A 56,179-nucleotide genomic window follows, 5' to 3' on the forward strand; every position below is an offset into this window, starting at 1 on the left:
GTATATTGGTGGGGGGTGGCCCCCCGGTCATGGTGATCATGGAGGGGGGGTCACCCCTTGCCCGGAAATTTTTGGCAGGGGGGTATGCCCCCTACCCCCCACCTCAATTATGAGTAAGGAACGATTTTTTGTAGTTACTTGCGGGGTATTTCTTGTGGAACCGCCGGTATAAAATATCTCCATTGCAGGGTTCGCAAAAATGAGTAGGTTATTGTCATTTCCCAAATGAGTGGGGGGGTCACCCACCCAGTCATGGTGATCGTGGAGGGGGGGTTCCCCCCGCGTGAAAATTTTCAGCAGGGGGGGTATGCCCCCTACCCCCCCTTTTGGCTGGGGGGTGCACAAGGGTTGACCAAGGGGAAAAATAAAACTCCAGAAATCATTCCCTGATACGATCGGGTGTCAACGGAGAATCGCCCGCTGCCCGGATCCGGGCCTGCACCACATTGCTGCCTCATCCTGTGCATTGCATGGGCAATCTATAGAGGGTCAATATTCGCATATAGATACCCCTTCATTTCCAGTGGAACTCTGTCCTAGGGGCCGTCTTCGGTCACCGGAGCGCCCGGTTTAACCGGTCCCTCACTGCGTCCGCTACCTGTGCATACACGATCTCCCCGGGTATCCCGCCAAGACCGATTGCAATCGCGTGCCGGATGTACGGGTGGTCCCGGACCCCGATTTTTTGCAGATCCTGCACGTTCCGGTTCTGGCTGAGCAGGATCCGTTCAGTCAGTCGCGGCCAGAATGGGACCGTGGTCTTGAGCTCGCTCAGCAGGGCCAGGGCAAATGCCTCCGCTGCTACCGGATCGGCACTTGCAAACACGAACCCCGGGTCGGGGCTGCAAACATATGCCCTACCCAGGCTGAGTGGTCCCAGCCGGATCCCAAACCGGTCGGGGCCAAACGTAACCTGCGCCTTTGTCGCGACAACAAGGGTAACGCGCAGCTTCTCTCGTATTGCATCGCTGATCTCCACGATCTTCTCAAAGAACGTGCCTGTCCCGTCATCCCGGGAAACGAGCGTGCTCCCCCTCGCTGCGCCCGTTATGAATGAGTTGTACGGCCCGTTTGCGTGGAACTCCATCCGGCTGTCCTCGCGGAGCATCCCCACCATGCACTTCAGCCCCAGGGTTGCGCCGGCCTGGCTGTGGGTGCTGAGCCGCGGAAGGCAGATGATATGGTCCGCTTCTTCTGCCCGGCGGGTGATGAAAAAACCGCCCGGCCAGGAGCGGGTGTGTTCTGACTGGTGGTGGTAAAACCCGGTATCCCACCCATCGCCTTCAAAACTCACGAACCGGCTCTCTTTATCCGTTCCCATCCCCGACCGGATTAAGTTCTCCCGGCTGCTTCCCCGGATAACGCCCCCGGGATGGTGGAGCACATGCTCAATTCCTGACTGGTCGCCAATCACGACTTTCGCTCCGCGATCTTCCAGCAGTTCTGCCACAACGCGGATTGCGAGCGGGTGGGTGGTGGAAGGAAACGGGTCGGGTGAATTCAGGGCCGGCTTGAGGAGAACAACGTTGCCTTCGCGGAGCCAGGAGCAGTTGTCCGATGCAGCAAGGAACGCCTCAAGGATGCAGGTCGCGAGCTGGTTGTCGGGGCATCCCGCCCGAACCCCGTTTACGAAGACCGGTTTCATACGAAGGTATCGGGATGGCTGCTGAAAAAGGATGCGGCAGGATGACTGTTTACATTTTCAATCAATACTGCGATCAGAATAAGAGTGGGCCCGTCGAGATTCGAACTCGAGATCTTCGCCGTGTGAAGGCGACGTCATAGCCAACTAGACCACGAGCCCAGAATGCATCGACCGGGAATTGAACCCGGGCTATAGGCTTGGAAGGCCTAAGTCATACCACTAGACCATCGATGCACGTGCTCTACAATTTTGGTGTGGCAGAGTATTAATAATTGTCACTGGTTTACTGGATCGGACACCAAAAAAAATAACCGGACCGGGTTATGACCCGGAGGATTCAGCGGTCAGGTACGAGGGCTGCAATGACGGCGAGTACCGGCCCCAACACCATGCCTGCCCAGAAAATGAGACCTGTAATCCCGATGATCAGCAGATAAATCCGGTGCCGCCGGGTCCAGGGCCCGAGCTGTCGTGCGATCCGCAGCGCAGAGAGACCCAGTATAGCCGGTACCAGCACGAAGAGGAGCGTTATGATGATACCCGGAGTATATCCGGTAATATTGACGGCATGGAGCATCTGGACAAATGTCATTGCTGCCCCGCCAAGATACAACAGCCCGGCAACGGATGCCATCCAGAATGCGATCCCGGGCTTTTTGCCCTGGCGCTGGACACGTCGCCCGATCAGGATGAACCCGAGTATCACAACCGCGATGAGCGGGGCAAGGATTTCCAGTATGAAAGGTCCCTCCCGGAGGTGGGTTTCGATCAGGCTGACCGGCACGATGGCCCATTCCAGCGGGCTGAACTCCTCGCGGTACCCGACAGCAAGGCTGTATTGCGTTTCATCTGCCGGGCTCACGACTGCCACGTACCAGGTCCCTGCGGATGTAATCTCCTGCGAATAATTCGCCACTTCGCTTATCACGCCGGGGCTGAACGGCTCATATTCTGCCCGGAGCGGCTGGTGACCCGGAATGAGAATCGCACCGTATCCATTGGGAATCGTAACGGTGGGGGAAATCGCGGCCTGAACCAATGGGATCTCTGGCCCCATGACTATCATATCCGGAGCTGGCTTGCCATACCCGTTGTTCATCAGGGAGAGCACCAGCCGGTCGCCGGGTTGCATCCGAAGCTCGTAATATGCCGCGCCACCGGCATCGTGGAGATTGCCGTAGATGGCATACGATTTCTGTGGATGTTCAATGGAAAGCGCTGTGCTGAGGTCATGGTTGTTATCAGCACTGACCGGGACGTGGGCCTGCACCGGAATGACCAGGATCAGGATGAGGGCAAGGAGCACTGCCAGCGGAATAGGCAACCGGCGGATCATACGGTATAGCGGTTGGGCTCTCCGATCACATCAAGATGAGGGATAACCACCTTAACCCGGTGTGTCCCTGGTGCACATGCACCGGCTGGCGAAAAAAAAAGGGGTTAGTAACCCCGGAGTTCGGCTTCGACTTTCTCGAGATTTGCAATCCGCTTTTCGAGCGGCGGGTGGGTTGAGAAGAGCTCCATGATAGTACTCCCCGAGAGCGCCGGGATGATGAAGAAGGCATTTGCCCCCTCAACCTTGGCCTTGGCTTCCGGTGGGATCGCGTCAATCCGCCCGCTGATCTTATTGAGTGCGGATATGAGCGCCCGGGGGTTCCGGGTGATAAGTGCACTGCCCCGGTCTGCGGCAAACTCGCGGTACCGCGAGAGAGCGAGGATGAGCAGGGTGCTTATTGCGTAGACAATGATTGCAACTACCCAGATGATGATTCCCCCGCCGTTCTCCCGGTTGTTGCCCCCGAAGAGGGCCGAGAAGAAGAAACTCTGCATGATCATCGAGGCTATCATTGCAATAAGGCTCGCGAAGGTCATCGTCAGGATATCGCGGTTCTTCACGTGGGCAAGCTCGTGGGCAAGCACTGCTTCAAGCTCGTCCCGGGTCAGGAGCCGCATGATCGAGTCCGTGCAGGCAACAACCGCATGTTTGGGACTCCTCCCGGTAGCGAACGCATTGGGTACCGGGCTCTGCATGATGGCGATCCGTGGCACGGGAAGATCGGCTTCCTTGCACAGTTTTTCCACCGTCCGGTGCAGCTCAGGGTATTCATCGGGTTCGATTACCCGTGCGCCTGTTGACCAGAGTACCATCTTGTCCGAGAAGAAATACTGGAACAATGCCATGCCTACCGCTATGACGATGATGAACCAGTAACCCACACCGAATGCCAGCAGGATGGTCATGAACACCAGGTAGACCAGTAAGAGCAACAGCCCGGTGAACCAGACCCTGGCCGTAAGGCCCCAGTCGCGTTTCCATTCCATAATTAGTACATGTTCTCGCCCTCCTCTCTTAAACTATTCGATAATCCCAAAAATCGGGGTTCAATTCGACCCTCATTTTGCAGGGGGTCGCGCAGCTCCGGACACCACCGGCATTGGTAAACCGGGTTTATCCTTCTTAATTATTCAGGATCAATACAGAAACTATTTTTTTGCCAACACCGGACTGATACGTATGGCTGAAGTCGATCCAGAAGCGCTGGCGGATGTTGCGTATGGCATCTTCGAGCACCTCCTGAACCGCAGGCTGCGGGAGCAGGGCAGATACCTGTACATGTTTGTTGAAGGGGGCATCGACTTCAAAGGAGATCTTCTCGCGATCTTTGATTCGTTCGGGCAGGAATACCCGCAGCTCGCCGATGCAATGATCGCCCGTTTCACGGATGTCGACACGATCTACCGCATGCTGTGCGAAGGGGAAGGTACGATCCCCTCAAAGACCGCCCAGATGTACTGGATCGTGCTCGATGCGCCCGGTAGTGCACCCGAAGCAATAGAGGATGAGAATGCCGGGAAATGGCTGATCTTCCAGGAACCGGATCTTGCCGATGCTGCATGGAAGAAAGTGAGGGATGCAACGGTGGCACTTGAACTGGGTATTTCTGCAAAGGTGAGCACGGCTAAACCCAATCCCGATTCCCGGGACAACCGCAGGGTGATCTACGTGTACACGAAAGACTGGGCAGACGAGGCGGATGTCATGCGTGTGCGGGAGAAACTCCGCTCACTCGGCTTTGTCGATCGTATCGGGTACAAGCGCAACATCGAGACGTTTGCCGGAGAGTACGCCAAGAAAGGCAAGAGGGTAACGTATTATTCCGCATAATTTCACCTTTCAGGGTCTCATTGGATTGTTAAATCCGGCAGGATATTCCTGTTCAGGATCTTTTTTCTGCTTCTTTTTTTCTGATACTACGGTTATCCGCGTCCGTTTTTTAAAAAAGCCCATCGCCCCTGTGATCTTTGCCGGTCAAAGCCACTATAGCCTCACGGGGTGTGATCCGGTGAACCCTGTGGTATAAACATGAGGTCAATATGCGAAGGAAATCTGCCGGAATACCTGAAAAATCCGGGTACACCTGCAACTGCTGAAAAGAAACCAACTGATAAAAAAAGGATGCGGGATATTGAGATTACGCTTTCCTTTCCTTATTCTTGGGCCGCAGGTTCTGGTAACCGCACTTGCGGCAGCTGGTTGCACGGATTGCATTGCGTGCATTACAGTGCATGCATATTTTTACGTTGAGTAACCGGGCTTCGGCTTCTGGAAACTTTGCCATTATGAAACACTCCTGTTCGCCCTTATAACAAAGCTGTGAGACTTCTTAACCGTTTGTGTCATTTGCTCTGTCCGGCCGCGTGTTCCTGCAGGAACCAGTCCTGGAACGCGGCAAGTGCCCGGGCCCGGTGGGACATCCGGCTCTTCTCTTCCATGGGGATCTCGGCAAGCGTTGTTCCCCCGATCTCGAAGATCGGATCGTATCCAAACCCGCCATCCCCCCGGGGGTTGTGGGCGATCTGTCCCTCAAGTGTCCCCGGAAACACCCGGACCCCCGTTGCGTCTGCATAGGCAATCGCCGTGGTGAACCGGGCGGTTCGATCAGATTTGCCCTCCATGAGTTTCAGGATGCCGGCATTGCCGATGGACTTCTGGACATACGCGGCGTATGGGCCGGGAAACCCGGCCAGGGCATCGATGGAGAAACCCGTATCGTCCACAATGAGCGGGGCATTCAGCTGCCCGTATGCGAACCGGGCCTTTCCCTGAGCGATCTCCCCGACATCCTCGGAACGGTGCTCGGGGAGATCCAAGGCCACGTGCGTCACTTCGAGCAGGCCCCCGAAGAAGGCTGCAACCTCGCGGGCCTTGTTCGCGTTGCTGGTCACCATCGTTATCTTCAGAGGTACCGCCCCCGGAGTTCGATCTCGTGTTCCCGGGCGATGATATCGTCAGCCCCGTTGAATGTGTTCCTGTAACCTTCTTCGAATGCGGCCTTGAGACCGGCACAGCGGGACGGGGCGGTGCTCTCGAGGGTCTGATAGAGGACGTGGATGTCAACTCCCCGCTGTTCGATCTCCTGGGTGACCTGGGCAAGCCCGAAATCGATCATTGCGCAGGTACCATCCCCTTCGCGCAGGATCAGGTTGCTCGTTGTGAGGTCGCCATGCATGATCCCCGCGGTATGCAGGTTTCCAACCGCTCCGCCTGCCTTGCGGAGGTTTTCTTCCGTAAGATCATCGGTAAGGAGGGTGCCCCGGATCCGTTCCATCACGATGGTGTCGGCAGTGATATCGTACATGACGGGAGTTGGTACGCCGCCTTTGCGCGCTGCGTGGATGAGGCGCGCTTCGGCCCGGGTCCGCTCGGTGATCAGGCGCCGGTCCAGCGCGGGCACCCGGTAACGTTTTGCGATCCGGTGCTTCTCAATGGTGTCTGTGCCAAACGTGATCACTGCTTCAGCCCCGCGTCTCTCTGACCCGTCACTGTTTGCCCCGGATGGCACATGCCCCGTGGGGTCGTGTTTCCAGGTGACCGCGACCTCGTCTGACCGGAACGACGGGTTGACCTGCGAGGACTCAATCGGGAGCGATATGCCGCTCTCCAGCATCAGTTTTCCGGTATACGCGATCATGGCCCCGTTGTCGCCGAGATACTTCCTCTCGGGCACGTAGAATTGCGCTCCGCGATCCTCGCACATGGCCTGGAGCATCTCCTGCAGGCGCCGGTTTGCCCCGACGCCCCCGACAAGGAGCACTTCATCCTTACCTGACAAGGAGAGTGCCCTCTCGGTCACTTCCACGCACATGGCAAACGCGGTCTCCTGGAGGCTGTAACAGACATCCGAAAGCGGGGCCCGGCTCTCCTTTGCCGCCGAGATGAGGCCCGAGAAGGCAAGATCCATTCCCTTTACCGTGTAAGGAAGTTCGATATACTGGCCGCCTTTTGCGTTCTCTTCAATGAGCGGGCCGCCGGGATGGGGAAAATTTTTGGCCCGGGCGAACTTGTCCAGGGCGTTGCCGATCCCGATATCGAGCGTTTCGCCGAAAATCCGGTATCGCCCGTTGAGGTACCCTATAACCTGCGTATTTGCCCCGCTGGCGTAGAGAACGATGGGATCTGTGCAACCGGTGGCGAAACAACCAATCTCAACATGGGCAACGCAGTGGTTGACCCCGACCAGCGGGACATTGAGTGCAAGAGCAAGGGAACGGGCGGCCGTTGCGACCGTGCGGAGGCAGGGCCCGAGACCCGGCCCCTGCGAGAAGGCTATACCGGTCACCTTCATGGGTTCTGTAAGTACCGACCCGATGAGTTCTTTCATCACGGAGGCGTGATGCTGGGCTGCTTCGCGGGGGTGGATACCTCCCTGTGCAGGGCTATAGGGCCGTGATGCAAGAGAAACGAGATCGTGATCAAAAAGAGCGGCACTGAGATTCCAGGCAGTGCCCTCAATTCCGAGTATCTGCCCAAAAACAGGCATTGGTGCTTATTTTCTGAATTCAGTATATCCGCACTTGCCACAGGTGGCCCGGTCCTTGTGGTCCGCCATCATGACACCGGGTCCGCAGCGCGGGCAGTATTTCTTTGTGGTGGTAACCGTTGCGCCTTCAACCTTGAAGTACGCGCCCCTCTGGGGTCCTTTGGCCTTTGCTCCCTTCTTTGCTGCTGCCGCCATTCTTATGCCTCTTCCTTCTTCTTGGGCAGTCCGCGCGCTGCAAAGTGCGGCCGTTCGGTCTTGTTCCTGCTCTCTTCTGAATCGTAGATGCGTGCCGCGCCGGTGAGCTCTGTCTTGCCAAAGCTGCTGTTCAGGGTGTCAAGGGTAACCTGGTGCTCCTTTACGTTCAGGAGGGCGCAGAGTTTTCCGATGATCTGCATACGGGAGGGGGTTGCACCGTCGTATTTGAGGGTAAATTGAACCTCTTTTCTGGATAAAAGTTCATTTCTTTTATCGCTGGTGATCTCAAAGTCCATCGATATCCTGTAATTATTGGGAATCACTTTATTTAAAATATGACCCTCATCCTGAAGAATGGGTACAGAAAACAGGGATCTTCCGGTACTTGATCCTGCCTGGATCATCTACGGGTGAAATGGCTGAGAAATTTTTGAGCGGTTTCCTTGGCTTCCGGAGTAACGGTCCTCAATACCACTCCTTCATTAGGCTGGCCGTAGAGCACGATCGCACCCAGGGGGGCTGCAATCACCATCGGGATGACTGCCAGGTCTTCCTCTCCATCCACAACGATGGTCGTGGGGGGATGGGCGATTGCCTGGTCCAGTGCCGCGATCAGCTCATTGGTCAGGGTTCCCGCCGGGTTCTTCACGGAGATACAGGTGCCGGTAACGTCCGGCATCCGGCTGCATGGCGACCTCATCGTGTAACCGTCGACAACTGCCACGTCGGGAACGATCCTGTTCTTCTGGAGGTTATGTGTTACAACATCCCCTACAGCACAGACAATATGCCCGGAAAGGAGGGGAATTATCTCCTCGATCTCGCGATGGAGTTTGCCAAAGGGTTCCTTGAAGAGCCTGCGGTGCTCTTCGGGAAGGGTGAGCATCAGCGGACCTTCAGCGCGTAGCGGCCCGGAAGTTTGATGTTCATCCGTTTTGCTACTTCCGAGTTTTCCGGATCGATGATGACGAGGTAACCGGACCAGTCCTCGCTTAAGTTTGTTGTACCACAGACTACGCAGTTCTCGCCGTCAACTACGCGGTGGCAGTCGCGGCAGACCTTTCCCTGTTTCTTCTTATTCGCCGGAGGCATGCTCCTTCCTCTTGCCCTTTGCCTTTTCAGGTGCCTTTCCGGTGGTTGCGCCGGTCGACTCTCCTGCTTTCTCCTTCTCCTTTGCGATCTCTTCCTCGAGCCACAGTGCTGTGCCAAGGCCCGCCTGGCGCATGGTGAGGCCGATCTTGCTGTCTCGCGGCTCGCGCTCGTTCAGTGAGAGGGTGACCACACGGACGCGGACAACGTCCCCGACGCCGATATACCTCTTTGACTCCTGGCAGATGAGGCGGGCATTCTTCTCGTCGTAGTTGATGTACTCGTCGGAGATCTGGCTCACATGCAGCATGGCATCAATAGGGCCGAGGCTGACGAATGCGCCAAAGCTTGTTGTTTCCACGACAAGGCCTTCGATGACTTCCTGCAGGGCAAGTCTGAGTGCCATTGCCTCGAACCGGACATCATAGTAGACGCCGCCATCACCGGGTACGAGTTCTCCCTCGCCAACATCCAGCACTTTCGTGACACAGATGAAGATCCCGATCTCCTTATCGATGCTGCCCTCGAGCTGATCCTGCAGAACTTCGAGGATCACTTTTTCGAGTTTCTCACCAAGGCGCTGGGGGGGCACCCGCACCTTATCCTCAAGCAATAATTTATGATACATGTTTACCTCCGCAATATCTCCAGTTTTTTCTGTTTTCGTAATGAAATTACGCCAATGCCACGGGCAAAGAGCGCTTCTCTGATCCGCCTGTCGTTGGTCACCACCAGGCAGGAGTTCCGGGTCGCATATTCGATTACCTGTGCATCGATTGATACCGATTCCAGTTCCCCGCTTGGGAAAATGGTACACTTCTCCCCGAGCGTGAGACCACATCGGGCTGCAGCCCCGTCCCGTCCTTTCGCCCGCGAGAGTCCCGCAAGTTCCTGCAGAACCCCGGAGAGGACCATCGGCTCAAACGAGCCAAGGAGCATCCGGAGTTCGTCGAAGATATCTATCTGGAACTGCGCCGGCATCATCAGTGCATTTGCATCCAGAAGTACCTTCACTCGCTCAGTACACCCATCCCGATTAACCGCCAGCGTGCTCCCACCTGCCGGCTCATGGCGATCCGTGAGCCCACTTCTGCACATACCGGTCGCTTCAGAGCAATTTCCACGTAGTCTTTCTTGGTATTTGTCACGACACCGACCGTGACTGCAGTTCCGACCGATAGCATCAGCGGCTCGGAATGCTTAAGCGGCTCGATGATGAGCTCGCTCGTTGCACCGACAACGCGTTCCATCAGGGTGACGCTGCACCGGATCTTCTCCCATACCGGGGGAAGTTTTCCCTCGTGGCCCAGCACCTGGCCGGCCAGAGCATCGCTCTTGGTCAGTGCAGGATCGAGTTTGGTTCCTACGCCCAGGAGTCCCCCGGGAGTAGCAGTTCCAACGTTCTTTGAACCTGCACTGATGGACGTGATTGTTGTCGTGATGGGAATCCACTTGATGCGGTTCTCTACCTGTGTCTGCCTGCCCGGGCGGATTTCGATCTTGTCATCTGCGCGGAGGATGCCCCGAATAAGAGACCCCCCGACGACACCGCCTTTGACATCCTTCCAGTTGCAGCCCGGCTTGTTCACATCGAACGAGCGGGCGATCAACATGACCGGTTCAGCATTTGGATCGCGTTCCGGCTCGGGAATAACCCGGTCCAGTGCCTGGACAAGGGCTCCGATATTGATCCCTTTCTGTGACGAGACCGGAATAATTGGTGCGTTTTCAGCGATCGTCCCTTTGACAAACGCCTTGATCTCGTGATAGTTGTCCACCGCTTCTTTCTGGCTGACAACATCTATCTTGCTCTGGACGATCACGATATTCTTTATGCCCACAAGCTCAAGCGCCATCAGGTGCTCTTTTGTCTGCGGCTGCGGGCATCTGTCGCTTGCAGCAATCACGAGCATCGCTCCGTCCATAAGGGCGGACCCGGAGAGCATCGTTGCCATCAGCGTCTCGTGTCCCGGTGCATCGACAAATGATATGGAGCGGAACGGCGTTCCTTTACCACCACATTTCGGACATGTTTCACTTGTTGAAAATGCCTCCGTACCTTCGCAGGCGTCACACCGGTAAAATGTGGCGTCAGCATATCCGAGCCGGATGGAAATGCCCCTCTTCACTTCCTCACTGTGCCGGTCGGTCCATGTCCCGGTGAGTGCGTTGACGAGCGTGGTCTTGCCATGGTCTACATGACCCACGACGCCGATATTGACACTGGGAACTGTCACATCATGCAAATGAAATCGAACCTCCTTCTCTATTCTCTGGTTGAATCAACCATTGTATGATTTATTCTTATCAGGATCGAACGCACCAGATTTCGCGCCTGTCGATCCTGGTGTCCTGCCAATGGCAGGGACAAGTTCAATCGTACAAGTGATCATGATATTGTGGTATGGGTTGATAAAAATACCCGCGCCGGATTACCCGGTTCCTGATGCCTGAAGATTATCCACCGCCCTCACAGCTCTGATCGATGTTTTTGAGGGCATCCTGAAATCCGCTTCCACCGGCGTACTCCCGCTCCTGCTCGATGACCTGTTTTGCATCCACCTGTATTGATGATGCTACCCTGCTGTCAGCCCCCATGGCCGGGATGAGGTGATCGATACGATAGAGGAGCTTTGTACTGTCCAGCTCCGCAAAGGTCTCACCCCTTACCAGTTCCAGATGAAGAACTTTACCGGTCGTTCCTGTGCGGGGATACCGGACTTTCATCCCGAGAGTAATTTCATCAGCTAACATACCGGAGTATGAGCCTATCCCCCATATAAGCATTTTTTCCTGGAGACTGATCCGTACGATTCCGGAATATGCCCATTATAGCGATCAATCCTTCTGTAAATGATCCCTGAAAAAAATAAAAAAATTACTGGAGTGTCAGACCCTGCATGACTGCCGCTTCAGGGACCTCAAACTGGCGTCCCGTGCCCGCGATCTGGTATTTCCCGAGGGTCTTGACACCGTACGGGTTCCCTGTCGTGGAATAGGGGACAATGAACTCTCCGTTAATGCTCGACTGGCGGTAGGTGAAATTCCGTCCCGTGTTTGTAACAACGGGGACCTCAATGATTCCCTCTCCTTTGATGCGGGCGCCTTTGACATACTCGAAGACTTTCACGTACTTCAGATCGGTGGTCTTGGAATTCAGAGCATTTGTCGGAGATTCGTGAACAAGCCGGTAATGGCGGAGGGCAGGGACTTCATCGACCGGGTAAACGAGGGACGGGCTCATTGCCTGTGCATGATACCCTGCCTGTGCTTTAAGGTTGTATTGCTCTGCGTGAAGGAGAGCATTGGTTGAATTTGTTGCCTCGGCATCAGTCATAACCGGTAACGATACACCCGTCACTTCAGGGTCTGCATACTCAATGTAATATACCATGGAGGGTTGGGTCTGGGAACCGTCGAGATTGTGCAGTTTTGAGATCATGGTCTGGAAGTATGACCGGGTATTGAGCATGACGGATTCGTAACTGTCAGGATTATCCCTGCTAGGTGTAAGGAGAGTAACCTGGTAGGGTTTGCTGCCTTCGGATGAGTTATACCATGTCGCCATTGCCCAGAACTTGCCCGTATCCATCTCGACATCCGTGACAATGTACCTGGTCCCGTCATGATTGAGGATATCGTTGGCGGTATCTTCCGATGCAGACATGAAAAATGCAGCCGATCCCTGGGGTCCGGTTACCCCCTGCTGGAATGGGTTTGCATTCGGGATCCTCTTGGCAATGTAGGTGATCATGTGACCATAATCCCACCAGGACATGACACCATATGACTGGTTGGGGTACTGGAACGTTTTCGGGTTATATATGGTGAGGTAATCCACCCCGGTTTCGGGGGTGTTGTTTGCCATCCAGTCAAGTGATTCGCGCCAGTCCGGGTTCATTTGCATGGGGTCTTCCGAAGCACCCAGATAACTGATGGAAACCGATGCGTATACGAAGAGGAGGCTCACGAGCACCCCTGCAATCAGGAGACCTGCTGCAAGATAGTTCGTAGTGTGTGCCCCCGTCCCTTTTTTCTGGATGGTTTTCTTCTTTTTACTTCGTATAATGGGACTTTCCTTATTGGAATCTCCGCTTTCTTTTGAAGTTGTATCCTGGGGCAGATCCCCAGCCATCCCACGAACATCTCCCCATCCGCGGGCAAAGACAACGCTCATGCACGCTGCCGCGAGAAGGGCAACGTTGATGGCAAGATAATATTCGTACCGGACATGCTGCCATGTGGAAATCAGCATTATCAGTGACCAGACCAGCACGAATACCTGTTCCGGGTGCTCATCGCGGAAGTTGTTATACGCCATGACGATGATCCCGCCCAGCATAAGGATAAGTCCGAAATTAAACGTAGTCCATGCAAGAGCTGTAGACCACCCCCGGGCTTCCTGAACCGTGTCGGTTACTGGTGCCTGCCCGAAAAACGCAAAGAGACTGTTCACGAGAAGCGCATACATCTGCGGGCTGAAGATGGATAGGACAAGTGCAAAAAATACCGCTAACCCAGCAATGACCGCCGGAAAATAATACCGCTCTTTTGTTCTGAGTGCCCGTGCAATCAGGTACAGAACAATAGTACCTCCGATAAGGACTACATAGGCGTAGATGTGTCCAACTGAATAGTTGGACAGATCCATTCCCGTTGTTTTGAACCCGAAGAGAAGAAGACCTGCGGCTGCTATAAGGAATATGACCGTGTTGATAACAAGCAGATATTCACTTGTCCGGCCGCGGAGATGATCGATAACAAACTGTAGTACGGTGAATGCCCCCACGATCAGAGCGAAGAGGATCATCGTTGGCATAACGAAGAGGCCAAGGAGATAGGCGATACCGGCGAGACCCGAGAAGATGAGGGTTTTCTTATAGGTGTGGATCTTTTTGAGATCTATCGTGTTCTCTTTCTCGGAAAGGATTGCATACATGTAGAAAAGGCAGAATAACGTGGAAAAAAGAACCTCTGCGATATGATGGTCCATGTACCCGTACAGTGACCGGTAAAAAAACTGGCCGGTGACTATGGCGGTGAATCCCGATGCAAGAACTCCTGTCTTCCAGTCCCCGCAGCACTTACCAACATAATACATTATGACAACGGTTGCCACTCCCATGAGCGGGGGAATAAGAAGGCCAAGGCTGATTATTTCAGGACGGGTCGAAGCACCGGTCAGGAAACAACAAACGGCAATAATTGTGGGAAAAAGCGGGCCCCAGTATATGTTTGACCCGCTGGGATAGAGGGTCATGGGATCAAACCATGCATACTGGGGGAAATTTGCAAGGATCTGCTCCACCTGGCGGAGGTTGTAGAGGGGATCATCGCTCGCTACCATCATCAGGATATCCGTGTTCCCCATGGAGAACAGGGGGATCAGACGAATCCAGAGTGCAAAAAGAGAAAATAGTGCGACAAGCCCGAAAATCAGGTATTGCTGATATTTTTTAAGATCTGGAAATTCCATGAAACCATCCTTTCTTGGGTATTAGGTTTCACCGGAAATCATTAATAAATTTGGATAAAACACCTAAACAATCCGGCTAAAAATCCCCTCAAACTGTCTTGATTTATCTCTCCAGCTGTTTTCTTTGGGATTTGTGGGAAATGTAACCGGGTGATCCATCAGGGCTTTGATGTGGGTGATATATTCTTCCTGTGTCCGGTAAACAAAGAGGTTGGGTCCACCGATTTTTTCTACATCTGGCATCGGACGCATAACGATAGGTTTGCCGCAGGCGGAATACTCAAAATATTTATTGGGAAGGGCAATATCTCCCCATTGGGGGGGGGATAAGGGAATCGTGCAGGCATCCATGCAGGCAATATACCGGGGGAGTTCATTGTATGGCTTGAGGCCGGTAAAAATGACCTGGTTGGCAACCCCGAGATCCCGAACCAGTGTTTCGAGTTCCTGCTGGTAATCAGTAAAAAGGGATCCCCCTACAACCAGAATCCTGGTGTCCGTCCGGTACCGGATCAGATCCGGCAGGGCCCGGATCATCTCGTCGAGCGCATACCACCTCTCGACACTCCCGCAGAACCCGATGACAAATGCATCTTTCCCTATCCCCAGTTCGCAGCGGGCCGGACTCCCATCCATTGGTTTGAAAATGTCTGTATCTACCCCGTTTGTGATCAGTTCTGCAGAAAAACCGAACTTCCTGAGTTTTTCTACAAGCGCGGGTGAGACCGTTGTTATTATATTACAATTTTTCAGATTGTGTTTAGTTATCGCCCAGACACTTCTTCTTACGATATCCTGCAGGAACCGGTTCTTGAAATATGCTGCAGCCGAGTCAGGAAACCAGTCTTTGAGGTCAAATATCACGGGAGTCTTATGCTTTTTTGCTGCATGAATCACGGCTGAACCTGCAAGAACATGGGCTGCGACAACAACGTCAAAATGCTCTTTTTTCAGGAGGCGTTCAAACGCATAGTAGTGATACGGCGTGTTGACGGTGTAATGGAGGAGCGGACTCTGAAGCGGGATTAACGTGGTCTCGTCCACGGTAAGTTTCGTTGGCCTTGGTGCACACCTGCTGACATGGAAATGTGCCACATGGACTTCGTGCCGCTCGGCCAGGATCTCAAATATATTATGATGTCGTGACAGGACCGGGTGATGGATATAATCCTGCGAGGATACAAGAAGGATTTTCATGACCGTTCGTCCTGAAATAAAATCTGTTACAGGTGTATTTACCGGAGTTTCCCGTTTTTTAACGTTCCGCTACCGGTCGTGGAAGATCCCGCATTTTTGCGGGAGAGCCAATAGCAAGCATCCTGTCCGGAACATCTCTTGTCACTACTGATCCGGCAGCGACAAGCGCACTCTCCCCGATGCATACCCCGGGGAGGATCGTAACATTGGCACCAATTGCAGCCCTGTCCTTTATTGTTGGACCTGCCATCTGCCCATAGGATGGGGGGTATCGATCGTTTGTCAGGACTGCGTTGGGTCCGATGAATACCTGGTTTCCGATCCGGGTGTCGGTAGGGATATAGACCATACTCTGGATGCTGACATTGTTCCCAATGGTGACTTTTCCGTCTATCACCGTTGAAGTTCCGATGGCAACATGGTTTCCGATCCTTGTATTTTCCCGGATCATCACATTATGACCTGTCTGGAAATCATCTCCAATGATCACATCGCAGTAAATTATTGTCCCTGATCGCAGCGTGGCATTATTTCCTATTATCGAACCGATAAATCCCTTCTTATCCATATTTTCGCGGGAGGGAAACCCTACCGTTACGGGTTCGAATATCCTGGCATTTTCTCCTATTTTATTCAGTCCATATTCTATCATTCCACGGTCACACTCTTTGCAAGATTTCTTGGCTTGTCAACATCGCGGTTCAATGCCACCGCGGTATGATATGCGAGGAGCTGGAGTACCACAAGACTGGTAAGCACTTGGACAAAAACAGAAACCGGTGGAATACCTATGAAATGGTCGACAATTTCTGAAACTTCGCTGTCGTTCTCACAACCAATCGCGATCACCGGAGCGCCCCGGGCTTTCATCTCTTTGATATTCGAGATCATGACCCCGTAAGTTTCCCCTGGCATACAGATTGCGATCACCGGAGTCTCCGTTGATAGTAGGGCAAATGGCCCGTGTTTGAGTTCACCTGCCGCGTATCCCTCGGCATGGATATACGAGATCTCCTTCATTTTGAGGGCGCCCTCAAGGGCGACCGGGTAAAACGGCCCTCTCCCGACAAAAAATACACTCTGTGCATTTATGCATAATGCGACCGCATCAGAGATATCCATAAGGAGTACCTCTTCAATTGCCTGGTGAGCTTTCAGGAGGCTCTCATCATCTTTTTTATCGCATATCAGGTTTACTATTTGCATCATAACGGCAAGTTGTGCAGTAAAGGATTTTGTTGCGGCCACACTCATTTCCGGCCCTGCCCGCATAAAAATGGTCATGTCCGCAACCCTGCTGATGGTACTCCCGAGGACATTGGTGATTGCGAGCGTTTTGCAGTTATGGGTTTTTGCCTGACGGATGGCTGTGAGCGTATCGGCAGTCTCCCCGGATTGGGTGATCCCGATAACCCGCCCCTCCACTGGCGGAGGAAAATACCTGAATTCGGAAGCAAATTCAAGACGGGCTGGAATGCCGCAGGATCCTTCCAGGAGATATTTGAAGATCATACCAGCATGATACGAGGATCCACACGCAACAATTGTAATGGATGCCGGATGGCAGTCGATGAGACTGGAAACCGTATCCGGGTTAACCGCACGTACCGTGTTATAGAATGCCTGGGGTTGCTCGTAGATCTCCTTAAGCATGTAATGGGCGAATCCGCCTTTCTTGACATCTTCGAGTGACCAGTCGATGAGTTCGACCGGGCGGGTCACTGGTTGGCCCTGGTTGAAAATCTCCAGTTTTCCCCGGGTGATGAATGCCACATCGCCCTCTTCTAGGAAAATTGCCCGTTCCGTATGTTCCAGAATCGGGGTCATATCTGAAGCAGCGAATAACTCCCCGTCCCCGATACCGATCACGAGGGGGCTTGCATTTCTTGCTGCAATGATACAATCCTCTTTTTTGGAAATGACCAGCAGTGCATAGGATCCTTCCAGCAGGGGGAGAATGTCCTGTACTGCAACAAGCAGGCTTTTTGTTCTGGTATAATGCTCTTCAACAAGATGGGCGATAACTTCCGTATCGGTCTCTGATCGGAAGGTATGGCCCCTTGAAACGAGCTGCCGTTTGAGCGCAGCATAGTTTTCAATGATCCCATTATGGACCACGGCGATAGTACCGGAACAATCCAAGTGCGGGTGGGCATTGATATCGTTTGGGGCCCCATGGGTTGCCCATCTCGTATGCCCGATTCCTGTTTTTCCCGTCAGTTTCATGGCAGAACCGGCATTATCTGATATCCTGCCCCGGTGTTTTACCAGTTCAATCCCATTACCGAGGGTGGCGACACCAAATGAATCATACCCCCGGTATTCGAGTTTTTTAAGCCCTTCAACGATGATCGGGGCGGCCTCTTTCCTGCCAACGTATCCGACTATGCCGCACACGTCATATCACCATACTATCGTCAGGGATACACCGGGTGGTCAGGGATCTGCACCCTTCAATAATTGTATTATTTCCAACCAGGGAGTTCCGGTACCGGGTGAATGGCCCGCTTTGTACGCTGTCTCCAATGATGGCACCGAATTCTGATAGTATCGCAGTATCCTCGATTTCCATGAGTCCGGTTCCCATCGTAATTGACGTATGATCTGCCAGGTTGCAGCGTTCCCCGACTACTGTGTCTGTTACCCGAGAATGCGACCCAACTGAAGAGTCGTCCATAATCAGGCTGTTTCCGATAAAGGAGAACGGCTCAAGCGCGACTCTCGAACCGATGCTCGTATTGGGCTGGATACAGCAGTTTGGCCCGATCGTACAGTCGTTCCCAATGACAACAGGGCCGGTGATAACCGTATTAGGCCCTATTGTTGTACCTTTTCCGATCCTGACCGCACCCTGGATAATCGTCTGTCGGCTTGCCATGCCCTCACGTGCAGGTGTGAGTGTGCTCAAAAGACGCCTGTTCATCTTAAGAAGATCCCAGGCAAAGATTGCATCCTGCCAGTCATCGGCAGGTATTCCCAGTACCTGGCGACCATCTTCTATCATGGCAGATATCGCATCCGTGAGATCATTTCCTTTTATATACTGAAAAACATTATGTGTTAGGGAATATATCCCAGTACTAACCATGAAACTTGGGGCGTGCTCCGGTTTTTCCACGATGTGGGAAACAAATCCCTCATTTAAGAGAACCACCCCGAAATTGGAGGGATTGGGGTGTTCCTTGACCAGCATAGCATTGGGGATATCTTTTATCCGTGCAATGGAATGTGGATCGATATAGTTGTCCCCTGGGAGAAGCAGGAAATCACCGTGTATTTTTGATTCTGCACACTGGAGGGCATGTGCAGTTCCCAACTGTTTGTTCTGAACAACAACGTCAATGGGAATTTCCAATTGGTTCAGGAACCGTGTTACCTGCTCTTTCCGGTATCCTACGACTACGATGATATCCCGGATGCCGTTTTTTACAAGGGCATCGATAACATATTCGATGATGGGGCGGTTTGCAACCGGTATCATCGCCTTGGGTCTGCTTCTTGTCAGTGGTCTGACCCGCTTTCCCTCTCCTGCTGCCAGAATAACTGCCTGCATCGTTTACCCTACCTGATAATACCTTTCTCCCCTATGCACCCTTCGATATAGGACCCGGGTGCGAACAAGGAGTTGCTCCCAATCATAGTACCGACATTGATAGAGCAGTTGATCCCAAACTGAACGTTATCCCCGATAACCGCTCCGAACTTTTTCCTTCGGGTATCTTTGCCGCATACCTTGACAGGTGCATGATCGTGTCGCAGGTTAGCTACTTTGGTACCCGCACCGAAGTTGCATCCCATTCCTATTATTGAATCCCCTATATAATTAAAATGAGGGATCTTGGTCTCGCTCATGACAATTGAGTTTTTAATCTCGGAACAGTGTCCGATGTGACAGTTATCTCCGATACTGGTTGCACCCCTTACATATGCATGAGGACCGATCCGGCAGTTTTTACCTATTATACAGGGGCCTTCGATATACGTTCCGGATTTTACAACACTCCCCTCCCCGATCGTTACCGGGCCGTTCAGCGAAACACCCTCCTCAACGGTTCCTTTGATCTCCGGTGAATGTGATTTCAGGAATGTTGTATTTGCTTCCAGCAGATCCCATGGATAGCCGACATCCATCCAGTAGGAGAGGGCATGGGATTCCAATCGGTTTTCTCCAATCAGGACCGAAAGGGCATCCGTCAGTTCGAGTTCCCCTCTCGGTGATGGACGGACCTTTTCGATATAATCAAAAATCTCCGGTGTAAAGAGATACGCACCGGCATTGATTATATTGGATTTTGGCTGGGGGGACTTCTCCTCAAGGGATGTTACCCTGCCGTTTTCCACCATGACTACCCCAAAATCTCCGGGGTGGTCGGTGGAACTGGTACTCATGCAGGGAGCAGTTTTTTGGGAAAGATTTGCAATGTCTTGCTGCTTAAGTACCATATCCCCGTTCATGACAAGAAATGGCCCGCTGACAAGATCCTGGGAAACCTTTACGGCATCGGCGGTCCCGCTCTGATGCCTTTGGGATGCATATTCTATCTCTATTCCCCATCTGGAACCATCATCGAAATATCTCCGGATCTCCCGCTCTCCATACCCAACCACAAAAACGAATTTGGAGATTCCGGCATCGCGGGTGGCGAGAACCAGATGCTCCATCATCGGGAGGTTTGCCAGCGGAAGCATTACTTTCGGGCGCTTCGCCGTCAGAGGGCGCATGCGTTTCCCTTCACCTGCGGCAAGCACGACACATTCCATACGTACAGCTGTTCTTACAACATTTAAGCAGTTTTCCCCTGACGAATGCGTTCTTTGCCTTTTGCAAGCATATCTTTTGCTTTTGCGAGTGTTTTTCCCTCAGCCGTGATCCGGATTTTAGGTTCAGTCCCGCTCGCCCGGATGAGGTACCATCCCTCCTCATCTGAAATACGGATGCCATTCGTGGGGCTTGACGCCCCAAGGGCCATTACCGTTTCCCTAGCGGTTGGACTTGCCATAGATTCCCTGAGTATCGGGTAGGATGGCATCGCATCGATCTCCGTGGCTATATTCCACCCGGATGCAATCTCGCAGAAGAGTGCGGCAGCATGAGGTCCATCGGGACAATAGGATATCTTTGGGAAGATCCATGCTCCCGAGGGCTCTCCCCCGAAATCCCCCCATGTGAGCAGTTCCTCGGAAACATAGGTATCGCCGACCGGGGTTCGCCTGACCTCTGCCACCTCATCGATTATCATCGATGCGTCGCTGGTTGTGACCACCCTTTTTGCGTCCATGTACCGGGCAAACAGCATGAGGAGGTGATCGCCACCGATATATCTACCTCTATTGTCAAACGCCATCATCCTGTCAGCGTCCCCGTCATGCACCACTCCACAACGGGAATGAGTTTTCCGTACCATCTCTCCTACATGTCCGAGGTTCTTTTCAAGAGGCTCCGATGGGCGGGCAAAATGGCCCGACTGGTTGCAGTTGATACAGACGGCTTTTGCTCCCGCATCTGCGAGGAGGGCAGGGCTGATCGAACACCCCGCGCCGTTGCCACAATCAAGAACAATCGGAAGAGCCGGTTCGATATGGACCGCATTCAGGATAGCATTCTTGTGGGGTGTGATGGCATCGATTGACTCCTCTGAACCCTGGTGCTGCCAGTCAGTCCAGTATGGGGATTTGAGCAGATCCTCCATTTCCGTTTGCTGCGATTGCGTGAACGAGGAGCCATTGGGGTTAAAGAGTTTGATCCCGTTATATTCTTCGGGGTTGTGGGATGCGGTGATCATACACCCGGCATGAGCGTTTCGTGTGGCATATGCAACGGTGGGCGTCGGGACCACTCCCGTAGTTTTTACCTTTCCTCCGCTCCCGAGGATACCGGAAACAACGAGATGCGCAAGAAGTGGGCTTGTTGTCCGGGTGTCCATACCGATCACAATGTCCGATGATCTGTGTGCCAGTGCAGAACCCACTCTTAAAGCAGTATCGATTAAGATCTGATCGTATTTTCTCCGTATTCCCGACGACCCGAATAGCATGAAGAATTATTGGTGGCCATTCCAATAGATTTTATCGCTTAAATCCCGTTGAGTCTGCCCCAACGTCAGTTTATTATTACGTTAACTTTTTCCAAAGGGACACCAGTGTTCAATCTCGTTGAGCCTGGCAATTCCCGCAGTCGATGGTCCGATACAGATGATTCTCTTGCGATTTACAGAGTTTTCAAAAAGATCACCGGTTCCTGTGGCGATAATCCCGTCTCCTCCGATAACGATGACATCGGCATCATCCGCACCCGCTGCAGGGGTATGCCGTGAATCAGAATCTATCCCAGGTACACTTCCGACACACCATACTTTTTTCCCGGCCAGTTCCTTTCTGATTTGCCCGGTGCAGGAATCGTGTGATGACCGTGGACATGCGTGGAGTACCCGGGAGAGACAGAAAAAACCTGCAGCAACGTTGATAATTGCACAGGCAGCTCCCCGTACCTGGGGGGTATCAAGAGACGCACCAAACATGAAGGAGATCTTTGTCCGGGCACGGATGGGATCAAATGTGACAAAGTCCGCACTTCTCCCGCCAAATGCTGCGGACATACATGCCCCCGTCTCGTACTGGCAGTTCACCGCATCCGTATTGACGTCGAGAAGTACTCCTACCTCTTCGCATCCGCTGTGTTCCAGCAGGTGTTCCAGTTTTTTCACCGATTCAGCAACAATATCCATCAGGAATCCACCTCATCCGTTGTAAGAATGACCCGTGCGGGAGATCCATCAAGGCCTGTAAGACGAAGGGGCAATGCGATCATGGTATAGTCTCCTTCCGGGACTTTGGACAGGTCAAGAAGTTCGATAATAATACAGTTATGGCCGAGCAGTTCGCGGTGAACGGAGCCATCGCAGATGAACGCTTCGATGGAGAATGAGTCGATGCCGATACAGAACAACCCTGCATTGGTCAGGTACCTGGCCGCGCCAAGGGTCAGCGATGGATAATCCTCTCTAAATTCCGTTGAACGTGAAAACGAGGTCTTCAAAAGAATGCGTTGAATACCATTGATGCGTCCTTCCAGGCAGGTCTCGGTTATTGTGCTCCCTTCCTCCGTTACGTCTAGAACCCTACATTTCCCTATTAAGTGCGGCAGGGGCACCAAGTCAATAGTATCCCCGACTTTCAGATAATGAATGGGAGCGTCAATATGCGTCCCGGTGTGACTGTTCATTTGCATATCCGTGATCAGGTACAATCCCCGGTCTTCCCGGTGAAATTTTGGGGGTGTATCCCCCGGGTAGACAACGGAGCTGCTTGTGAGGGGGCGTGTTATATCAAAAATCTTCAATTGTTATCCTCCCAGCCATGCAATCCAATAAGGGGGACAAACCGCACTCCCCCGTGACAGGATTCAATGATTTTCGTTCCTCTTCGGCAGATACGGGTGAGTTCCTGAATGTTGCGTCCTCCGACTGGTGCAACGAGCCTGCCGCCATCAGCCAGCTGATCGAGGAGTGGCGTTGGGATCTGCGGGGTTGCTGCTGTGATGAGAATCCCTTTGTAGGGGGCCTCTGCAGCATATCCGAGTGTGCCATCACCGGTTACCAGCGTTACATTGGTGATCCTCAGGTGGGCAAGGTTCGACCGGGCAAGATCAGCGACCGCGGGTACCCGTTCGATAGTTACAATACTCTTTGCGAGTCTTCCAAGAATTGCTGCCTGATAGCCACTTCCAGTTCCGATCTCAAGGATGTGATCATCCGGCCCCGGGTCCAAGAGTTCAGTCATAAGGGCGACGATATAGGGCTGGGAGATGGTCTGCCCGTTGCCAATGGGGAGCGGGGAATCCTCATATGCGGATTGGTCATACGGTGGTGGTATGAAAAAATGGCGGGGGATCTCCCGCATCGCTGTAAGAAGACGTGGATTTTGAATTCCCCTGGAAATAATCTGGCGCTCAACCATCCTTGCGCGTTCATCACCTCTGGGATATTTATTCATAGATCTGCCTTTTCAGAATCCCGACTTTTCAGCTACATCGATCGATGCATCGATCTGTTTCTGGAGTGCTTCCGGAAGGCCGGTTATTTTCACGTCAAGGAAGCCCCTGATGATTGTTGCAGTGGCCTCATCCTCATCAAGCCCGCGGGACATCAGGTACTCGATCTCGTCTTTTGCCAGTTTCCCTACCGCTGCTTCGTGGGAGAGCTCAGTACCGACGACCGATCCTTCAATCTCCGGAATGGCATAGATCAAACCGTCCTTCAGGATCAGGCCCTTGCATTCCAAATGCCCGCGGGTGCCGGCAACCCTTCCGCTGATGTGGCCACGGGAAATGATAGTTCCTCCCTTTGTGATGGCTCGTGTGATCAGTTCTGCACTTGCACCCGGGGCTTCAAGGATGGCACGGGAACCAAGGTCCATGTAGGAACCTGGTGTTGATACCACGATGCTGCTGAACCGGGCAACAGAATTAGCCCCTTTCAGGGTGGCCGTTGGGTACATCTGCACCTTCTTGACCGGCTGCATGCAGACATAGTTTGAGAGGAAAACCCCATTCTCCTCAATAATGGATGCACTCCGTGGATAAACTTCAATATCTTCAGTCCAGTTGTGGATCATCGTGAAACTGATCTTGGCGTTCTTTTTGATGTAGAACTCAGAGACCCCATAATGTGCCCCACCTTTTCCCACATGAGCGCCACTTGCACACCCGGAGATCATATGGAGTTCGGCTCCTTCTTCTGCAATGACGATATTATGGACGTGCTGGATCTGATCCTTTCCAAGGTAGAGGCAGGCCTGGACCGGCATGACGTTATTCGATCCCTTGTGGGCGATGATGACATACCCTTTGGGGTCTTTCTGTGCTGCAACGTATTTTGTTATATCATCCTTTTCCGATGAGACTGCATTCCACACGTATTCTTTCAGCCAGTCGTACTTCTCTATCGCCCGTTTGTAAGAGAGCACCTCGATACCGGAATCCCCGCATTCGGTCTGGACAATATCCTGGTCCATCTGGATGTAGGTCCCGCACCGGTTTTTATTTTCGAGATCGATACCGGACTGAGCGATACGTTCCTTATCTTTCTTTGAGAGGTCTGATACCTTTATGGGTGACGACATTCAAGACACTCCTTGTAACCGCGCTGTTTGATATCCTTTAGGATCTCCCGTGGGTTTCCATGGCACCGGATCTGCCCGTCGCACATCACGTGACCTTTGTCGGCATCGATATAATCGAGAATGTACCCAGTATGGGTGATGACAAGGCCGCTTTTCCTTCGCTTTATGAGGTGCTTGTCTTTCTCGAGAAGGGATCCGATGGTTGTCCCGATAAGCGAGATGTTCTCAAGGTCCACCCCGCTCTCCGGCTCATCGAGCATAACGAAATCCGGGTTCTGGATCATGAGCTGCAGTACTTCACTGCGCTTGATCTCACCACCGGAAAATCCCTTGTTGATGTCCCGTTCAAGGAACTTGTCCATGTGTACCGATTTTGCAAGTTCGGGTATGTTCTCGTCTTTTGTTTTGGAAATTGCTGCCAGCATTTTCCCCAGTTTGAGGCCTGATATGGTTGGGGGTCGCTGGAATAACATACCTATACCCCGCTGGGCCCGTTCATGGGCATGCATTCCCGTTACATCCTCCCCGCGGAAAAGGATTTTTCCCTGAGTGATCGTGTAATTGGAAAACCCCATAATCGTCATGAGGAGCGTTGTCTTGCCAGACCCATTTGGGCCAAGCAGAACGTGGGTTTCCCCTTCACCGATGTGGAGGTTGATATCGTGCAACACCTCTTTGTCGCCGACCTTCACATGCAAGTTCTTGATCTGCAGCATAGAATAATCACACAAACTATGTCCATGGCTCCAATTAACGCTTTTGACGTGAACAGTTCTTCATGTCCGGAATTTCGGCAGCCTTTAACCTCACGAGAGTATAGCATAATACATTCAGTGGATCTTCATGAGGACACAGAAAATATCGGATAAGGACGGAAAGGCACGTGTGCGGGGTGGTACGAAGCACGCCAAAGAAGACCTCTCTGTGCAGGAATCAGATCGCATTCGCGAGTACACAAACCGCATTATCTTCGGGGATGCACAAACCGCTCTTTCCCGCCTTCCGGATGAGAGTATCGATCTGGTCATAACCTCACCTCCTTATAATTTTGGCCATGTTTATGCGGGAGACCCGAGCGATGACACGCATGAATGGAATACTTATTTCGAGAAGCTCCTGGGGGTATGGAAAGAGTGCAACCGTGTCCTCAAACCCGGCGGCAGGATTGCTGTAAATGTCCAGCCGCTTTTCTCCGATTACACACCCACTCATCATATTATCTCCCGTCAGCTTGCCGGACTTGGCCTCCTCTGGAAAGCGGAATTTCTCTGGGAGAAGAACAACTATAATGCCAAATTCACGGCATGGGGCAGCTGGAAATCTCCCTCAATGCCTTATATCAAATATACGTGGGAATTTATCGAGGTCTTCGATAAGATCACTCATAAAAAAACCGGTAACCGTGAAAATATCGACATCACCGCGGAGGAATTCAAGGAATGGGTCAAAGGCCGGTGGTCGTTTCCTCCTGAAACCCGGATGAAAGATTATGATCACCCTGCTATGTTTCCGGAAGAACTTCCCCGGAGACTCATGAAACTATTCTCGTACAAAAATGACATTATTCTCGATCCGTTCAACGGGGCGGGAACAACCACGCTTGTTGCCTGGAAATCCGGACGGCGTTTCATCGGTATCGATAATTCCCGCCAGTATTGTGACATGGCGATGAAGCGTCTTTGCTCTGTGGCATGCGAAAATGAATCCTTAATCGACAATCCATTTCCTGCGTTCATCCCCATGGACGAAATGTAAACCCGACGGGATTTTCCTCGTGAACGTTCAGGAAGGCATATTCCGTTTTACATAGTCATATACGCCTTTACGGTCATACCCGTGGCTGATAATATAATTATAAACACTTGCATACTGTTCATACCGGGCTCGAAGTCCGCGATAATCATTCAGACGTGTGTTGTACTCCGAGACCAGGGCATTATGCTCTGGTACAAGGGCATTATACCCCCCAATATTTCCTGATGTTTTGAGATTCATCATACGCTCCTCGAGCCGGGTGATACCTTCCCTCCGGCTAATCAGATCCTGATCCATACCTCTCACCTGAGGCTCAAGCTCCTTTGCTTTTTGTCCGGAAAGATTATTCATATCGTTGATGAACCGTGTCTGTCCACCTTGGGTATAGTTTTTCGATCCCGAACCAATCGGGATCACAATCGGGTCTGACTGGAGCATGACCCCATCACCCAGTGATCCCGTAGGAATTCCGACGAAGGAAAAGTTCGTGGTCTCAATGAACGCATAATCCGTGTTTTTATACCGGTAATCATCCGATCCTGCACCTACTGCCATATGTGATTCAGGACCAAACGACAGGAGTGCAACACGATAGCCTTCATGCGATAACAGACCGGCGAGTAGCAGGCTTTTGTCATCGCAGTCCCCGGATGCATCAACAACCGTCTCGATAGGGAATTTTGCCGGGTTTTCTGTGACCGTTTCATAGGTGAACGATTGAGTGTAGGCGGTCATGAGTTCAAGATATTCATCGTCAGTCAGTTTCATTTCATCCTTCAGTTTCCGGAATTCTGTGATTAGTGAAAGATACAGCTCCTCCTGGGCTGAATCTCTTGCCATCGCCAGGTAACTGTCAGCAATCCAGACCTGCTCTGAGATATTCCCGAAAATGGCAACTGATTTATCTGCTCCCCTTGCCCCCTCATAGACGGATCGGTTGACCGGGATCGATATCGTGACAAGCGCCTGTTCAAATAGGAACTGGTGTGTTGATATAATCGGTGGGGATCCGGATGCCGTAGGACTGATGTGCGGGACAATCACCCCCTCTCTCTGGAAAAACCCGCCGAAATATCCTACCGTAATGCCGATTGCTATCACAAACAGCACAATCCACAGGACATATTTGAGGTTCTTAAGCATAACGACTTCAGGATTCCGGTCTGGACATTCTTCCATTAATTTCTGCAATCTGTGCAATCGAATCCAGGATATAGTCAGGTTTAATGGCTGCGCAGTCTACCGCTTCTTTGCGATATTTACCGGTCCTGACCAGTATTCCTGCCATACCGGCATCCTGTGCCCCTCCGATGTCCGTAACGATATCATCTCCGATCATGGCGACCTGTCCCGGGAAAAGCCCCATATCCTGCAGTGCAAGCCCGAAGAATGCCGCTGAAGGCTTTCCGACTACGGTGGCGGTTTTGCCGGTAGCAAATTCAAGAGCAGATACAATCGGCCCCGCAGAGAGGGACATCCCCCCGGACGCCATCCAGTACCTGTCCTTTTCAAGGGCGATCAGTTCCGCCCCATCCATCAGGAACCGGAATGCCGTGTTGAGGGTATCGTATGAGATGTTATCTCCTGCATCACCAATCACGACAAAATCTGGTTTGGCCGGAGGAATGCAGCGGCAGGATTGTTTGAAATCTTTTTCAACATCTCCGATTGTGAGAAGATAATACCGGTTTTTTCCCGCATTTTTCATATAGGTGACTGCGGCAAGGGGCGGGGTAAAGATGGATTGTTCCGTAATATCAATACCCATTGCATTGAGGTTATGGGCGATGGTGGCGCGGCACTTGCGGGTTGTGTTGGACACAAACCGGAATTCGTACCCCTCTGTAATAAGGTATTGGATTGCAGCCTTTGCCCCGCTGATTGCCCGATCCCCTACATACAGGACACCATCAAGATCGATGAGAAAACCTTTGAAATCTGTCACTGTTTTCACCTACGTAAAACCTCATGCATGATGTTATGGTACATACGGACACTGCCGGATATTTTTCTGTATCCTTTGATTCCCTGCCATTCGTTGCCTCACCCTTTGACCGATGGGGTTGGGGGGGCACTTCTGTGTATTTCCTCCCTATGCAGGAAGTTCCACGCCCATGGATTCAGCATCTTCATCCTGGAAACGGGGGCGTCTTGCATCAATGGTTGGTATGCACGCAAGATATGAGTTCGCTTCACTTTCATCCTGCACGGTAGGGTGTTTATCTTTTTTGCTCCAGAGATTCATGCTGACAATGTCTGCCCTGCAGGTTCACTCCCGGATTGGCAATCTCTGGCGGCAGCGCATAGATACAATGCGCGAATATGAAGTTCTCCGTGATGGAAATGTGTTTGGCACTGGCTTTTCCAACAGTTTTGTTTTCTCTACAGAATATGAGCAGGCCCGGCGTATGCTTGGCGAGCTAGTCACCCGGTACCAGGATCTCACTGTCGAGACTGTTTTTGAGGGAAAGGAGATCACCAATGATGGGGGAACCTGTTATTTACTGGAGAGCCGGCACAACATTCCCGTTCCTCATTTTGACCGCGACCAGTTCAGAAACGAGGTCTTTAAGGATATTACTCTGGTCCACGGGGTTGGTCTGGCGACCCGCAAACGGTTGAATGACCGGGGGTTTCACCGGATTCCCGACCTTCTGGAACACCCGAAATTCCGGTCCGGGGCACATCAAGTGCTTGACTGTTTACGTCGGGATAATTCTGCTGAGATCATGGATCTTATTGGATGCAGATATAGCAAATCTCATCCTGCGGTTCTGGGTGTGGCGGCCATGCACGAACCTGAAGATTTTGTTTTCTTTGATATCGAGACCCTTGGGCTGTTTTCCCGGCCAATCACCCTCTTTGGCATTGGCATTATCGAGAGGGGAGATCTCATTGTCCGCCAGTACCTGCTGCGGGATATTGCGGAAGAACAAGCGGCGCTTGCCGCTACTTCAGAGATTCTTTCAGGCAGGCACCGGGCGGTTGTGACCTTCAATGGCAAATCATTTGACCTTCCTTATCTCTTAGACCGGCTCGCCTACTATGGCATGGCGATACCCCCGCAAATTCCGCATTTCGATGTCCTCCACTTCAGCCGCAGGAGATGGAAGGATCGGTTCCCCTCTCTCCGCCTTACCGCTCTTGAACGGGAGGTCCTTGGTATTCATCGCAAGGATGATGTACCGGGCCAGATGGTGCCGGAGTTCTTCGAGACGTACCTCCGGACCGGTAATTGCGGCCCCCTCGTACCGGTTGTCGACCACAACCGGCAGGATGTAGTATCCCTTGCCCGCCTTTTCTTTCACCAGATCAGGGAGTCCTATGACGGTTGCTGATGTTCTCCGGATTCTGGAGTCAAACCCCGTTTACCAGAAACGGGTTCTGCATCTGGAAACAACTCTCCCTGAGTTTTCGGAGTACGGGATGCTGGATGAACCGCTTTCTCCTGCACTCCAGTCCTATCTTGACCAGAAAGGAATCCGGCTCTACTGCCACCAGTGTGAAGCCATCAACCATATCCGTGCCGGGAAAAACGCGATCATCACAACTCCCACGGCAAGCGGCAAGACCCTGGCATTTAATATTCCTCTTTTCGAACATCTGGAGAATGACCTGGGGGCACGCGCACTCTACCTGTACCCGACAAAGGCGCTCGCAAATGACCAGCTTGCGACACTCCTGCGAATGGAAACGTATTGCGGGCTCGATGCAAAACCGGCAATATACGACGGGGATACTCCCCAGTCAAAACGGGCCACAATCCGGGAGAATGCCCGTATCATAGTTTCGAACCCCCACGAGATTCACCATATTTTGTCCTGGCATACAAAGTGGCGCCTTTTTTTCTCGGGGTTGCGTTATATTGTCATAGATGAGGCACACCGGTACCGCGGGGTTTTTGGATCAAACATAGCATTTCTGATTCGCAGACTCCTGCGCATCTGCAGATATTACGGTTCCTCTCCGCAGTTTGTTCTCTCTACGGCGACCCTGGCAAATCCCCTGGAATTTGCAGAGAACCTTACCGGCCAACATTTCGTTCTGGTTGACAAAGATGGATCCCCGCACGGGACAAAAAATTTCGTTTTTTACAATCCCTTCTTCAATGGTGTCGGGGAGCGTTCAGCGCACCAGGAAACAAAAGATCTCCTCCTTTCCTGCGTGCAAAACAATCTCCAGACCCTCTGCTTTGCCGGCTCCCGAAAAATGGCGGAACTCATCACGGTCTGGGCTCGGGAGGATGCACGGCGTATCTCGGTGCAGCTTGCAGAATCCATTACTGCGTACCGGGCGGGCTTCCTGCCTGAAGAGCGGCGGATGATCGAACGGGGGGCAAAGGACGGTACTATGAGAGGAATTGTCTCAACCAATGCCCTTGAACTGGGAATCGATATCGGCGCGCTCGATGCCGTGATCATTTCAGGCTATCCCGGGACTATGATGTCCACACACCAGCAGGCAGGACGGGCCGGGAGGAGCGGAAACGAATCTCTTGCAATCCTTGTTGCCCAGGCAAATCCGCTTGACCAGTATTTCATGAACCACCCGCGGGAATTCTTCTTGCGACCTCACGAACACGCAATCATCGATATAAAAAATCCCTATATCTTTTCCGGGCATCTGCTCTGTGCTGCTGCCGAACTCCCTCTTAATGAGATAACTGATGGGAAAAGCTTCTCCCAGACATTATCAGATATTCTCCCTGAATTGGCCTCCGGTGATCTTTTGAAAAAGACCTCCCGCGGGTGGGTTTACTCTGGTAGAGGAAGAGCGGCGGATGCGGTCAGGCTTGACGGCATCCCGGGCGAGACCTTCAGGATTCTCTGCCAGGGAAAACTGCTCGAGACCATGAGCCGCGAACAGGCATACCGGGAAGCGCACAACGGTGCGATTATGCTCCACCAGGGAACCACGTACCTTGTTACGGAAATGGACCTTGAAATCCACACCATACGGGTTGTGGAAACTGATGTGGATTACTATACACAGCCTTTGAAAGAGGTGGATCTCTCGGTAATTAATGTTCTTGAAACGAAGGTGATCCAAGGATTGGAATGTGCATTCGGCGACGTCGAAGTAACCGAGCACTATACCGGATTCAAGATAAAACGCGGGGATACCATCATTGCCGTGGAGCCCCTTTCCCTCCCCCCGTTGACGTTCCGGACGGAAGCCTTCTGGTTTATTGTGACTGCAGATATTGAGACAACAATCTGTGAAGCGGGTCTGGATTTTGCCGGGGGTCTCCATGGGACAGAGCATGCGCTCATCGCGCTCATGCCCCTGTATGTTGTTTGTGACCGCTGGGATATCGGGGGTCTCTCTTCTCCATCATTTGGTGACGCAGGAAAACCCACGGTATTTGTGTACGATGCCTTTGAAGGTGGGATCGGGCTTGCGGAAAAGGCGTATGAGCTCCTACCTGCACTCTTTGCAAGTGCCCATGAACTCGTAAGGGACTGTCGCTGTGAAGACGGGTGTCCTACCTGTATCTATTCCCCCAAATGCGGGAATGATAATCAGCCCCTTGACAAGGAAGCAACCATACGTATTCTCGGGCGCCAGATAAAAATGCAGGAAGAAGAGAGATCCGCTGGATGTGCATCAGAACCGGAAAATACCTGTCGTGTCCCTGCAGGTATGGTCAATTAACGGGAATATTCAGTGTTCCCGGTTCATCGGTGTCGTCTTCAAACAGGAAGATCTCGTCGATCCTTGTATGCAGGATTTTTGCCACATCATGGGCAAGTTTGAGAGAAGGATTGTATTTCCCCTGTTCGAGAAATACAATCGTCTCTCTCCGGACACCAACTGCTTTTGCGAGATCCTCCTGGGTCATTGAGAGCCGTGTTCTGTACTCTTTAATTTTTGTCTGCATCGTGATCCCAGCCCCGACTCATTCGACATCTCCTTTGCGGAATAAACAGGCTTGGTATACCGCGGCAGAAAGTGCAAGCACGAGAATCGATAAGGAAAGTGCATTCTGGGTACTGAGTGTCAGAACGGTGAGATAATCCAGCCAGAACAGGGCGAACATGAAGATCAGACCGGTTAACCATGCATAGGATAACCCGTATGCACCTATCTTCTTTGATCGTTCATCTGATTCCGGATCCTCACCATATCGTCTGTGACGGATGATGCCGGTGATAAGGAAGGCAAGCCCCGTACTGAGTAATAGTGTCCCGATAATCGCTTCTCCCCCTGTCATAAACATGGATACTATACTGCTGATAATCATCAGTGCCCCGATGACGATTCGATAAAAATTTCTTGGTTTCATCGCTTACATCTCGATATGTTATCTATTTCTAACAAATCTGCCAGAGAGGATCGGTTTGCATAATCTTCCGATCCCATTCTGCCCGCTCATGATCGAACAAGGGTCTTAATAGAAAATTACCGAATATACGTACGGTTTACATGGATTTTCTGCCTAACTTCAAGGAGATTATTGCGCATTCTCCCGTTGTTTTCACGATTGGTGTTGCTGGTGACAGCGGCTCGGGAAAAACTACGTTTACTGAAGCGATCCGGCAGATCTTCGGTCCGGACCTTGTTGCAACTATCACGTTGGACGATTATCATAAATATGATCGTGAGGAGCGAAAAACCAGAAATATCACCCCACTTCATCCGGAGGCCAACAACCTTGCGCGTCTTGAATCGGATATCGTTAAGCTCAAAGCGGGAAAACCGATCAAGAAACCGGTCTATAATCACGCGAGCGGAAGATTTGATCCTGATGTACCGTTTTCTTCCCGTAAGATATTGATCCTGGAGGGGCTCCATACGCTGTTCACCCCGACACTCCGGAATCTCATGGATTTTTCCATCTTTGTTGATCCTGAAAAGGAAGTCAAGTACGAATGGAAGCGGAGGCGTGATATGGAGAAACGCGGATACAACTCCCGCGAAGTGGCAGAAGAGATCCTGCGGAGGGAGATGGATTATAACGCATTCATTGCTCCTCAGCGCTGTAATGCGGATGCGATAATCCGGATTGGCCACTCCAAGTACGGCCGGGACAAAGGCTATTCTCACAATATTTACCAGATCTCACTACTCCAGAATCGGATGAAACGGACGATCAGCGATATCGATCTCAACCTTGATCTCTATTCCATGCTCTCATTCCATGACCATGATTTTCTTATCGAATTCTCCACGCAGCAGGTGGAATGTTCGCGGATGCGTGCCCTGACATTTGATGGGGAGATGAATTACGAGACCATCCACAAACTGGAGAAGAGCATTGAGCACCAAACCGGCGTTCACCCGATTGAAATGTACTTGAACCGGGATACGATTACCGCTACTGATATAGTCCAGCTTATCCTGTCCTGGCGTATCATTCACCGTCGTATTTTCTACGGGAACGGGCCTGACCCTGCGGGCATCCCAACTGATGTTGCCATCGCTTCAGGAAAACTGATATCATGACTGGCGGGATATCCCCCGAATCTGCCTGTGTTGTGGGATTAAAAAATTAGTTCTGTATAGTCGAGATGACCGAGAGGAAGACCGGGCCGCGGACGTCGACTTTTTTCTTGTTATCCGTGATAAAGCGCATCGCATACTCCTCGATCTTCAGATTGATATCGCTGGGGAGTTTTGCCATCTTCACCTGGACTGTTGTGCCTTTTCCACAGCGTGCTGCCTCCTCGATCCGTGCTGCTGCAAGTGCAGATACTGCACTGAGGTAACTGAGTCCTGTCGGTACTCCCTCGGTACGCACCTGTTTCCACTTCTCGACATCCGGAACACCAAGGACCGAACCCTCGTGGACAAAGATCTCATTCGCACAGGCGGGTCCGCAAAGTTTTGCATTGGATTCAGATTCTTCCACGGCAACGTGTATCTTCACTCCGCCAAGGGAACCTTCCCATGCCGTAAAGGAACAGGGTCCCTGCACAGTGGCATTCGCAGCAGCAGTCTTTGCGATTGCTCTGGCAAGATGTTTGCCCTCTGTTGAAACCGGTTCCTCGCGCAGGTGAACGGCCCGGGAAATCTCCTGGTTGCTGAGCGGGTGGGAGAAGAACTGGGGGAAGCAGAGCTGTCGGACATCGTTCGAGTTGTAAGCGATCATGGCGAGCCGTTCAACGCCAAGACCGAGGTTCATAACCGGGACCCCTATGCCATATTCGGCAAGTGCCGAGGGTGAATACATTCCGAAGGTTGCGACTTCGACCCACCCGTGAACCGGGTGACGGGCATATACCTCGGTCTGGGTGTCCGGCATATAATATTTGGAGCGCTTCTCGTCGGGCTGGAACCGGAAGTCTGTATAGCCGAATGCCGAGAGGAGCGCCTCGCTCACCGCTTTTCCGTCTTCAATGGTCACATCATCGCCGGCAACGATACAGGATGCAGAGTGATAGGTCATAAGCCGGGTCGGGCCCTCGGCCTGTTCCCGCCGGAAACAGCGATCTACCGAGAACATCCGCAGCGGCATCGGGCTCTTGTCCCAGATGGAACCGAGCGTCATGAACCAGCCGCTCGTCATGTGGCTGCGGAGGGTATTGCGCGACGACTCGGGGGCAAGTTCCCGGAACTCCGGGAAAACGGCGTCGAGGATATGGACAACAACCCCGTCATCGGTCTCAAGTACCTTTGAAAGTTCGAAGGTCAGTTCATCGCCATCGATCTCGGACTTCTTGTAGGCATGCAGTGTCTCGCGGAGTTTCTCCTCGGTTACAGCGGCCATTGCCTTGCCAAGGATCGTATTTATCTTGTCGAGCCGATCCCGGGCAATCCCCACGTTCGGGCGCGGGAGGCCGCCAAGATAGAAGACACGGTCAAGCACGGCCATCGCTTCAGGCCCGAACTGCCGGTAGATGTCCTTCTCGTCAATGATGACCGGGACCTCTGCTTCATCGAAACCCATCGAGAGATAGGTCTCGCGCAGCCGGTTGATGGTGGCAAAGACCGGGTGCGCCTTCGCCCGCCTGTAAACCCGGCACGGGTAGGTATCTGCATGCGATGCAGGTGTCAGTACTGACGGCCCTTCATGCCATGCCCCTTCAAAGTTCTCGTGTGATTTCTGTTTCCAGTCCTCGGGATTGAATCTCATCTCAAACGCTCCAGCACTACCACTCTGCTCAGTTCATTTTCATCTTTGAATCGGTAATCACATGCGGCTGCAATCTTCTCCGCAAAGGATCGCACCTGCGCATGTTCCGGCATGTTCTCTCTTGCCAACCGGTTTCTACTGTATCCCAGATACATATATCCCTTTATTTCCACAAACCTTGCGCCCGAATCCTGCAGGATCGCTGCATAGCATTCCGGTGCGAAATCATTCAGCCCTTTTACAAGCGTCACCCTCACTGCAGACCTGCGGCTTCCCAGCAGCCGGAGGCTCTCGTTCACCCGGTCCCAGTAATCCCCGAGCGGGCGACAGACCGCATGGTAAGTTTCCCTGTCAGGGGCATCCAGCGAGACATACATCTGGAACGGGTTACATCTCCGGAGCATCTCCGGGTTCGTGCCATTACTTACGAGAAATGTGGTGTAGCCTTTGCTATTGAAAAGGTCGATGAGTTGTGGGAGCCTGGAGTAAAGAGTCGGCTCGCCCGAGAGCGAGATCGCAACATGCTTCGGGTCAAGGGCCTCCTGCCACCGCTCTTTAGTTACCGTGTTGTGGAGCACCGCATTGTAGCCGGCAAGTGCCTTCTTCTGGTACTTATGGATGCCATCAAGGATGGTTTTCGGGGAACACTCCTCCGCTTCGACAGGCTCATGCTCGAAGGATCGCCAGCAGAAGAGGCACCGCTGGTTACAGCGCAGCGTGGGTGTCATCTGGACGCAGCGGTGGCTGTCAATACCGTAGAACTGGTGCTTATAGCACATATCGCCGCCCTGGAGGGCGCGTTTGCACCACATGCAGGGTTTGAGTGCGGCTGTCGAAGAATGGGAAAAAAACTGGTATCCCTGCCTGCGCAGGGGATCACATGGTGTGGATGGCATCGATCCCAAGGGTCTCCAACGACTCTTTGAGCGTGTTCTGCACTGCTTTTACCAGCGTGAGGCGGCGGTTACGGATCTGCCCCTCGCTTTTCAGCACCTGTTCGTAATGGTAGAATGTGTTGAAGGTATCGGCAAGTTCCCGGGCATAGATCGCAAGGATATGCGGGCGGAGCTCGGTGACAACGCTCTCAATAACCGTCGGGAACAGGGCCATCTTCTTCGCGAGGATGATCTCCTGTTCGGTCTCAAGATCGTATGACTCGGGGAAGGATCCTGCCTTCTCCAGGATACTGCAGGCACGGGCGTGGGCGTACTGGATGTAGGGTCCGCTCTGTCGCTCGAAGTCGAGTGCCTCTTTCCAGTCAAAGACCGTGCTTTTCTCAGGTGAGACCTTCACGATATCATAGCGGATGGCGGCAAGGCCCACCGATTGTGCGATCGACCTGCGTGTTTCCTCGTCCAGTTCGGGCCTTCTCGCTGTCACTTCGTCAAATGCCCTCTTCCGGATCTCGGTGATGAGATCATCTGCGGAAACGAACTTGCCTGCACGGGTGCTCATCGAACCTTCGGGAAGTGAGACGAACTCGAAGTGGACGATCTCCGGCACTTTTTCACCAAGGAGTTTCATTGTGCACTGGAGCTGGGCTCCAATAAGTTTGTGATCGGCACCGAGCACATCAATGACCCGGTCAAAGTTCGCCCCTTTCCATGCATGGAAGGCGAGGTCCCGGGCTGCATAAACCGAGGTGCCGTCACTCCGGCGGAGAACGTACTTGTTCTCGAATCCGAACTCGGATAGATCGAGGTAGAGGGTTTCATCTTCGTGTGCCTGTGGGATTCTCTTGAGCTTGTTGATGATCCGCTCCGTGTTCCCGTTGCGGATGAAGTCGCTCTCCCAGACGAACCGGTCATGGGCCACGTTGAGATCCTTCATCGTAACCTTGAATCCGTCAAGACAGCGCGCAACTTCCCGCCGGAACTTCTTCACGGTTGCAGGATCGCCGTTCTCCACAAGCTGCATTAAGGTGTTGACCTGCTGGGTAATCCCCTCATCCTTTGCGATCTCGCGGTTTGCCTCGATATAGATCCGGGCGATGTGGGCATCCTCTTTCTCGCCATCGAGCTGTTTGCTGTCAAGGTTGTCGAACCCCCAGACTACAATAGCGATCTGCCGGCCCATGTCATTGACATAATACTGGACCTCAAGCGGATAGCCGGCTTTCCGGAAGGCGCGGGCGAGCGTGTCACCGATGATCGAGTTCCGGATGTGTCCTACGTGCAGGGGACCGTTCGGGTTAGCACTGGTGTGCTCGAGAACTACCCGCGTAGGTTTTTTTGGCAGACTGCCAAAGCCGGGTTGAACCGCGGTCCGGAGCCCTTCACTGACGTAGGCTTTACCGAAGATGAAATTGAGGTACGGCCCTTTTGCCTCAATTGTTATACCGGTGAGATCGGGGCGTTTGGCAAGATCCGCAGCAATCTCCTGCGCAATCTTTACCGGTGCCTGCTTTTTCTGCTTGGCAAGGGAAAACGCGATGGTTGATGCAAGGTCGGCATGTTCCCCCCCGGTTATGAGCAGTGCATCCGGTGCACCGGTACTTTCCTTAATCGCGTTCCCGATCGTTGTGTACATGTCGTGCAGCATCAGTATCCCGTCCTGTACCGGAGAATTGCGGCTATCCCGCCGAATGCCGAGAAGAGGATCGATCCCTCTTCGAAATCATCGGAGATAAGCTCGACCTTAGAGCTGCTCTGGTCGGCAAGTTTTGTCAGTTCGTCAACGATATCGATCTCCTCTTCAAGAATGAGGGGTGCCGTGCACTTCGGGCAGTTGCCGAGCGGGATATCTCCGATCGTTTTACCCGGTTCGATATTGATCGTCTTTTCTGTTGTGAAATCACAGCTCTGGCACTTGATCTTCAGCCGGGATTTCCGGAGGTTTGCCGAAAGGAGAAGGGTGTCGATTGCCCCAATCCCGAGGTTGTGCCGGATACTCTCTTCCCCATAGGCTGCAAGCCCGTCGTCTTTGACCAGTTCCTTTAAGAACCGGTCCATGAACGCTTTCTCTTTGATGACGGTCATGCCCTTGAGCGCATCCTTTGCAGCATCAACAAGTTCCGAGAGCCCGTCCTCATTGGTATATGCTACATCGAACAGCCCGATGATCCGTTTCTGGACCTCGTGGTGAAGGTAATTGCCCTTCTCAAATTCCTCTTTTGTCGGGCTCGGTCCCCCGATGAGGACACCTTTGAACCGCTCGAAGAAATCCTTTTCAGCAAGGTAGATCGCACTTGATCTCTCGCCAATCTTGGTGTAGAACTCGTCAATGGCGATCTCACGCAGGCGGCCGAACCGGGCTGCCGACTGTCCGCCTTTTCGCATCTTACCCGGAACGGTTGAGTTTGCCCCGCCTACCGGTTCAATCCGGTTGCCGCGCAGGAATCCCCAGTACGCTTCCCGCTTGTCGAGAACGAGCAGGCCGTACACGGTCTTTTCCTCGAGCATCTGGAGGAGCGGTTCGAGTTCGAAGTTCGAACTGCAGCGGTACATGTAGAGGTTGAGCGGCTCCGGGGGCTCAATAATAGTACACTGGAGATCGGTGCGATCCCCGAATGTTTTTACCGTGCCGCAGAATACTGCAATCCCGCTCGCCGGCGGGCGTTTATAATATTTAAGTCGGGAGAGGATGGATGAGATGGCGCTCTGGACATTGATCTTGGTCTGTTTGCTCTTGATGTTGGCGCACTGCCCGAACTCGTCTTTGAGCTGGTTGGTTACATCGTAAATCTGCTTGTCAGGCGGGATATAGAGTGTTATGAGCTCCGTCCCGTCTCCCTGCTGCGACTGGAGTTTTTCCAGAGTCTTCTTGAATTCATAGCGCTTGCGCGCATCGTCCATCTCCACTGCCTCTTCTGCCATTGCCAGAATCAAACCTCTCTATTGAAGCTATTACCTATTCACCCGCGTGGGGCATAAATTTGCGCCCATTGCTGCAGGATCTGCCGGTCCACATCCGGGTTTATCCCATGATCCCCGGAAAATATCAGGAACGTCTTTGGCTCGCCTGCTTTTGCAAAGAACTCTTTTCCGCTCTCGAACGGTATGATGGGATCATTATCGGCGTGGAAAATCCAGACCGGCCGCGGGGAGATCCTGTTCACGTACGTGCCGGGCTCAAGTGATGTGGCAAACCGGATCGGATTCGCGGTATATCTTTGTCGGACCAGCGCGTCTTGAACTCCCCAGTCTGATGTGGAGATGCCCACGTAGCCTGCAAACTGTAGATCAACTCCTGCTGCCACTGCCGCGTACCGGCCCCCGTTGCTGGATCCTACCGCATAGACCGGAACATTGTACCTGGCAGAAAGCATCTTTTCCGCAGAGATGAGATCGCAGATAATCAGATAATACTGTGGCATTTTGCCATTCTCGAACCGGGAATAATCCTGCTGGATCAGCTGCTGGCCAAACGGTATACCGGCGGTCTCACCACCGTTTCCGCGGGTGTCGACAAAAAGGAAGGCATATCCTGCAGATGCAAAACGGACCATCCGCTCTTCATGCCCGACAAGGTTCTCCCCGGCTCCCGGAGCATAGATTATTGCTGCTTTTGGCTGTTTTGGTGCAGCGAGATACATGGTAACATCGCCATCTTCCGTATGCATGATAATCCGTGACTTGGTATACGTCTCGTTGGCAGCAAGAACCTCTTCACTTGTGGTCACGGGTGCACAGGTAAGGGACAGGACCCCAATGTTATCAACAGAATATGTTGACTTTGCCGGGTTCCCGGTACAACCGGCAAAAATTGCCAGTATAATAAGGAGTGCTACGATACTGGCAACTGTGCGCATTTCAGCACCCGAGGCACCGGTGGATGAGACAGATCGTCTTGGCATCGACAATCATACCGTCACGGATCATCCGGTTCAGATCCTGCACCCGGACATTCACTACTTCGATAACTTCATCCTCGTCTTTCTCGAAAAGGCGCGAAGGGGAGAGTCCGTGGGCCTCATAGAGGAAGATTTTCTCATCGGTATATCCGGGTGTTGTGATGATGAATCCCCGGGGTTCGATCGTGTCGGCCGCAAACCCGGTCTCCTCAATGAGTTCCCGGCCTGCTGCAACCAGCGGGTCCTCGTCCGTCTCAATTGCACCGGCCGGAGCCTCAAGGATGTAATCGTCAATGGCATACCGGTACTGCCGGAGCAGTTTGCACTGTTCCCCATCTATGGGAAGGATTGCCACCGCACTGCTCGGGTGAACAATCACTTTCTCCCGCACAAGGCCGTTCGGAAGCGTCACGTGCCGCTGCTCGATCCAGAGCCTCCGTCCGCGAAAGATCTCCATTTAGTCCTCGTACTCGATGGGGTCTTTCTTCCCGATTGCTGCGAAGGCTTCCATGCGGAAGTGGCACGATCCACAGGTGCCGCAGGCTTTTCCCTCGTTCCGGTAACATGACCAGGTATATTCGTAGGGCACCCCGAGTTTTTGGCCCTCGCGCAGAATATCGGTCTTGGTCATGCTGATGAACGGGGTATAAAGGGTAATTTTTGTTGAGTCCTTGGTACCCAGATTGATCACGTTCTGGAACGCTTCGATGAATGCCGGACGGCAATCGGGATACCCGCTGTAATCCAGCGACTGGACGCCGATGAAGATGGCATCTGCACCCTTTGCCTCGGCAAAACTGGTTGCAATCGAGAGCAGGTTCGCATTCCGGAACGGGACGTAGGTATTTGGAACATGCGCCCGGGCCGGATCAAACTCTTCGACCGCAATCGTTTTATCGGTGAGACTGCTTGCTCCGAAACGGGTGAAATACCCCACATCCAGCTCGAGGAATTCCCGGGCCTCCAGCAGACCGGCGATCTTTTTCGCGCATGCCCGTTCTTTGTTCTCTGTCCTCTGCCCGTAATTCAGGTGGAGGGCCAGGATCTCGTACCCTTTGCTCTTTGCAACGTACGCGAGCGTGGAGGAGTCCATTCCTCCGGAGAGTAAACATACGGCCTTCATCATTTTACTCCTATTATCTTGTGCAGCTGCAGCTGGAACCGCACCGGCAGGTTATTGATCAGGATGAACCTGGTGATGGGCGCGTAATCCGTCCCTGAAACCGGTGAGAAGAAGATCTCACCGGCAATTTTGTGCGCATCCATTACTTCCTGTGCATACCGGCAATCCGCCTCATCGGTTACGACAAATTTCACGCTGTCCTGCGAGCGGATCTTTTCGAGCAGGGCAAGGTTGCTCTGCTCTCCGGATGACGGGCACTTCACGTCCATACAGATCACTGCATACTGCTGGAGGCTGCTAAAATCGATTGTGCCGTTGGTCTCGATATCAATCAGGGTTCCACGGCGGGAAAGGGATGAGAGCAGGTGCTCCAGATCTTTTACCTGCAGGAGCGGTTCGCCCCCTGTAATGCAGACGTAGGGCGGGTTGATCCGCCAGACCTGTTCAAGCACGGAATCGAGGCTCATTTCCATGCCCCCGATCCGTGACTCCGGTGTATCGCACCAGCGGCATTTCAGGTTGCAGCCGGCCAGCCTGATGAAAAGACAGGGCTTTCCCTGGTTCTTTCCCTCCCCCTGGAGGCTCCTGAAAATATCCGCGATCTTCATTCAGCAAGCTCGGCAAAAGCGGTTGGTGATTCCCAGACACGGATTTTAGACACGGTGGCATTTATTCCATGATCCTTACAGACTGCATAGAGATCATCGCGGATGAGAACTGCCATCAATTCACTGGTTGGATCGCCGGGTGTCGTGATCACGGGGTTGAACTTACGGATGCAGGGAACCATAGGATCATCCTGATTTAAGATAACTTGGTGATCATACTTGTTGATGACCTGTTTGATCAGGCTGTAATCGATAACAATCTGTGATACCGGGTCCGGTTCACCCTCCATCCAAACTTCAATCTTCCATCGGTGCCCATGAAGGTTGGCGCATTTGCCCTTATAATGGAGCAGACGGTGGCTGGTATCAATCTGCACCTCTTTATAGATCCCCACTTTCATTGTCCATTATTGGAGAAAGAAGGATATAATGTTATTATGAGCAAGGATCAATAGTATAGGACAGGCAGGTGGGATGCCACAATTTATAAATCGATCACCCGCGTTAGTACATATCCCAATGTGGGTTATCGATAACCACAATAAAAACTGAAATGAGGCTATTTAATGGGACAGGGTAAATTTGCAGCCAGAAAACTGGTTCGGGACTCAAATAAGTTTCGGTGGGCAGACAAGAACTACGCCCGCCGCGAACTCAATCTCGATGTGAAGTCGGATCCCCTCGAGGGCGCTCCGCAGGCGAGAGGTATCGTGCTTGAGAAGATCGGTGTTGAGGCAAAACAGCCCAACTCTGCAATCCGTAAGTGCGTGCGTGTCCAGCTGATCAAGAACGGTCGGCAGGTCAGCGCATTCGCAGTTGGCGATGGTGCCATCAACTTTATCGATGAACACGATGAAGTCGAGATTGAAGGTATCGGTGGCCGTCTCGGTCGGTCCATGGGAGATATCCCCGGTGTCCGGTACGTGGTTACAAAGGTGAACAACGTCTGCCTCCATGAGATGGTCATAGGCAGGAAGGAGAAACCGCGCAGGTGATGTAAGATGACAGAAGCAGCAGCAGCCGGAAAGAAACTCCTGTTCAACCAGTGGGATGCCTCAGAAGTAAAGGTCAACGATCCCAGCCTCATGCGCTACGTTACCCTCACCTCCCAGATCATCCCCCACACCTGCGGCAAGTTCTCCCGCCAGGAATTTGGTAAGAGCAACATGATGATCGTCGAGCGGCTCATCAACCGCCTGATGCAGACCGAGAATAATACCGGAAAGAAGCAGCTTGCAATCCGGATCGTGCGGGATGCATTCGTCATAGTCAACAAGAAGACCAAGCGCAACCCCATCGAAGTGCTGGTCGAGGCAATCGGCAATTCAGGTCCCCGCGAAGAGACCGTCCGCCTGAAATACGGTGGTATCAACGTCCCGAAATCGGTCGACACCGCGCCCATGCGCAGGGTCGACACTGCAATCCACTTCATTGCCGAAGCAACCCTGAAGGGATCCAGCACCAGCAAAAAGAGTGCAAGTGCAGTTCTCGCCGACGAACTCATTGCCGCCTCCAAGGGCGACATGAAGTGTTACTCGGTCGGGAAAAAGGAAGAACGCGAGCGCATTGCAAAATCCGCCCGTTAAACATCTTTTTTTGAGGTAATTTTCATGGTCCGCGGCAAAAAATCAGTCGAGCGCGTAACTGAGCTCATGAAGGAACCGAAGCACATTCGGAATATCGGTATTGTGGCACACATTGACCACGGCAAGACGACTCTTTCTGACAACCTGCTTTCAGGTGCAGGCATCATCTCTGAGGAGCTCGCAGGAAAGCAGCTCTTTATGGACTCAGATCCGGAAGAGCAGGCCCGTGGTATCACTATTGATGCATCCAACGTCTCGATGGTTCACGAGTATGAAGGTCAGGATTACTTAATCAACATGATCGATACGCCCGGTCACGTTGACTTCGGTGGCGACGTCACACGTGCTATGCGTGCAGTTGACGGGGCCGTCGTTCTCGTCGACGCAGTCGAGGGCACCATGCCCCAGACCGAGACCGTGCTCCGGCAGGCCCTCAAGGAGGGTGTCCGCCCGATTCTCTTCATCAACAAGGTCGACCGGCTTGTCAATGAGTTGAAAGTCGATGAGATGGAGATGCAGATCCGGCTTGGAAAAGTGATCGACAAGGTCAACAAGCTGATCAAGGGCATGAACGAGGAAGCCTACAACAATGGCTGGAAACTCGACGCAGGTGCGGGAACCGTGGCCTTTGGGTCTGCGCTCTATAACTGGGCAGTTTCGGTACCCTTCATGAAGAAGAGCGGGATCTCCTTCAAGATTGTTTTCGATAAGTGCCGTGCAGGTGACATGAAATACCTGGCAAAGAACAGTCCGCTCTCGGAGGTTCTCCTGGATATCGTGGTTCATCAGTTGCCAAACCCCCTTGAAGCACAGAAGCGCCGTATCCCGATTATCTGGCACGGCGACAAGGAGTCCAAGGAAGGAAAAGCGATGATCAACTGCGACCCCAAAGGTGCCGTTGCGATGATGGTCACCGATATCTCCTTTGATCCCCACGCCGGCGAAGTCGCCACCGGGCGCCTCTTCTCCGGCAGCCTCAAGCGCGGCGATTCGCTCTATGTGATGGGTTCGGCAATGAAGGAGAACCGTCTTCAGCAGGTCGGTATCTTCATGGGTCCCAAGCGTGTCGAAGTCGAGGAGATTGTCGGGGGCAACATAGCCGCGGTTACCGGTCTTCGGGACGCATTCGTTGGTTCCACCGTCACGAACCTGCTCGAAATCACACCGTTTGAATCCCTCAAGCACTACTCGGAACCGGTCATGACCGTTGCTGTCGAGGCCAAGAACATGAAGGATCTGCCCAAGCTCGTTGAAGTGCTCCGGCAGGTGGCCAAGGAAGATCCGACACTGGTCATCACCATCAACGAAGAGACGGGCGAGCATCTCATCTCCGGTATGGGAGAACTGCATCTGGAGATCATCTGCGGGCGTATCAAGCGCGATAAAGGTGTCGAGATTGTCACCTCCGAACCCATCGTGGTATACCGTGAGACCGTGACCGGCAGGGTGGAGAATGTTGAAGGGAAATCCCCCAACCGCCACAACCGCTTCTACTTCACCCTTGAGCCGCTCGCCGATGAGGTTGTCGACGCCATCAAGAAGGGCGATGTCTCCATGAACCAGCAGGCTCTTGAGCGCCGTGATGCACTCCTCAAGGTCGGTTTTGACAAGGATGAGGCTAAGGCTGTCAAGATGATCAAGGGTACCAACATCCTCATTGACAGGACCAAGGGTATCCAGTACCTCAACGAGACGATGGAACTTGTCATCGAGGGTATCCATGAAGCACTCGCCGGCGGCCCGCTCGCTGATGAGCCGGTCCAGAACCTCAAGATGACCCTTACCGATGTCAAGCTCCACGAGGATGCTATCCACCGTGGCCCGGCACAGGTCATCCCCGCAGTCCGTGGGGCCATCAAAGGCGGTATGTTAATCGCCGGTGACTCGCTCTTAGAGCCGGTCCAGAAACTCCAGATCACTGTCCCGATGGACCAGATGGGAGCCGCAACCTCCCAGATCCAGGGGCGGCGCGGTCAGGTCTTTGATATGACCAGCGAGGGCGACACCATCTCGGTAGTCGGCAAGGCACCGGTTGCCGAACTCTTCGGATTTGCCGGAGACATCCGGTCAGCAACTGAAGGCCGTGCCATGTGGAACACCGAGTTCGCAGGTTTCGAACTGGTTCCCAACAACATGGTTAAGGAAGTTGTTGTCGGTATCCGCAAGCGCAAGGGCTTAAAAGAAGTTATGCCCACGCCGGCTGACTACCTTGCAGTATAGTCTCATACCCCAATACCCGTCCCTTTTTTTGGTTTAACGCAACCGCCTCCCTGTTGACTTGCCCGTTATAATCGGCAAAAACGTTCTCAACGTGGGAGGATGATAGCAAGAGTAAAAATCAGTATCCCTGATCGAACCGGTCCTTTACGGGTGGGGAAATCTCCGCAGGAGTATGTTTCATCGGATCGAAACGGGCACAGCACCCTGCGTGTTGCAGGGTAAGGGAACATAAAAAAAGGGGGCAGGAATCCGATTCCTGATCGTTCGGGTTTTATCGATCATCCCATAACGGCTTTGACTATGACAACGTCCTTTGTCGGGCGGTCGCCGTGTCCCGTCTTGGTCTTGCCAATCTTGTCAACAACGTCCATCCCTTCGACAACTTTCCCGAAGACCGGGTGCTTGCCATCAAGGAAGTTGTTGTCGATCAGGTTGATGAAAAACTGCGACCCACCGGTGTTTGGCCCTGCATTCGCCATGGAGATCGTTCCGCGGTCGTTTTTGTTGCCCGGTGAGAATTCATCCTTGATAGCATAGCCCGGGCCGCCCCGGCCGGTCCCGGTGGGATCTCCGCCCTGGATCATGAACCCGCTGATGACGCGGTGAAAGATCACGCCATTGTAATACCCTTTCTGTACAAGCGTCTCAAAGTTGCCCGCCGTGATGGGCATATCGGGAGCAAGGGCAATGGCGATTGTTCCCATGTTCGTCTCAAGGCGCACGATTTTTCCGGTAGGTGCTGATTCTGTCATAATATGCTGCTGGAATATTGGGGCTGATGCTTCTTCTGTGTTGTGAATGCCGGCCCTGTAATGAAAAAAAGAGTATCAGATCATTTCAGCTTTTAGAATGGTCACACTCTGGAGCGGATGGTTTTCCTGTCCGCCGGTTGTGGGCACTTTTGCGATCTTGTCGACAACGTCCATACCCGTAACGACCCTGCCGAAAACCGGGTGCATGTTGTCAAGGTAATTGTTGTTGACCAGGTTGATGAAAAACTGCGACCCGCCGGTGTTTGGCCCTCCGTTAGCCATGGCGATAGTCCCGCGGTCATTTTTGTTGCCGGTCTTGAACTCGTCCTTGATTGTATAGCCCGGGCCGCCCCGGCCGGTCCCGGTGGGATCCCCGCCCTGGATCATGAACCCGTCCATGACGCGGTGGAAGGTTACATTGTTGTAGAACCCCGATGTCACGAGTTTCTCAAAATTTCCGGTTGTAATGGGCATATTGGGATCGAGCGCGATGACAATGTTGCCCATATTGGTTGAAAGCCGAACCTGTTTCCACGAATCCGTGGAGATCGTTGCCGTTGCGGCCACCGTTTGCGTTGCCGAGATGCCGGGTGTTCCGGTTTTTGTGGTGGATGCCGGCTGCTGGGTACACCCTGCAGCAAGTAAAAGAGCTGCAATGAGGATACCTGCCAGCAGCATGGAGCGCACTGGAGATGACATGGTTAAGCTGGTTGGACGGATAAGAAAATAGAAGTTACGGGTGGCCATTTCCCGTTTCTGCTCGTTCTGGTTACTCGGCCTTCTTCTCCGCCCTGCGGCCAAACCAGAAGATCGCGCCGACTGCGATTATGATCGATACAATTCCTGTGAGGATGATGAGCATCCCCTTGGAAGTATTCTGGTTGTAATCGTCAGCCGACATGTCTATGGCGAGAACCGCATAGGTGTTGCCGGTAGATCCGCTGCTCGAATCATCGATCGGTGCGTACGCTGAGATGAATGAACCGTATTTGGTGGTATAGGGCTCTTTTGATGCCGTCGGGCCCGAGAGTGCCGAGAAGATCTCGAGCTTGTCGGGCGAGGTCGAGACCTCCCCAATCTTTGCCGAGCCCTGCGGGTCGTACTGTGAGAGATCGTCGACAAGGAAGGTTATGGTCTTGTCCTGGTTCACCCTGAGGATGTACGCGTTGAGGATATGATCGTCCATGCTGCGCATAGCCCTCATGTCGCGGGTTACGGTAATGTAGGACGGGGAGGTCTCATCGCCGGGTTTGAATCCGGTAATGTCGCTTGCATTGATCTGGGTTGCCATCACCCCGACCGTGGATTTCATACCCCCCTTGACCGAGTCCTTGAGGGCATCATTTGCGTTCGTATAGGCATACGCCGTGAGCGTCCCGATGATGATGATCACGAGGATAGCGCTCAGGATCTGTGTTGTTGATAGTTTGCATGAACCCGTCATTTCAGGATCGCCTCCGTAGTGCTGCACCCAGTGCGATTATTCCCACAAGTCCTCCGATCAGGACTAACGGTGAAGGGGCCGATGCCGGTGTCGGGGTGGGTGCGGGCTGCAGACTGATTGCGAGCGGGGTGGTCTGGCCTGAATTCACCGTCGCGGTTGTTGAGTAATCCATATACCCGGTATACCTGAGCAGAACCTGGTGCTGGCCGGGAGTGATCCCGTCGAGTACTGCCGGGGTATAGCCCTTGAAGATGTTATCGACAAGAATATCGGCCCCGGCGGGAGTTGAGACGATGTTCAGGCTTCCCGTTGCCGGGATCGGGGTGGGGTTTACGCCGACTGGTGTCAGGGTTGCAGTAAAGGGTGTTACGGTGTTCCCTCTCACATAGATCGTGTTCATCCAGTCGTTATAACCGGGGTTTGTGATTTTGAAGAGGTGGTTCCCGTTCACGATATTGTTGAGGGTCAGGGTCCCGGAAGACGGGATCTTTCCCATCAGGTTGCTGTCCATATTCACCGTTGCGCCGGGCAGGGACGTGATGGCAACCGAACCGTAGGAAGCCGACGTCATTACGGCGTTGAGGTTCTGGGAGGTGCCGCCGTTGACATAGACGGTCGTGGTGTAATCGTTGTACCCGGAAAGGGTGAGCCGGAACGTGTGGCTGCCGGGGTAGAGCGTGACCGTTAAGGGAGCTTTGCCCTGGTAATTGTTGTCAACATAGATGAGGGCGTTACCCGGGTTTGAGGTTACGTAGACCGTGCCGGTGGTGCGGGCTGGTTGCGGCGACTGCTGGAGCACGGGTGAATAGGTCGCGGTCTGCCCTGCGCCGACCGTGATGAGATTCGTATTGGGTGAATACCCGGTAAGGGTGGCTTTCATGGAGTACGAGCCGGGAGCAAGGTTTGGTATCGTGACCGGGGCATACCCGTAGAAGTTCCCGTTCATGTAGATCTGGGCACCGCCCGGTGTTGACTGGGCATAGATTGTCCCGTACTGGACCGGCGGGACGGTGGTCTGGGTGGAGAGGGGATTGATGGTCGCATAGACTGAGACCGTCTCCTGGTCTACCGGCATATGGGATGGTGCCCCCTGCCACGTAGTATAGCCGTATTTAGTGACGGTGATAGAGGTAACCGGTGTTCCAGACGGGCTTACGGGGACGGTAAGGCTTCCCCCGGATATTGTTCCCTGAACGGCATTATTGAATGATACCGTGGCCCCGTCGACATTACAGTACGTGGTGATCCAGCCTTTCCCGCTGCCTGGCTGTGTTGGCTCTATGGTCCAGGTCTCGGTTGGCTGGGTGACCATTGTGGGTACGGTGACGGTCGGTTCCGTGGTTGGCGGCTGGGTTACCTGTGTTGGAACCGTAACCGTTGGTTCGGTTGTTGGGATCGTGGTGCTGACCCTGGTTGGTTCCGTTGTCGGTTCAGCAGTCGGCGGCGCAGTGACCGGGACGAACGGCGGCGCCGTCGGTTCCGGTACGGTGGTAGATATGACGACCGGGATATCGCCGGCGTCACCGTCTGCCGAGACCCCGGGCATCACAGTCCCCATGATCGCAAGCACGAGGAGCAGAATCAGATACTTGTTTGTCAAGAACATCGCTTCCTTATACGGAAGATCTGGCAGACGAACGTATATAAATCGTGCCGGTTTAACCGTGCAGCATTCCGTGGATAACCTTCGAGAGCCGGTGCATTCCCTCGGTGATCTGGTCTTCGGAAGCCGATGAAAAGTTCAGCCGGATCGTGTCAGTACCGCCGCCATCCACGTAGAATGGCAGGCCCGGGAGAACCGCAACTTTGTTTCTGACCCCCTCATCAAAGACTGCCCGCGAAGAAAGGCCTGGTGGTAGTGTGGCCATGAGAAACATCCCCCCTTCCGGTGTGGTATGGGAGAGTTCTGGCATAAGATCGTCAAAAAGATCGCACATCTGCCGGCACTTGCGTTCATACACGGCTACTATCTGTCGGATCCTGTTGTCGGGGTCGGATGTGGTAAGATAGCGGTGCAGGATCTTCTGGCAGAGGAAGTTGGAGTGGAGATCGGACGCCTGTTTGACGACATTGAATTTTGCCAGGATCTCTTTTGGGGCATACATCCACCCGATCCGCATGCCCGGTGCAACCGTCTTGGAGAATGAACCGGAGATAACTGCCTGGTTGGGAAGGTAGCGCTTTACGGGCAGGCGCGGTTTTGCATCGAAGAAGAGCTCGCCAAATGCATCATCCTCGTAAAAGACGGTGTCGCGACTCTGCAGGATCTCCGCAATGGCCCTGCGCGTCTCCTGCGAGTATGTCCTCCCGGAAGGATTCTGTGAATTGGGGATGCCGTAGAAGAACTTGGGCTGTGTGGACGTGACCATCCTTTCGAATGCCGCAAGGTCGGGCCCGTTGTCCTCAAGCGGAACCGTGTCGATGATTGGCTCGTAGAGCGAGAATGCCTCGATTGCCCCCAGGTAACCGGGCCTCTCCATGCCTACGTGATCGCCTGGATCGAGGAAGATCTTTGCGAACAGGTCGAGACACTGCTGCGAACCATTGACGATCTGGATCTCTGACGCTTCGGCCGGGATCCCCAGCCGGTTCCGGTACCGGGCTGCGATATATTCCCGCAGGGGAAGATATCCGTCCGTTGTGGTGTACTGGAGTGCCGCGTGCGCTTCATCTTCCATGACCTCGCGGGTTGCCCGCGCTATTCCTTCGGTATCGATCAATGCCGACGATGGAAGTCCGCCGGCAAACGATATGATCGTTGGATCGTTCGAGACCCGGAAGAGCTCATCCAGGAAGGATGCCTTCACTTTTCCCATTCTGCTGGCAAACCGGTATGACATAAACCCTTTCTCCGCGCTCTGTTGCTGGTAATACGGTAGGTTATGGTGGACGAAAAACCCTTTACCCCCGATCGTCCGACCGGACCTCCTGGTGGATGAATGTACGCGATCCGGAGAATTCAAACCGTCCATGCTCCAACCCTGTTGCAGGAATCCTATGGACATTTCACCGGTACTTATTCTGTTCGCGCTCATGGTCGCCTTCATTATCGTGCACCTGATCATCAGGCGCCGGGAACTCGACCGCGAGCGGACGCTTGAGATCATTGTGCTCTGGACGCTGGTCCTCGGTGTTGGTGCCGTTGGACTTGTCAGCGCCATCGGACATGTCTTCATGGCTGACAGGATCGCAGAGATGGCCGGGTGGCCTACGGGGAGTCCGTTCCAGTACGAGGTGGGAATGGCAAACCTTGCACTCGGTGTTGTGGGGCTGCTCTGTTACCGCTTCCGGGACAATTTCTGGCTTGCGGCCATACTTGCCAATGCGGTTTTCCTTATGGGGGACGGAATCGGCCATGTGCGGGATATTCTCCTGAATGCCAACTATGCGCCATTCAATGCCGGTGTGCCGCTCTACTGGGATTTTCTCTTCCCGCTTGCCCAGATCCTGCTCTGGCTGATGCTCAGAAAAGCCAGAATTCTCTCAAAGGCCAGCCGGAAAGACGTGCTCTGAATCAGCACCTCGTTATTTTTTATGCCGTGAACCCGGATCCGCAATCCTTTTTCCCAACCGGCGCAAGCTGTACCCTATGACTCTCACACGTGCCGATGATGCCGAAGCCCTGTTCCGTGAGGGCTTCTCCTGCGCCCAGGCAGTCAGCCTCGCGTTTGCCGGGGATTACGGGATTGACCGGGAGACGGTCCTGAAACTCTCCTGCGCACTCGGGGGCGGGATGGGCCACACGGACAACACCTGCGGGGCTGTGACCGGCGCCCTCCTGGTTATCGGCATGAAATACGGGCGTACGCGGGTTGACGACATGGCTGCAAAAGAGAAGACATACGCGGTCACGAAAGAGTTCATGGCAGAATTCCAGCACAGGAACCCGTCTCTCCGGTGCACGGATCTTTTGGGGTACAACCTCTCATCCGACCGCGAGCTCGCGCTCGCAAAAGAGAAAGGTGCCTTCAAGGCAAAATGCCCGTTTCTCGTGCGGAGCGCAGCAGAGATTCTGGAAGAGATCTTATAAATCCCCTTTTTTTTAATACCAGGATTCGTCTCATCCTGCGATCAGGTATGTTTTTAAAATAACCTGAGCGGGTGTTCGTGTTGATCTTCGGGCACCCCCCCAGCCCCCCAGCGAGTCCGCTTCACTGACCCCCCTTGCCCCCCACCCCCTATCTCCAAAAAAAACTGCCACTTCACTTCGGGCATCTCATCCATGTCCGCACCTCCGAAATCGTGTCAGGCAGGGGGTGACCCCCCGCCTCCATTGGATACGGGTGGGGGGATCCACCCCCAGTCAGAATTTTTGTGGTAGGGGGTAGGGGGTATAGCCCCGTGGTGGCAATTATGACAAAAACCCTGAAACGTGTTGATTGTGATCCTTACAGTTTTCAACAAAAAAAGTGAATTTTTTGTTCCCGGCTCCTGCCGGGTAACTTACGCCGAGTCAGCGACTTCGATCTTGATGATCTCAGAATGTACGGATGCAATAATGGAATGCAGTTCCGCATTCTGTGCCTGTCGCACCTGCTCGATCTCTTCCCTGATCCTGGCAATCGCCTCGCCCTGAGTGCTGCCATGACCGCGAGCTCCCGGAATCTCAACGCATCGGGCGGTAAATCCGCCTTTCTCGTGGGATTCCGTGACGATGGTATAGTGCATGATCAAAAAGAAAGGATGCGGTCCTAGACATAGTTTCTGGTCAGAATTGCGTTATTCCGACCGTTTGGGGTCTTCCTGTGCAGCCAATTTCCTGCTCTCGTACTCGGCCATATGCCCTTCGACCCCACACCTGAACTCATCCCCGGGCAGGGAAAATTCCCTGTCCAGTAAAAACATCCTGGCCGCATCGCCGATCGCCTTGTGCGGCCTGATAACGTACCGGAATTTCTCCGGGATCTGGTAGGTGAGGTTGCGGGAGGAGATCGAGGTTTTGTTGATCTCAAACCCGATCACAAGGGACATCCGGTCCAGCGACACGTGCTCCTTGAGCGAGAACCGGTTTTTGATCTCCGTCTGGAGATCGCGGATCACAAACCCGTCTGTATTCACCCGGGCATGATGGAACGTTTCCATCTCCCGCTGTCGGGCGAAGAAGACGAGCGTGCCGATCTCACGCCGGTTAAGTGCCTGCATGAAACCCCGTAAATCCCGGTGGACCGTGTTTATCGCTGTCCTTGCAGCGCGTTTCTGCATGGAATCAAGGGTGAATTTGCGATTGAACTCCCGTGTCCGTCCGGGCTCTCCGAGATTGAAGACCCGCCGGTTCCCGTCCACCCGCTTCCCCACGTCGTCGGTGACGTTCTTCCAGAGTTCAACATCGATGTCATAGCTGAAGGGTTTACCGGCAAACGAGAGGGCGTCTGTTTTCGGGTCATGGAGAACTACACCAATCTCGATGGGGATCTGCATTGTCTGCCGGGTGCCGTAGATCCCGGCAAATTCCATGTCAATGTATGCCGTCAGGGGCGTGTCCATGGCAGGTAAAACTGAACGTGAAGTGTGGACTCTTAATGGTCTTGGTAAAACCGTTTGTTATACGGTACCGGTGACCGGGACCATACTCCCGTTTAATGGGATCAGTCAGCGTCGAGCTGCACCTGTATTTTTGCAGCAATCTCCTCTGCTTTCCTGTCGAGCGGCACGAGCCGGATTGCTTTTGCGGATGAGATCCCCACACCGAGTTCAGCCGCCCGTGCGATCTGTTCCTGGTCAAATATCCGCCCGTCTGCAACATCCGGGACGGTTCCGCATGCACGGAGCAGGGCCACTCCCACCGCGTCGATAGCAACCCGGTCCGGCCCGGCCAGGACTACACCGGGATGGATGACCTTGCCTTTATCCGGCCCGCCGCTTGCAAATCCTTCCGTGGCATCGAGTACAATGAGATCGGTCCGGAAAAACTGGTTGATCTCGGCGATCATGCTGCGCTTGACGGGTGAATTGTCCAGTTCGTTCATGAAATCATAGTTGACGTTTGGCACCCTGCGGGCGATACATCCCACGGCATTTTTCAGGGAGAGCGCGAAGTGGCTTCCATACCGGTCGGTCTTGAGGCCGCAGATCTGGATCACGTGATCCGATCGTGAAATGGGTGCAGCAAGGAAAAACCCGCGGGACCAGTGGAGACCGGGTGCCTGGATCTCATGCCATCCAAATCGTTCCATCTCGTCAAGCAATGTTATGGGAAATCCCCTGTCCCTGGCAAGGGCGATGACTCCCAGGTCGGCAAGAACCTCCCGTGTCTCCCCGACACTGCTGCGCTCGGCAAGGGTTATCGATTCCGGTTTCTCATCTGATAATGCGGTGAAGATGGCGTCCAGAGTCTCAAGATGGGTTGAAGCGGGGAAGGGATTGGCGCTGTCATAATCCGCCTTGACCGCAACTGATGAGCCGGCAAGGACCGATAAGTCAAATCCCCCAAGAACGCTCTCAACGCCACCGAAACGGTCTGCCGCATCGGCAATGAAGATATCAACCTGCTCTCCCATGATAATCTCTAGTTGAGAGGTATTACGCCGAACGTTATCAACATGCGCATATCACGTCTCCGTGAAGGGGAATCGAATCGGCGATGAAAATGATCTGCCACCTTGCACCCTGCCGTTTTTGAAACGATTTGGCATCGGATTAGAAAAAAGAATTATCTCCGATTCTGAAATGCGAATCGGAATGGTTTATTTGTGGTGCCCGTCACCCTCAATCCGCCCGGCAGCAATCCCGCAATAGTGCGGATCGATCTCCACCCCGATAGCGCTGCGGCCGGACCGGGATGCAGCAACGAGTGTGGAACCGCTGCCCATGAACGGGTCGAGCACCGTATCCCCGACAAACGAGAAGAGTTTCATGCACCGGAGCGGGAGTTCGACCGGGAATGGTGCCGGGTGCCCGATCTTTGTCTTGCGCTCGCCATTGAAGGTCCACAGGCCGTTGGTCCAGGCCATGAACTCGTCCCGGGTAATATCCGATTGTCGCGATCCGCTCGTCTTTTTCCAGGAATCCTTGTACAGGACAACGATCAACTCCACCGGTGCGATCACGTACGGTGCTGAAGCGCTCAGCCATGAACCCCAGGCTGTCCGGCGGGAAATATTCCCCTCGTTCCAGATGATCGTCGAATGGTAGGAAAAGCCCGCCTCTTTTGCAATGGTGGTGAGATCGGCCCCTACGCTCTGCTGGCCGCCCTTGTTCTTGTCGAGCGGGATGTTGAGGCAGAACCGTCCATCGTTCCTGAGCCAGCCATGGCACCGTTCCATCCACTTCCTCGAAAACTCCAGGTATTCCTCGTAACTGACCCGGTCATCGTGGGAATTGTACGGGATATCCACATTGTATGGCGGGGACGTGACAACGAGATCGATACTCTCCTTGGCAATGTTCTGCGTTGAGAATATGTCCTCGTTGAGGATAGTGCACTGTCCGATTCTTGAATAAACACCGCTCTCCACGCGTCCGCCCTCACCTAGATCTTCGTTCTGCCAGCAGTATAGTATTTCCCTCAATGGAGGGTTCCATTCCGTGTCATTGATCTAACCGCGAGGTTATACGAATAACCCCTGCCATCATAGGATTATTATTTGCTCCTATACCCATTACCAATGAGTGAACGGCTTAAGGGTATTACTTCGGGAGATGGGGATGCATGCGTAACCGGATAATCTCTCTCGCATGCCTGCTCCTTGTTATCGGAAGTCTTTTTCTGGTTGCTGCAGTTTCTGCTGCTGCTGCCCCTGTGAACGGCGGGGAGATCCCGTCAAGTTCAGACCCGCTCTACCGGGACAGGCCGGAAAACATTGCCGCTCTCAAGACCCATATTGCCTATGTCGGGGAATCCCAGGAGGCCCGGATGGACGGTGTGATTGAGTATGTCAGCAATATCAGCGGAAGTGCCGGGATCGGCAGGCTCCAGCAGATCCGAAACGATTACCTTGCTGCTGCCGCAACGATCCCTGTCATGCAGACCTCTGACCAGATAAACGCTCTCCGGGATGACATGTGCGCCCAGACAAAGTTGTTTGCAGGGGAGACCATGGCCCAGCTCGTGCTGTTCAACGGGACTCCTGAAGGAATGCGGGTGACTACCGGTGCATCGATGAATGCGTTTGAAATCTCCTTTAACAGTATGACCGACCCCCTCTGGCTTTCACGGGATAGTGCACGAATCGTTGTCTTTAACCGTGAATCCGAGGAGCGGAACTTCACCCTCCGCAGCCTGAGTGAAAAAGGGATTGATATAACTCAGGCACAGCAGATATCGGATCAGATTGATGCAA

The 56,179-nt window shown here is 53.2% G+C and carries 59 protein-coding genes and 2 tRNA genes (1 of these 61 running past the window's edge); 11 read left to right on the top strand and 50 right to left on the bottom strand.

Translation table 11 applies throughout. The features are described from left to right. Positions 1–553: 553 nt before the first annotated feature. The 5 genes from WC598_RS06030 to htpX form a co-directional block, all read right to left on the bottom strand. Positions 554–1,645 carry a DUF362 domain-containing protein gene (locus tag WC598_RS06030; protein WP_372960582.1) on the bottom strand — a complete coding sequence of 364 codons (1,092 nt, stop codon included), beginning with the start codon at positions 1,643–1,645 and terminating at the stop codon, positions 554–556. A gap of 85 nt (positions 1,646–1,730) precedes the next feature. Further along, positions 1,731–1,804: transfer RNA gene (locus tag WC598_RS06035), tRNA-Val, on the bottom strand. A gap of 4 nt (positions 1,805–1,808) precedes the next feature. Continuing rightward, positions 1,809–1,879 (bottom strand) — tRNA-Gly (locus WC598_RS06040). Between the two features lie 103 nt (positions 1,880–1,982). Next, positions 1,983–2,981, bottom strand: a complete 999-nt coding sequence (locus WC598_RS06045) for a hypothetical protein (protein WP_372960583.1) — start codon at positions 2,979–2,981, stop codon at positions 1,983–1,985. Between the two features lie 104 nt (positions 2,982–3,085). Continuing rightward, positions 3,086–3,967, bottom strand: coding sequence for a zinc metalloprotease HtpX (htpX, locus tag WC598_RS06050; RefSeq protein WP_372960584.1), 882 nt, complete (start codon positions 3,965–3,967; stop codon positions 3,086–3,088). 193 nt (positions 3,968–4,160) lie between these two features. On the opposite strand from htpX, the gene WC598_RS06055 reads away from it, so the two are divergent. Continuing rightward, entirely contained in the window at positions 4,161–4,811 is a 651-nt protein-coding gene (locus tag WC598_RS06055; RefSeq protein ID WP_372960585.1) for a putative phosphothreonine lyase domain-containg protein, read from the top strand. Positions 4,812–5,118: 307 nt separating this feature from the next. On the opposite strand, the gene WC598_RS06060 is transcribed toward WC598_RS06055, so the two are convergent. The 23 genes from WC598_RS06060 to WC598_RS06170 form a co-directional block, all read right to left on the bottom strand. Beyond that, positions 5,119–5,265: a 50S ribosomal protein L40e gene (locus WC598_RS06060; protein ID WP_292544608.1), complete on the bottom strand. Its 147-nt coding sequence runs from the start codon at positions 5,263–5,265 to the stop codon at positions 5,119–5,121. A 58-nt stretch (positions 5,266–5,323) separates the two neighbouring features. Further along, entirely contained in the window at positions 5,324–5,875 is a 552-nt protein-coding gene (rdgB, locus tag WC598_RS06065) for an RdgB/HAM1 family non-canonical purine NTP pyrophosphatase (protein WP_372960586.1), read from the bottom strand. A gap of 8 nt (positions 5,876–5,883) precedes the next feature. Then, positions 5,884–7,467, bottom strand: coding sequence for a bifunctional N(6)-L-threonylcarbamoyladenine synthase/serine/threonine protein kinase (locus WC598_RS06070; protein WP_372960587.1), 1,584 nt, complete (start codon positions 7,465–7,467; stop codon positions 5,884–5,886). A gap of 6 nt (positions 7,468–7,473) precedes the next feature. Beyond that, complete coding sequence (locus WC598_RS06075) at positions 7,474–7,662, bottom strand: 30S ribosomal protein S27ae (protein WP_320162437.1); 189 nt, start codon at positions 7,660–7,662, stop codon at positions 7,474–7,476. A gap of 2 nt (positions 7,663–7,664) precedes the next feature. Then, positions 7,665–7,958 carry a 30S ribosomal protein S24e gene (locus tag WC598_RS06080; protein WP_372960588.1) on the bottom strand — a complete coding sequence of 98 codons (294 nt, stop codon included), beginning with the start codon at positions 7,956–7,958 and terminating at the stop codon, positions 7,665–7,667. A gap of 104 nt (positions 7,959–8,062) precedes the next feature. Continuing rightward, positions 8,063–8,548, bottom strand: coding sequence for a GTP-dependent dephospho-CoA kinase family protein (locus WC598_RS06085; RefSeq protein ID WP_372960589.1), 486 nt, complete (start codon positions 8,546–8,548; stop codon positions 8,063–8,065). Beyond that, positions 8,548–8,754, bottom strand: a complete 207-nt coding sequence (spt4, locus tag WC598_RS06090; RefSeq protein ID WP_320162440.1) for a transcription elongation factor subunit Spt4 — start codon at positions 8,752–8,754, stop codon at positions 8,548–8,550. Before spt4 ends, WC598_RS06085 begins: the two co-directional genes overlap by 1 nt. After that, the gene (locus tag WC598_RS06095; RefSeq protein ID WP_372960590.1) at positions 8,738–9,379 is read right to left on the bottom strand and encodes a DNA-directed RNA polymerase; all 642 of its coding nucleotides are present in this window, start codon (positions 9,377–9,379) and stop codon (positions 8,738–8,740) included. The genes spt4 and WC598_RS06095 overlap by 17 nt, the downstream gene beginning before the upstream one ends. Positions 9,380–9,381: 2 nt before the next feature. Further along, on the bottom strand, positions 9,382–9,765 hold the full coding sequence (locus WC598_RS06100; protein ID WP_372960591.1) for a PIN domain-containing protein: 384 nt from the start codon (positions 9,763–9,765) through the stop codon (positions 9,382–9,384). Further along, positions 9,762–10,997 carry a translation initiation factor IF-2 subunit gamma gene (locus tag WC598_RS06105; RefSeq protein WP_372960592.1) on the bottom strand — a complete coding sequence of 412 codons (1,236 nt, stop codon included), beginning with the start codon at positions 10,995–10,997 and terminating at the stop codon, positions 9,762–9,764. The genes WC598_RS06100 and WC598_RS06105 overlap by 4 nt, the downstream gene beginning before the upstream one ends. A gap of 211 nt (positions 10,998–11,208) precedes the next feature. After that, entirely contained in the window at positions 11,209–11,505 is a 297-nt protein-coding gene (locus WC598_RS06110) for a DUF2098 domain-containing protein (protein WP_372960593.1), read from the bottom strand. 124 nt (positions 11,506–11,629) lie between these two features. Further along, a complete protein-coding gene (locus WC598_RS06115) occupies positions 11,630–14,227 on the bottom strand; it encodes an oligosaccharyl transferase, archaeosortase A system-associated (RefSeq protein WP_372960594.1) in 2,598 nt (865 codons plus the stop codon). 63 nt (positions 14,228–14,290) lie between these two features. Continuing rightward, positions 14,291–15,424: a glycosyltransferase gene (locus WC598_RS06120; RefSeq protein ID WP_372960595.1), complete on the bottom strand. Its 1,134-nt coding sequence runs from the start codon at positions 15,422–15,424 to the stop codon at positions 14,291–14,293. Between the two features lie 58 nt (positions 15,425–15,482). Further along, on the bottom strand, positions 15,483–16,076 hold the full coding sequence (locus WC598_RS06125) for a DapH/DapD/GlmU-related protein (protein WP_372960596.1): 594 nt from the start codon (positions 16,074–16,076) through the stop codon (positions 15,483–15,485). Further along, complete coding sequence (gene glmS, locus WC598_RS06130; RefSeq protein ID WP_372960597.1) at positions 16,073–17,821, bottom strand: glutamine--fructose-6-phosphate transaminase (isomerizing); 1,749 nt, start codon at positions 17,819–17,821, stop codon at positions 16,073–16,075. The genes WC598_RS06125 and glmS overlap by 4 nt, the downstream gene beginning before the upstream one ends. Before the next feature lies 1 nt (position 17,822). Then, positions 17,823–18,977 carry a bifunctional sugar-1-phosphate nucleotidylyltransferase/acetyltransferase gene (gene glmU / locus WC598_RS06135; protein WP_372960598.1) on the bottom strand — a complete coding sequence of 385 codons (1,155 nt, stop codon included), beginning with the start codon at positions 18,975–18,977 and terminating at the stop codon, positions 17,823–17,825. A gap of 8 nt (positions 18,978–18,985) precedes the next feature. After that, the gene (glmU, locus tag WC598_RS06140) at positions 18,986–20,185 is read right to left on the bottom strand and encodes a bifunctional sugar-1-phosphate nucleotidylyltransferase/acetyltransferase (RefSeq protein ID WP_372960599.1); all 1,200 of its coding nucleotides are present in this window, start codon (positions 20,183–20,185) and stop codon (positions 18,986–18,988) included. A 23-nt stretch (positions 20,186–20,208) separates the two neighbouring features. Then, complete coding sequence (locus tag WC598_RS06145) at positions 20,209–21,459, bottom strand: phosphopentomutase/phosphoglucosamine mutase (protein WP_372960600.1); 1,251 nt, start codon at positions 21,457–21,459, stop codon at positions 20,209–20,211. Positions 21,460–21,540: 81 nt separating this feature from the next. Next, the gene (locus WC598_RS06150) at positions 21,541–22,149 is read right to left on the bottom strand and encodes a hypothetical protein (protein ID WP_372960601.1); all 609 of its coding nucleotides are present in this window, start codon (positions 22,147–22,149) and stop codon (positions 21,541–21,543) included. Beyond that, positions 22,149–22,763 carry a cyclase family protein gene (locus tag WC598_RS06155; protein WP_372960602.1) on the bottom strand — a complete coding sequence of 205 codons (615 nt, stop codon included), beginning with the start codon at positions 22,761–22,763 and terminating at the stop codon, positions 22,149–22,151. Before WC598_RS06155 ends, WC598_RS06150 begins: the two co-directional genes overlap by 1 nt. Continuing rightward, complete coding sequence (locus tag WC598_RS06160) at positions 22,760–23,416, bottom strand: protein-L-isoaspartate(D-aspartate) O-methyltransferase (protein WP_372960603.1); 657 nt, start codon at positions 23,414–23,416, stop codon at positions 22,760–22,762. Before WC598_RS06160 ends, WC598_RS06155 begins: the two co-directional genes overlap by 4 nt. Before the next feature lie 12 nt (positions 23,417–23,428). Continuing rightward, positions 23,429–24,544, bottom strand: coding sequence for a SufD family Fe-S cluster assembly protein (locus WC598_RS06165; protein ID WP_372960604.1), 1,116 nt, complete (start codon positions 24,542–24,544; stop codon positions 23,429–23,431). Continuing rightward, positions 24,529–25,260, bottom strand: a complete 732-nt coding sequence (locus tag WC598_RS06170; protein WP_372960605.1) for an ABC transporter ATP-binding protein — start codon at positions 25,258–25,260, stop codon at positions 24,529–24,531. The genes WC598_RS06165 and WC598_RS06170 overlap by 16 nt, the downstream gene beginning before the upstream one ends. A gap of 127 nt (positions 25,261–25,387) precedes the next feature. On the opposite strand from WC598_RS06170, the gene WC598_RS06175 reads away from it, so the two are divergent. After that, on the top strand, positions 25,388–26,299 hold the full coding sequence (locus WC598_RS06175) for a site-specific DNA-methyltransferase (RefSeq protein ID WP_372960606.1): 912 nt from the start codon (positions 25,388–25,390) through the stop codon (positions 26,297–26,299). Positions 26,300–26,326: 27 nt separating this feature from the next. Here the strand turns inward: WC598_RS06175 and WC598_RS06180 are convergent, their stop codons facing one another. Then, positions 26,327–27,478, bottom strand: a complete 1,152-nt coding sequence (locus WC598_RS06180; protein ID WP_372960607.1) for a hypothetical protein — start codon at positions 27,476–27,478, stop codon at positions 26,327–26,329. Beyond that, positions 27,450–28,253 (bottom strand): TIGR01458 family HAD-type hydrolase, encoded by an 804-nt coding sequence (locus WC598_RS06185; protein ID WP_372960608.1) that lies wholly within the window; start codon positions 28,251–28,253, stop codon positions 27,450–27,452. Before WC598_RS06185 ends, WC598_RS06180 begins: the two co-directional genes overlap by 29 nt. A 289-nt stretch (positions 28,254–28,542) precedes the next feature. On the opposite strand from WC598_RS06185, the gene WC598_RS06190 reads away from it, so the two are divergent. Beyond that, positions 28,543–29,637: a ribonuclease H-like domain-containing protein gene (locus WC598_RS06190; RefSeq protein WP_372960609.1), complete on the top strand. Its 1,095-nt coding sequence runs from the start codon at positions 28,543–28,545 to the stop codon at positions 29,635–29,637. Then, positions 29,624–31,954, top strand: coding sequence for a DEAD/DEAH box helicase (locus WC598_RS06195; protein ID WP_372960610.1), 2,331 nt, complete (start codon positions 29,624–29,626; stop codon positions 31,952–31,954). Before WC598_RS06190 ends, WC598_RS06195 begins: the two co-directional genes overlap by 14 nt. On the opposite strand, the gene WC598_RS06200 is transcribed toward WC598_RS06195, so the two are convergent. Together WC598_RS06200 and WC598_RS06205 are read right to left on the bottom strand one after the other, a co-directional pair. Then, a complete protein-coding gene (locus WC598_RS06200; protein ID WP_372960611.1) occupies positions 31,947–32,180 on the bottom strand; it encodes a helix-turn-helix transcriptional regulator in 234 nt (77 codons plus the stop codon). The two genes, WC598_RS06195 and WC598_RS06200, sit on opposite strands and share 8 nt — an antisense overlap. A gap of 18 nt (positions 32,181–32,198) precedes the next feature. Further along, positions 32,199–32,543: a hypothetical protein gene (locus WC598_RS06205; protein ID WP_372960612.1), complete on the bottom strand. Its 345-nt coding sequence runs from the start codon at positions 32,541–32,543 to the stop codon at positions 32,199–32,201. Positions 32,544–32,725: 182 nt separating this feature from the next. On the opposite strand from WC598_RS06205, the gene WC598_RS06210 reads away from it, so the two are divergent. Continuing rightward, positions 32,726–33,745 (top strand): phosphoribulokinase, encoded by a 1,020-nt coding sequence (locus tag WC598_RS06210; protein ID WP_372960613.1) that lies wholly within the window; start codon positions 32,726–32,728, stop codon positions 33,743–33,745. A 46-nt stretch (positions 33,746–33,791) separates the two neighbouring features. Here the strand turns inward: WC598_RS06210 and sepS are convergent, their stop codons facing one another. The 9 genes from sepS to WC598_RS06255 are packed head-to-tail and all read right to left on the bottom strand — an operon-like array spanning position 33,792 to position 42,299. Beyond that, on the bottom strand, positions 33,792–35,375 hold the full coding sequence (gene sepS / locus WC598_RS06215) for an O-phosphoserine--tRNA ligase (protein WP_372960614.1): 1,584 nt from the start codon (positions 35,373–35,375) through the stop codon (positions 33,792–33,794). After that, the gene (gene twy1 / locus WC598_RS06220; protein ID WP_372960615.1) at positions 35,372–36,271 is read right to left on the bottom strand and encodes a 4-demethylwyosine synthase TYW1; all 900 of its coding nucleotides are present in this window, start codon (positions 36,269–36,271) and stop codon (positions 35,372–35,374) included. The genes sepS and twy1 overlap by 4 nt, the downstream gene beginning before the upstream one ends. Next, positions 36,252–37,916, bottom strand: a complete 1,665-nt coding sequence (argS, locus tag WC598_RS06225; protein ID WP_372960616.1) for an arginine--tRNA ligase — start codon at positions 37,914–37,916, stop codon at positions 36,252–36,254. The genes twy1 and argS overlap by 20 nt, the downstream gene beginning before the upstream one ends. Next, positions 37,916–39,190: a peptide chain release factor aRF-1 gene (gene prf1, locus WC598_RS06230; RefSeq protein ID WP_372960617.1), complete on the bottom strand. Its 1,275-nt coding sequence runs from the start codon at positions 39,188–39,190 to the stop codon at positions 37,916–37,918. The genes argS and prf1 overlap by 1 nt, the downstream gene beginning before the upstream one ends. A gap of 38 nt (positions 39,191–39,228) precedes the next feature. After that, complete coding sequence (locus tag WC598_RS06235) at positions 39,229–40,125, bottom strand: alpha/beta hydrolase (RefSeq protein ID WP_372960618.1); 897 nt, start codon at positions 40,123–40,125, stop codon at positions 39,229–39,231. A gap of 1 nt (position 40,126) precedes the next feature. Then, entirely contained in the window at positions 40,127–40,624 is a 498-nt protein-coding gene (locus tag WC598_RS06240) for an NUDIX hydrolase (protein WP_372960619.1), read from the bottom strand. Further along, positions 40,625–41,290, bottom strand: coding sequence for a 7-cyano-7-deazaguanine synthase QueC (gene queC / locus WC598_RS06245; protein WP_372960685.1), 666 nt, complete (start codon positions 41,288–41,290; stop codon positions 40,625–40,627). Continuing rightward, a complete protein-coding gene (locus WC598_RS06250) occupies positions 41,290–41,898 on the bottom strand; it encodes a 7-carboxy-7-deazaguanine synthase QueE (protein ID WP_372960620.1) in 609 nt (202 codons plus the stop codon). Before WC598_RS06250 ends, queC begins: the two co-directional genes overlap by 1 nt. Further along, the gene (locus tag WC598_RS06255; RefSeq protein ID WP_372960621.1) at positions 41,895–42,299 is read right to left on the bottom strand and encodes a 6-carboxytetrahydropterin synthase; all 405 of its coding nucleotides are present in this window, start codon (positions 42,297–42,299) and stop codon (positions 41,895–41,897) included. The genes WC598_RS06250 and WC598_RS06255 overlap by 4 nt, the downstream gene beginning before the upstream one ends. A 165-nt stretch (positions 42,300–42,464) precedes the next feature. Here WC598_RS06255 and WC598_RS06260 point away from each other — a divergent pair, with 165 nt between their 5' ends. The 3 genes from WC598_RS06260 to WC598_RS06270 are packed head-to-tail and all read left to right on the top strand — an operon-like array spanning position 42,465 to position 45,704. Beyond that, positions 42,465–42,893 carry a 30S ribosomal protein S12 gene (locus WC598_RS06260; RefSeq protein WP_292349021.1) on the top strand — a complete coding sequence of 143 codons (429 nt, stop codon included), beginning with the start codon at positions 42,465–42,467 and terminating at the stop codon, positions 42,891–42,893. Between the two features lie 6 nt (positions 42,894–42,899). Beyond that, positions 42,900–43,484, top strand: coding sequence for a 30S ribosomal protein S7 (locus WC598_RS06265; RefSeq protein WP_372960622.1), 585 nt, complete (start codon positions 42,900–42,902; stop codon positions 43,482–43,484). 24 nt (positions 43,485–43,508) lie between these two features. Continuing rightward, positions 43,509–45,704, top strand: coding sequence for an elongation factor EF-2 (locus tag WC598_RS06270; protein ID WP_372960623.1), 2,196 nt, complete (start codon positions 43,509–43,511; stop codon positions 45,702–45,704). Between the two features lie 278 nt (positions 45,705–45,982). Here the strand turns inward: WC598_RS06270 and WC598_RS06275 are convergent, their stop codons facing one another. From WC598_RS06275 to WC598_RS06295, 5 genes are all read right to left on the bottom strand, one after another. Further along, a complete protein-coding gene (locus WC598_RS06275; protein ID WP_372960624.1) occupies positions 45,983–46,456 on the bottom strand; it encodes a peptidylprolyl isomerase in 474 nt (157 codons plus the stop codon). A gap of 75 nt (positions 46,457–46,531) precedes the next feature. After that, complete coding sequence (locus WC598_RS06280) at positions 46,532–47,155, bottom strand: peptidylprolyl isomerase (RefSeq protein ID WP_372960625.1); 624 nt, start codon at positions 47,153–47,155, stop codon at positions 46,532–46,534. A 70-nt stretch (positions 47,156–47,225) separates the two neighbouring features. After that, entirely contained in the window at positions 47,226–47,900 is a 675-nt protein-coding gene (locus WC598_RS06285) for a hypothetical protein (RefSeq protein WP_372960626.1), read from the bottom strand. 1 nt (position 47,901) lies between these two features. Beyond that, entirely contained in the window at positions 47,902–49,500 is a 1,599-nt protein-coding gene (locus tag WC598_RS06290; RefSeq protein WP_372960627.1) for a PEGA domain-containing protein, read from the bottom strand. 58 nt (positions 49,501–49,558) lie between these two features. After that, complete coding sequence (locus WC598_RS06295) at positions 49,559–50,740, bottom strand: PLP-dependent aminotransferase family protein (protein ID WP_372960628.1); 1,182 nt, start codon at positions 50,738–50,740, stop codon at positions 49,559–49,561. 157 nt (positions 50,741–50,897) lie between these two features. Here WC598_RS06295 and WC598_RS06300 point away from each other — a divergent pair, with 157 nt between their 5' ends. Continuing rightward, on the top strand, positions 50,898–51,413 hold the full coding sequence (locus WC598_RS06300) for a DUF6790 family protein (RefSeq protein ID WP_372960629.1): 516 nt from the start codon (positions 50,898–50,900) through the stop codon (positions 51,411–51,413). 76 nt (positions 51,414–51,489) lie between these two features. Further along, positions 51,490–51,930 (top strand): C-GCAxxG-C-C family protein, encoded by a 441-nt coding sequence (locus WC598_RS06305; RefSeq protein ID WP_372960630.1) that lies wholly within the window; start codon positions 51,490–51,492, stop codon positions 51,928–51,930. A 413-nt stretch (positions 51,931–52,343) separates the two neighbouring features. Here WC598_RS06305 and WC598_RS06310 read toward each other — a convergent pair whose 3' ends face one another. The 4 genes from WC598_RS06310 to WC598_RS06325 all read right to left on the bottom strand — a co-directional run bounded on the left by WC598_RS06310 (position 52,344) and on the right by WC598_RS06325 (position 55,408). Further along, on the bottom strand, positions 52,344–52,568 hold the full coding sequence (locus WC598_RS06310; RefSeq protein WP_372960631.1) for a type II toxin-antitoxin system HicB family antitoxin: 225 nt from the start codon (positions 52,566–52,568) through the stop codon (positions 52,344–52,346). A gap of 51 nt (positions 52,569–52,619) precedes the next feature. Then, entirely contained in the window at positions 52,620–53,384 is a 765-nt protein-coding gene (locus tag WC598_RS06315; RefSeq protein WP_372960632.1) for a hypothetical protein, read from the bottom strand. 101 nt (positions 53,385–53,485) lie between these two features. After that, positions 53,486–54,397 carry a DUF362 domain-containing protein gene (locus tag WC598_RS06320; RefSeq protein ID WP_372960633.1) on the bottom strand — a complete coding sequence of 304 codons (912 nt, stop codon included), beginning with the start codon at positions 54,395–54,397 and terminating at the stop codon, positions 53,486–53,488. A 186-nt stretch (positions 54,398–54,583) separates the two neighbouring features. Next, positions 54,584–55,408, bottom strand: coding sequence for a site-specific DNA-methyltransferase (locus WC598_RS06325; RefSeq protein ID WP_372960634.1), 825 nt, complete (start codon positions 55,406–55,408; stop codon positions 54,584–54,586). Between the two features lie 140 nt (positions 55,409–55,548). Here WC598_RS06325 and WC598_RS06330 point away from each other — a divergent pair, with 140 nt between their 5' ends. Beyond that, positions 55,549–56,179: the 5' portion of a hypothetical protein gene (locus WC598_RS06330; RefSeq protein ID WP_372960635.1), read on the top strand. The gene runs 170 nt beyond the window's last position; only the first 631 of its 801 coding nucleotides appear in the window; its start codon is at positions 55,549–55,551; its stop codon lies beyond the right edge, outside the window.

Source organism: Methanoregula sp. (genome assembly GCF_041645475.1).
In the GTDB taxonomy this organism is placed as follows: Archaea; Halobacteriota; Methanomicrobia; order Methanomicrobiales; family Methanospirillaceae; genus Methanoregula.

What these genes read in the sequence shown, in the direction of transcription:
- WC598_RS06030 (WP_372960582.1), bottom strand. Translation starts at nt 1,645, where the DNA reads ATGAAACCGGTCTTCGTAAACGGGGTTCGGGCGGGATGCCCCGACAAC.
- WC598_RS06045 (WP_372960583.1), bottom strand. Translation starts at nt 2,981, where the DNA reads ATGATCCGCCGGTTGCCTATTCCGCTGGCAGTGCTCCTTGCCCTCATC.
- htpX (WP_372960584.1), bottom strand. Translation starts at nt 3,967, where the DNA reads ATGGAATGGAAACGCGACTGGGGCCTTACGGCCAGGGTCTGGTTCACC.
- WC598_RS06055 (WP_372960585.1), top strand. Translation starts at nt 4,161, where the DNA reads ATGGCTGAAGTCGATCCAGAAGCGCTGGCGGATGTTGCGTATGGCATC.
- WC598_RS06060 (WP_292544608.1), bottom strand. Translation starts at nt 5,265, where the DNA reads ATGGCAAAGTTTCCAGAAGCCGAAGCCCGGTTACTCAACGTAAAAATA.
- rdgB (WP_372960586.1), bottom strand. Translation starts at nt 5,875, where the DNA reads ATGGTGACCAGCAACGCGAACAAGGCCCGCGAGGTTGCAGCCTTCTTC.
- WC598_RS06070 (WP_372960587.1), bottom strand. Translation starts at nt 7,467, where the DNA reads ATGCCTGTTTTTGGGCAGATACTCGGAATTGAGGGCACTGCCTGGAAT.
- WC598_RS06075 (WP_320162437.1), bottom strand. Translation starts at nt 7,662, where the DNA reads ATGGCGGCAGCAGCAAAGAAGGGAGCAAAGGCCAAAGGACCCCAGAGG.
- WC598_RS06080 (WP_372960588.1), bottom strand. Translation starts at nt 7,958, where the DNA reads ATGGACTTTGAGATCACCAGCGATAAAAGAAATGAACTTTTATCCAGA.
- WC598_RS06085 (WP_372960589.1), bottom strand. Translation starts at nt 8,548, where the DNA reads ATGCTCACCCTTCCCGAAGAGCACCGCAGGCTCTTCAAGGAACCCTTT.
- spt4 (WP_320162440.1), bottom strand. Translation starts at nt 8,754, where the DNA reads ATGCCTCCGGCGAATAAGAAGAAACAGGGAAAGGTCTGCCGCGACTGC.
- WC598_RS06095 (WP_372960590.1), bottom strand. Translation starts at nt 9,379, where the DNA reads ATGTATCATAAATTATTGCTTGAGGATAAGGTGCGGGTGCCCCCCCAG.
- WC598_RS06110 (WP_372960593.1), bottom strand. Translation starts at nt 11,505, where the DNA reads ATGTTAGCTGATGAAATTACTCTCGGGATGAAAGTCCGGTATCCCCGC.
- WC598_RS06115 (WP_372960594.1), bottom strand. Translation starts at nt 14,227, where the DNA reads ATGGAATTTCCAGATCTTAAAAAATATCAGCAATACCTGATTTTCGGG.
- WC598_RS06120 (WP_372960595.1), bottom strand. Translation starts at nt 15,424, where the DNA reads ATGAAAATCCTTCTTGTATCCTCGCAGGATTATATCCATCACCCGGTC.
- WC598_RS06125 (WP_372960596.1), bottom strand. Translation starts at nt 16,076, where the DNA reads ATGATAGAATATGGACTGAATAAAATAGGAGAAAATGCCAGGATATTC.
- glmU (WP_372960598.1), bottom strand. Translation starts at nt 18,977, where the DNA reads ATGCAGGCAGTTATTCTGGCAGCAGGAGAGGGAAAGCGGGTCAGACCA.
- glmU (WP_372960599.1), bottom strand. Translation starts at nt 20,185, where the DNA reads ATGGAATGTGTCGTGCTTGCCGCAGGTGAAGGGAAACGCATGCGCCCT.
- WC598_RS06145 (WP_372960600.1), bottom strand. Translation starts at nt 21,459, where the DNA reads ATGCTATTCGGGTCGTCGGGAATACGGAGAAAATACGATCAGATCTTA.
- WC598_RS06150 (WP_372960601.1), bottom strand. Translation starts at nt 22,149, where the DNA reads ATGGATATTGTTGCTGAATCGGTGAAAAAACTGGAACACCTGCTGGAA.
- WC598_RS06160 (WP_372960603.1), bottom strand. Translation starts at nt 23,416, where the DNA reads ATGAATAAATATCCCAGAGGTGATGAACGCGCAAGGATGGTTGAGCGC.
- WC598_RS06165 (WP_372960604.1), bottom strand. Translation starts at nt 24,544, where the DNA reads ATGTCGTCACCCATAAAGGTATCAGACCTCTCAAAGAAAGATAAGGAA.
- WC598_RS06170 (WP_372960605.1), bottom strand. Translation starts at nt 25,260, where the DNA reads ATGCTGCAGATCAAGAACTTGCATGTGAAGGTCGGCGACAAAGAGGTG.
- WC598_RS06175 (WP_372960606.1), top strand. Translation starts at nt 25,388, where the DNA reads ATGAGGACACAGAAAATATCGGATAAGGACGGAAAGGCACGTGTGCGG.
- WC598_RS06180 (WP_372960607.1), bottom strand. Translation starts at nt 27,478, where the DNA reads ATGGAAGAATGTCCAGACCGGAATCCTGAAGTCGTTATGCTTAAGAAC.
- WC598_RS06190 (WP_372960609.1), top strand. Translation starts at nt 28,543, where the DNA reads ATGCTGACAATGTCTGCCCTGCAGGTTCACTCCCGGATTGGCAATCTC.
- WC598_RS06195 (WP_372960610.1), top strand. Translation starts at nt 29,624, where the DNA reads ATGACGGTTGCTGATGTTCTCCGGATTCTGGAGTCAAACCCCGTTTAC.
- WC598_RS06200 (WP_372960611.1), bottom strand. Translation starts at nt 32,180, where the DNA reads ATGCAGACAAAAATTAAAGAGTACAGAACACGGCTCTCAATGACCCAG.
- WC598_RS06205 (WP_372960612.1), bottom strand. Translation starts at nt 32,543, where the DNA reads ATGATTATCAGCAGTATAGTATCCATGTTTATGACAGGGGGAGAAGCG.
- WC598_RS06210 (WP_372960613.1), top strand. Translation starts at nt 32,726, where the DNA reads ATGGATTTTCTGCCTAACTTCAAGGAGATTATTGCGCATTCTCCCGTT.
- sepS (WP_372960614.1), bottom strand. Translation starts at nt 35,375, where the DNA reads ATGAGATTCAATCCCGAGGACTGGAAACAGAAATCACACGAGAACTTT.
- twy1 (WP_372960615.1), bottom strand. Translation starts at nt 36,271, where the DNA reads ATGCCATCCACACCATGTGATCCCCTGCGCAGGCAGGGATACCAGTTT.
- argS (WP_372960616.1), bottom strand. Translation starts at nt 37,916, where the DNA reads ATGCTGCACGACATGTACACAACGATCGGGAACGCGATTAAGGAAAGT.
- prf1 (WP_372960617.1), bottom strand. Translation starts at nt 39,190, where the DNA reads ATGGCAGAAGAGGCAGTGGAGATGGACGATGCGCGCAAGCGCTATGAA.
- WC598_RS06235 (WP_372960618.1), bottom strand. Translation starts at nt 40,125, where the DNA reads ATGCGCACAGTTGCCAGTATCGTAGCACTCCTTATTATACTGGCAATT.
- WC598_RS06240 (WP_372960619.1), bottom strand. Translation starts at nt 40,624, where the DNA reads ATGGAGATCTTTCGCGGACGGAGGCTCTGGATCGAGCAGCGGCACGTG.
- queC (WP_372960685.1), bottom strand. Translation starts at nt 41,290, where the DNA reads ATGAAGGCCGTATGTTTACTCTCCGGAGGAATGGACTCCTCCACGCTC.
- WC598_RS06250 (WP_372960620.1), bottom strand. Translation starts at nt 41,898, where the DNA reads ATGAAGATCGCGGATATTTTCAGGAGCCTCCAGGGGGAGGGAAAGAAC.
- WC598_RS06255 (WP_372960621.1), bottom strand. Translation starts at nt 42,299, where the DNA reads ATGAAAGTGGGGATCTATAAAGAGGTGCAGATTGATACCAGCCACCGT.
- WC598_RS06260 (WP_292349021.1), top strand. Translation starts at nt 42,465, where the DNA reads ATGGGACAGGGTAAATTTGCAGCCAGAAAACTGGTTCGGGACTCAAAT.
- WC598_RS06265 (WP_372960622.1), top strand. Translation starts at nt 42,900, where the DNA reads ATGACAGAAGCAGCAGCAGCCGGAAAGAAACTCCTGTTCAACCAGTGG.
- WC598_RS06270 (WP_372960623.1), top strand. Translation starts at nt 43,509, where the DNA reads ATGGTCCGCGGCAAAAAATCAGTCGAGCGCGTAACTGAGCTCATGAAG.
- WC598_RS06275 (WP_372960624.1), bottom strand. Translation starts at nt 46,456, where the DNA reads ATGACAGAATCAGCACCTACCGGAAAAATCGTGCGCCTTGAGACGAAC.
- WC598_RS06280 (WP_372960625.1), bottom strand. Translation starts at nt 47,155, where the DNA reads ATGTCATCTCCAGTGCGCTCCATGCTGCTGGCAGGTATCCTCATTGCA.
- WC598_RS06285 (WP_372960626.1), bottom strand. Translation starts at nt 47,900, where the DNA reads ATGACGGGTTCATGCAAACTATCAACAACACAGATCCTGAGCGCTATC.
- WC598_RS06295 (WP_372960628.1), bottom strand. Translation starts at nt 50,740, where the DNA reads ATGTCATACCGGTTTGCCAGCAGAATGGGAAAAGTGAAGGCATCCTTC.
- WC598_RS06300 (WP_372960629.1), top strand. Translation starts at nt 50,898, where the DNA reads ATGGACATTTCACCGGTACTTATTCTGTTCGCGCTCATGGTCGCCTTC.
- WC598_RS06305 (WP_372960630.1), top strand. Translation starts at nt 51,490, where the DNA reads ATGACTCTCACACGTGCCGATGATGCCGAAGCCCTGTTCCGTGAGGGC.
- WC598_RS06310 (WP_372960631.1), bottom strand. Translation starts at nt 52,568, where the DNA reads ATGCACTATACCATCGTCACGGAATCCCACGAGAAAGGCGGATTTACC.
- WC598_RS06315 (WP_372960632.1), bottom strand. Translation starts at nt 53,384, where the DNA reads ATGGACACGCCCCTGACGGCATACATTGACATGGAATTTGCCGGGATC.
- WC598_RS06320 (WP_372960633.1), bottom strand. Translation starts at nt 54,397, where the DNA reads ATGGGAGAGCAGGTTGATATCTTCATTGCCGATGCGGCAGACCGTTTC.